General features: G+C 33.2%; 43 protein-coding genes and 1 tRNA gene (1 of these 44 only partly in view). 23 read left to right on the forward strand and 21 right to left on the reverse strand.

The genetic code is table 11. The features are described 5' to 3' along the window. Positions 1 to 192: 192 nt before the first annotated feature. The 6 genes from A4F88_RS20825 (at position 193) to rpe (ending at position 8,610) form a co-directional block, all read left to right on the forward strand. A complete protein-coding gene (locus A4F88_RS20825) occupies positions 193 to 912 on the forward strand; it encodes a hypothetical protein (protein WP_068844883.1) in 720 nt (239 codons plus the stop codon). Between the two features lie 18 nt (positions 913 to 930). After that, on the forward strand, positions 931 to 3,669 hold the full coding sequence (locus A4F88_RS20830; RefSeq protein ID WP_068844703.1) for a TonB-dependent receptor: 2,739 nt from the start codon (positions 931 to 933) through the stop codon (positions 3,667 to 3,669). 6 nt (positions 3,670 to 3,675) lie between these two features. Continuing rightward, a complete protein-coding gene (locus A4F88_RS20835) occupies positions 3,676 to 4,899 on the forward strand; it encodes a DUF4249 domain-containing protein (RefSeq protein ID WP_068844704.1) in 1,224 nt (407 codons plus the stop codon). Then, on the forward strand, positions 4,887 to 6,614 hold the full coding sequence (locus tag A4F88_RS20840) for a hypothetical protein (protein ID WP_068844705.1): 1,728 nt from the start codon (positions 4,887 to 4,889) through the stop codon (positions 6,612 to 6,614). Before A4F88_RS20835 ends, A4F88_RS20840 begins: the two co-directional genes overlap by 13 nt. A gap of 120 nt (positions 6,615 to 6,734) precedes the next feature. After that, positions 6,735 to 7,598 (forward strand): sigma-70 family RNA polymerase sigma factor, encoded by an 864-nt coding sequence (locus tag A4F88_RS20845; protein ID WP_007804760.1) that lies wholly within the window; start codon positions 6,735 to 6,737, stop codon positions 7,596 to 7,598. Positions 7,599 to 7,947: 349 nt separating this feature from the next. Next, entirely contained in the window at positions 7,948 to 8,610 is a 663-nt protein-coding gene (gene rpe / locus A4F88_RS20850) for a ribulose-phosphate 3-epimerase (RefSeq protein ID WP_068844706.1), read from the forward strand. Here rpe and A4F88_RS20855 read toward each other — a convergent pair. Together A4F88_RS20855 and A4F88_RS20860 are read right to left on the reverse strand one after the other, a co-directional pair. Next, positions 8,587 to 9,372, reverse strand: coding sequence for a DNA/RNA non-specific endonuclease (locus A4F88_RS20855; protein WP_068844707.1), 786 nt, complete (start codon positions 9,370 to 9,372; stop codon positions 8,587 to 8,589). The two genes, rpe and A4F88_RS20855, sit on opposite strands and share 24 nt — an antisense overlap. A 100-nt stretch (positions 9,373 to 9,472) precedes the next feature. Beyond that, a complete protein-coding gene (locus A4F88_RS20860) occupies positions 9,473 to 11,656 on the reverse strand; it encodes a carboxy terminal-processing peptidase (protein WP_068844708.1) in 2,184 nt (727 codons plus the stop codon). Positions 11,657 to 11,872: 216 nt separating this feature from the next. Between A4F88_RS20860 and surE the strand changes: the two genes are divergently transcribed. The 5 genes from surE (at position 11,873) to A4F88_RS20885 (ending at position 16,706) form a co-directional block, all read left to right on the forward strand. After that, the gene (surE, locus tag A4F88_RS20865; protein ID WP_068844709.1) at positions 11,873 to 12,652 is read left to right on the forward strand and encodes a 5'/3'-nucleotidase SurE; all 780 of its coding nucleotides are present in this window, start codon (positions 11,873 to 11,875) and stop codon (positions 12,650 to 12,652) included. Continuing rightward, entirely contained in the window at positions 12,645 to 12,917 is a 273-nt protein-coding gene (locus tag A4F88_RS20870) for a hypothetical protein (RefSeq protein WP_068844710.1), read from the forward strand. The genes surE and A4F88_RS20870 overlap by 8 nt, the downstream gene beginning before the upstream one ends. A gap of 70 nt (positions 12,918 to 12,987) precedes the next feature. Beyond that, positions 12,988 to 14,106: a lipid-A-disaccharide synthase gene (lpxB, locus tag A4F88_RS20875; RefSeq protein ID WP_068844711.1), complete on the forward strand. Its 1,119-nt coding sequence runs from the start codon at positions 12,988 to 12,990 to the stop codon at positions 14,104 to 14,106. 12 nt (positions 14,107 to 14,118) lie between these two features. Beyond that, a complete protein-coding gene (locus A4F88_RS20880) occupies positions 14,119 to 14,604 on the forward strand; it encodes a C40 family peptidase (RefSeq protein ID WP_068844712.1) in 486 nt (161 codons plus the stop codon). 56 nt (positions 14,605 to 14,660) lie between these two features. Further along, a complete protein-coding gene (locus tag A4F88_RS20885) occupies positions 14,661 to 16,706 on the forward strand; it encodes a ComEC/Rec2 family competence protein (RefSeq protein ID WP_068844713.1) in 2,046 nt (681 codons plus the stop codon). Between the two features lie 71 nt (positions 16,707 to 16,777). Here the strand turns inward: A4F88_RS20885 and A4F88_RS20890 are convergent, their stop codons facing one another. The 7 genes from A4F88_RS20890 to A4F88_RS20920 form a co-directional block, all read right to left on the reverse strand. Then, the gene (locus A4F88_RS20890; RefSeq protein WP_068844714.1) at positions 16,778 to 17,221 is read right to left on the reverse strand and encodes a thioredoxin domain-containing protein; all 444 of its coding nucleotides are present in this window, start codon (positions 17,219 to 17,221) and stop codon (positions 16,778 to 16,780) included. 266 nt (positions 17,222 to 17,487) lie between these two features. Next, the gene (locus A4F88_RS20895; RefSeq protein WP_068844884.1) at positions 17,488 to 17,940 is read right to left on the reverse strand and encodes a thioredoxin domain-containing protein; all 453 of its coding nucleotides are present in this window, start codon (positions 17,938 to 17,940) and stop codon (positions 17,488 to 17,490) included. Between the two features lie 224 nt (positions 17,941 to 18,164). Continuing rightward, complete coding sequence (locus tag A4F88_RS20900; RefSeq protein ID WP_068844885.1) at positions 18,165 to 18,632, reverse strand: thioredoxin family protein; 468 nt, start codon at positions 18,630 to 18,632, stop codon at positions 18,165 to 18,167. 52 nt (positions 18,633 to 18,684) lie between these two features. Beyond that, positions 18,685 to 20,169 carry a peptide MFS transporter gene (locus A4F88_RS20905; RefSeq protein WP_068844715.1) on the reverse strand — a complete coding sequence of 495 codons (1,485 nt, stop codon included), beginning with the start codon at positions 20,167 to 20,169 and terminating at the stop codon, positions 18,685 to 18,687. A 14-nt stretch (positions 20,170 to 20,183) separates the two neighbouring features. After that, complete coding sequence (locus A4F88_RS20910; RefSeq protein WP_068844716.1) at positions 20,184 to 21,842, reverse strand: peptide MFS transporter; 1,659 nt, start codon at positions 21,840 to 21,842, stop codon at positions 20,184 to 20,186. A gap of 78 nt (positions 21,843 to 21,920) precedes the next feature. After that, the gene (locus tag A4F88_RS20915) at positions 21,921 to 23,597 is read right to left on the reverse strand and encodes a peptide MFS transporter (RefSeq protein WP_068844886.1); all 1,677 of its coding nucleotides are present in this window, start codon (positions 23,595 to 23,597) and stop codon (positions 21,921 to 21,923) included. Between the two features lie 38 nt (positions 23,598 to 23,635). Further along, positions 23,636 to 25,807, reverse strand: a complete 2,172-nt coding sequence (locus A4F88_RS20920) for a S9 family peptidase (protein WP_068844887.1) — start codon at positions 25,805 to 25,807, stop codon at positions 23,636 to 23,638. Positions 25,808 to 25,988: 181 nt separating this feature from the next. Here A4F88_RS20920 and A4F88_RS20925 point away from each other — a divergent pair, with 181 nt between their 5' ends. Then, the gene (locus A4F88_RS20925) at positions 25,989 to 27,302 is read left to right on the forward strand and encodes a hydroxymethylglutaryl-CoA reductase, degradative (RefSeq protein ID WP_068844717.1); all 1,314 of its coding nucleotides are present in this window, start codon (positions 25,989 to 25,991) and stop codon (positions 27,300 to 27,302) included. 109 nt (positions 27,303 to 27,411) lie between these two features. Further along, positions 27,412 to 28,326 carry a GYDIA family GHMP kinase gene (locus A4F88_RS20930; RefSeq protein WP_068844718.1) on the forward strand — a complete coding sequence of 305 codons (915 nt, stop codon included), beginning with the start codon at positions 27,412 to 27,414 and terminating at the stop codon, positions 28,324 to 28,326. A gap of 38 nt (positions 28,327 to 28,364) precedes the next feature. Here the strand turns inward: A4F88_RS20930 and A4F88_RS20935 are convergent, their stop codons facing one another. From A4F88_RS20935 to A4F88_RS20965, 7 genes are all read right to left on the reverse strand, one after another. Then, entirely contained in the window at positions 28,365 to 28,769 is a 405-nt protein-coding gene (locus tag A4F88_RS20935) for a hypothetical protein (protein WP_245179185.1), read from the reverse strand. Between the two features lie 325 nt (positions 28,770 to 29,094). Beyond that, positions 29,095 to 31,194: a peptidylprolyl isomerase gene (locus A4F88_RS20940; RefSeq protein ID WP_068844720.1), complete on the reverse strand. Its 2,100-nt coding sequence runs from the start codon at positions 31,192 to 31,194 to the stop codon at positions 29,095 to 29,097. A 107-nt stretch (positions 31,195 to 31,301) separates the two neighbouring features. After that, positions 31,302 to 32,561, reverse strand: coding sequence for a hemolysin family protein (locus A4F88_RS20945; protein ID WP_068844721.1), 1,260 nt, complete (start codon positions 32,559 to 32,561; stop codon positions 31,302 to 31,304). Positions 32,562 to 32,563: 2 nt separating this feature from the next. Beyond that, positions 32,564 to 32,758 carry a hypothetical protein gene (locus tag A4F88_RS20950; RefSeq protein WP_068844722.1) on the reverse strand — a complete coding sequence of 65 codons (195 nt, stop codon included), beginning with the start codon at positions 32,756 to 32,758 and terminating at the stop codon, positions 32,564 to 32,566. Positions 32,759 to 32,768: 10 nt separating this feature from the next. Continuing rightward, positions 32,769 to 33,320 carry an LPS export ABC transporter periplasmic protein LptC gene (gene lptC, locus A4F88_RS20955; protein WP_068844723.1) on the reverse strand — a complete coding sequence of 184 codons (552 nt, stop codon included), beginning with the start codon at positions 33,318 to 33,320 and terminating at the stop codon, positions 32,769 to 32,771. A 52-nt stretch (positions 33,321 to 33,372) separates the two neighbouring features. Further along, complete coding sequence (gene bamG, locus A4F88_RS20960; protein ID WP_068844724.1) at positions 33,373 to 34,605, reverse strand: BamG family beta-barrel-assembly machinery protein; 1,233 nt, start codon at positions 34,603 to 34,605, stop codon at positions 33,373 to 33,375. Next, the gene (locus tag A4F88_RS20965) at positions 34,598 to 35,332 is read right to left on the reverse strand and encodes a type III pantothenate kinase (protein WP_068844725.1); all 735 of its coding nucleotides are present in this window, start codon (positions 35,330 to 35,332) and stop codon (positions 34,598 to 34,600) included. Before A4F88_RS20965 ends, bamG begins: the two co-directional genes overlap by 8 nt. A gap of 104 nt (positions 35,333 to 35,436) precedes the next feature. Between A4F88_RS20965 and A4F88_RS20970 the strand changes: the two genes are divergently transcribed. Next, positions 35,437 to 35,512, forward strand: a tRNA-Phe gene (locus tag A4F88_RS20970). 128 nt (positions 35,513 to 35,640) lie between these two features. On the opposite strand, the gene A4F88_RS20975 is transcribed toward A4F88_RS20970, so the two are convergent. Beyond that, positions 35,641 to 36,204: a hypothetical protein gene (locus tag A4F88_RS20975; RefSeq protein ID WP_143155072.1), complete on the reverse strand. Its 564-nt coding sequence runs from the start codon at positions 36,202 to 36,204 to the stop codon at positions 35,641 to 35,643. A 184-nt stretch (positions 36,205 to 36,388) separates the two neighbouring features. On the opposite strand from A4F88_RS20975, the gene A4F88_RS20980 reads away from it, so the two are divergent. Together A4F88_RS20980 and A4F88_RS20985 are read left to right on the forward strand one after the other, a co-directional pair. Next, positions 36,389 to 37,885, forward strand: coding sequence for an MFS transporter (locus A4F88_RS20980; protein ID WP_068844727.1), 1,497 nt, complete (start codon positions 36,389 to 36,391; stop codon positions 37,883 to 37,885). 14 nt (positions 37,886 to 37,899) lie between these two features. Next, positions 37,900 to 38,127: a DUF6814 family protein gene (locus A4F88_RS20985; RefSeq protein ID WP_068844728.1), complete on the forward strand. Its 228-nt coding sequence runs from the start codon at positions 37,900 to 37,902 to the stop codon at positions 38,125 to 38,127. 96 nt (positions 38,128 to 38,223) lie between these two features. Here the strand turns inward: A4F88_RS20985 and A4F88_RS20990 are convergent, their stop codons facing one another. The 4 genes from A4F88_RS20990 to A4F88_RS21005 form a co-directional block, all read right to left on the reverse strand. Then, positions 38,224 to 41,097, reverse strand: a complete 2,874-nt coding sequence (locus A4F88_RS20990; RefSeq protein ID WP_068844729.1) for an alpha-amylase family glycosyl hydrolase — start codon at positions 41,095 to 41,097, stop codon at positions 38,224 to 38,226. A gap of 83 nt (positions 41,098 to 41,180) precedes the next feature. After that, a complete protein-coding gene (locus tag A4F88_RS20995; RefSeq protein ID WP_068844730.1) occupies positions 41,181 to 42,278 on the reverse strand; it encodes a SusE domain-containing protein in 1,098 nt (365 codons plus the stop codon). Positions 42,279 to 42,298: 20 nt separating this feature from the next. Further along, complete coding sequence (locus A4F88_RS21000) at positions 42,299 to 43,906, reverse strand: RagB/SusD family nutrient uptake outer membrane protein (protein ID WP_068844888.1); 1,608 nt, start codon at positions 43,904 to 43,906, stop codon at positions 42,299 to 42,301. A 37-nt stretch (positions 43,907 to 43,943) separates the two neighbouring features. Further along, complete coding sequence (locus A4F88_RS21005; protein ID WP_068844731.1) at positions 43,944 to 46,919, reverse strand: SusC/RagA family TonB-linked outer membrane protein; 2,976 nt, start codon at positions 46,917 to 46,919, stop codon at positions 43,944 to 43,946. Between the two features lie 236 nt (positions 46,920 to 47,155). Between A4F88_RS21005 and A4F88_RS21010 the strand changes: the two genes are divergently transcribed. The 7 genes from A4F88_RS21010 to A4F88_RS21040 form a co-directional block, all read left to right on the forward strand. After that, positions 47,156 to 48,187, forward strand: coding sequence for a LacI family DNA-binding transcriptional regulator (locus tag A4F88_RS21010; protein WP_068844732.1), 1,032 nt, complete (start codon positions 47,156 to 47,158; stop codon positions 48,185 to 48,187). A gap of 180 nt (positions 48,188 to 48,367) precedes the next feature. Further along, positions 48,368 to 49,888 (forward strand): MFS transporter, encoded by a 1,521-nt coding sequence (locus A4F88_RS21015; RefSeq protein WP_068844733.1) that lies wholly within the window; start codon positions 48,368 to 48,370, stop codon positions 49,886 to 49,888. Then, the gene (gene pgmB / locus A4F88_RS21020; protein ID WP_068844734.1) at positions 49,881 to 50,537 is read left to right on the forward strand and encodes a beta-phosphoglucomutase; all 657 of its coding nucleotides are present in this window, start codon (positions 49,881 to 49,883) and stop codon (positions 50,535 to 50,537) included. Before A4F88_RS21015 ends, pgmB begins: the two co-directional genes overlap by 8 nt. 157 nt (positions 50,538 to 50,694) lie before the next feature. Continuing rightward, complete coding sequence (locus A4F88_RS21025; protein ID WP_068844735.1) at positions 50,695 to 52,998, forward strand: glycoside hydrolase family 65 protein; 2,304 nt, start codon at positions 50,695 to 50,697, stop codon at positions 52,996 to 52,998. Positions 52,999 to 53,025: 27 nt separating this feature from the next. After that, complete coding sequence (locus A4F88_RS21030; RefSeq protein WP_068844736.1) at positions 53,026 to 55,140, forward strand: glycoside hydrolase family 97 protein; 2,115 nt, start codon at positions 53,026 to 53,028, stop codon at positions 55,138 to 55,140. A 160-nt stretch (positions 55,141 to 55,300) separates the two neighbouring features. Then, complete coding sequence (locus A4F88_RS21035; protein WP_068844737.1) at positions 55,301 to 55,843, forward strand: hypothetical protein; 543 nt, start codon at positions 55,301 to 55,303, stop codon at positions 55,841 to 55,843. A 26-nt stretch (positions 55,844 to 55,869) separates the two neighbouring features. Continuing rightward, a protein-coding gene (locus A4F88_RS21040) for a glycoside hydrolase family 13 protein (protein WP_068844738.1) crosses the window boundary here: on the forward strand, positions 55,870 to 57,671 show its 5' portion. The gene runs 76 nt beyond the window's last position; the window shows 1,802 of its 1,878 coding nt (coding positions 1-1,802); its start codon is at positions 55,870 to 55,872; its stop codon lies off the right edge, out of view.

Below are 57,671 nucleotides of genomic sequence, written 5' to 3' on the forward strand. Positions count from 1 at the left end.
ATAAATTTTGCCCCCTTTTTCCAGCAAAAGCACCTTAACTTTATATTTAAAGTTGGGTGCTTTTATTTTTAAAAAGCTTTCTTAAATTTATTATCAACCAAAAAATAACAATTTTTAACAATTATATATTACAAATTAACATTTTTTTTGATATTTTTGAAAACCTTAAACCAAAATCAAACCGCCAATCCTTTGAAAAAAAATCAAAAAAAACTCTTTTATCTTATTCTATTTGGGATAATCTCAAACATTTCTAATTCCTATTGCCAAACCAATAACGAAACTGCTTCTGTGTACAATTGGTTTGATTCCAATATAGGTATTGAATCATTAGATTTTGAAAATGGACCAGCTCATTTAAATTTTGACAGAATATCCAATAACCAAAATCGTTATTATATTTCTGAAAACTTCGAAAAAGGAAATATCCGTTATAACAATCAGGATTATTTTGATTTATTATTAAATTACGACACCTATAGCGATGAGCTAATTTTAAAACCTTATGGCGAGTCAAACACTACAAAAGTCAACCTTATTAAAGAAAACGTCAGTTCATTTAAAATAAGAAATGAGAAATTTGTTAATTTAAAAATGACTAATTCAATTCCTTTCAAAAAAGGATATTATGAAGAAGTACTAATTAAGAATAGCACAACTCTTTTTATTAAACATTATAAAGAGAAGAAAAAAATCAATAAAGCCGAGATTGATTTAATAGAATTTGCTCCCAAATATGATTTCATTTTATTAAGAGAAAACAAATTTTATCAAATAAATGATAAAAAGGAAATCATCCTGTTATTCCCAAATGATAAAAAGAAAATCAACGATTTTTATTTTGATTACAGAAGTCTAAAAAAGGATAATCCCCCGCTATTTATGAAGAATCTATTAAAGTCTATTAATTAAATCAGTGAAGTTATCCCAATGAGAATATTTACCATACTCCTATTATTTTTCGGTTTTAATCAATTAATCTATTCACAAGATCAAAAGAACAATGTTAATCTTAGTTTTAGCAATATAAACAGGATCGAGGTTTTAAAGAAAATTGAAACTTCGACTGGTTATCGATTCTACTTTCAGGAAAATTGGTTCGATAAAAATGTTTTAATATCAGGCAGCTATTCCAATAAGAACATACAAGAGGTATTAAACAAAGTTTTTGAAGATACAGACCTTAACTTTTTTATTGACAAGAATAAAATCATCTTAACAAAAAACAGTATTATCAACGATAAGTTTGATAATAACAAACCTAATGGTAAAAACATTCCTGTTTTTTTTCAGCAGTACGATTCTGTCAAAAAGAACAAAACAGAAGAAACAGCTCCAATTGCATTAATTGGCAAAGAAAGCATAGGTTCTAACGTAGATTTATACACTATTTCTGGTCACATAACCGATTTAAAAAACGAAAAACATTTAACAGACATAACAGTCAAAGTAAAAAACACTAACATCACAACTGTTACAAACAGCGAAGGATTTTATAGCTTGAAACTCCCTGAAGGACTTGCCACAATCGAAATTGAATCATTATTATACAACAATACATCCCGTAAAATAATGGTTTACAGTAATGGAACTTTGGACTTTTCTATCATTGAAAAAATAAATCAGCTAAAAGAAGTTGTTGTAAAAGGAAAAAATAGTCAAAATATTAGAACAGCTATAACAGGAGTTACTACAATTGAAGCCGAAGGTGTAAAAACTGTTCCTTTAGTACTTGGAGAGCGAGATGTATTAAAAATTGCGTTAACAATTCCCGGGATAAAAACTGCTGGCGAAGGTTCTTCTGGATTTAATGTGCGTGGAGGAAAAGAAGATCAGAACTTAATGTTACTAGATAACGGAACAATATACAATCCTGCTCACCTTTTTGGTTTCTTCTCTTCGCTTAACCCTTATACTATAAACAAAGTAGACATCTATAAAGGAGGCATACCATCAGAATTTGGAGGCAGATTATCATCTGTTTTTGATATCACTTCCAAGAATGGTAATACCGAAAAAATTTCCGGCGAAGGAGGAATTGGTCCGGTAACAAGTAATCTTACTGCTTCAATTCCTGTTGTAAAAGGAAAAGCAAGTTTATTAGTAGGAGGAAGAGCAACCTATTCGGATTGGATTTTAAAATCATTAGATGATGAAAATCTAAAAAATAGCCAGGCTTCATTTTATGACTTATTTGCAAAATATACGCACAAAATAAACAAAAATAATTCAGTTGAAGGGACAGGTTATTATAGTAAAGACAAATACACTATAACTCCTGATTCTTTATATCAATACAGCAATCGCCTTGTTTCTTTAAAATGGAAACATTCCTTTAACGAAAAAAACAATAGCGAATTCAATGTGTCTAATAGTGAGTATAAATTCAGTATTAATTACGAATCAGCAAATCCTGAATCGTTTATTTTTAAATATAAAATAGATGAAACTCAGGCAAGTTTGAAATTTAACAGCGAATTAAACAGTAAACATAAATTCACATACGGAATATCAAGCAAATTATACAAAGTAAATCCGGGAGAAATAAGTCCAAATGGAGAATCATTAGTTACTCCAATAAAAATTGACAATGAAAAAGGACTGGAATCTGCAGTATTTTTTTCAGATAAATTTAAGATTACCGAAAAACTTTTACTGGACATCGGAGCACGATATTCTCTATATGCTGCATTAGGAGAGTCTACTCAGAAAATTTATCAGGATGGTGTTCCTAAGACGCCTTCAACTGTTATAGAAGAAAAAAAATATGGCAATAATGAAGTAATTAATACTACTGGAGGTTTTGAACCACGAATTGCTTTAAGATACATTTTCGATGAAAGCTTATTTGTAAAAGCAGGTTTTGATAAAAATTACCAATATATTCACCTTTTAACCAACAATACAACCCAATCACCAACTGATACATGGAAATTATCTGATTTAAATGTAAAACCAGAAAGCGGATTACAATATTCATTAGGAATTTTCAAAAAACTAGATTATAAAGACATCGAATTAAGTCTTGAAGGTTACTACAAAACATCTAAAAACATTTTAGATTATAAAGTTGGAGCAAATTTACTTTTAAACAAAGATCTGGAAACAGAGTTGTTACAAGGCGATGGAAAAGCTTACGGTGTTGAGTTTTTATTAAAAAAATCAGTTGGAAGACTTAATGGATGGATTGGTTATACTTACTCCAGAACGTTTATAAAACTTGACAGTCAGTTTAATGATGAAAAAGTAAACAATGGAGCTTATTTTCCAACTAATTTTGACAAACCTCATGATGTAAGTATTGTGATGAATTACAAATTCACACATCGTTATAGCTTTTCATCCAATTTTGTATATCAAACAGGAAGACCGATAACGTATCCTATTGGAAAATACAACTATAACGGAGCTGAATATACACTATATAGTGATCGAAACAAATACAGAATACCGGATTATTACAGATTAGATATAGGATTAAATATTGAAGGAAATCATAAAATAAAAAAATTAGCACATAGTTTCTGGAATATTTCTGTTTACAATGTACTTGGAAGAAATAATCCATATTCTATCTTTTTTGTAACAAAAGAAGGAGAGGTAAAGGCCTACAAAACCTCTATTTTTTCTGTCCCAATACCAACAATTACTTATAATTTTAAATTTTAAAAGGTTATGAAAAAAAGCCTCCTATATAGATCTCTTATCACCATAATTCTTTCATCAGTATTAGGTTGTACAACGCCATACCAATATCAAGCAAATGGTTTTGAAGATGCTGTCGTAATTGAAGCAACCCTTACAAATCAATTTAAAACCCAAGAAATAAAAGTTTCGAGAACATACAAACTTGAAGAAAAAACGCCCACTTTTGAAAGCAAAGCCGTAGTTTTTATAACAGATGATATTGGCAACAAATATGACTTTAAAGAAAGTGGACAACTTTATGTTTCTATAAGTCAATTCCAGGCAAGTCCGGATCGTACATATCAATTGCATATTCGCACAAGCAATGGAAGATCCTATATTTCGACTACTGAAAAATTACCCCAACAAACTCAAATTGATAAATTAGAATCTAATGCTATAACAAAAAACGGGCAACTTGGGATAGAAATCACTGTAAACAGTTCAGACCCTACCAATAATTCAAGATATTACAGATATGAATACGAAGAAACGTATAAAATTATTGCCCCAAAATGGTATTATCAAAAAGCTGTTCCTGTACTGTATCCTGCCGGTTCAAATCCAAAAGGCAGAGTCGATCTTTTAGAAAGAAAAGAAGAAGCCCGAATTTGCTTTTCAAGTCGAAAATCAAATGAATTAATCTTAACAAATACCAATCAACTTGCCCAAGATAAAGTAACTGATTTTCCTGTTAGATTTATTAGCAGTAATGATCCAATCATTAGAAGCAGATATAGTATTTTAGTAAAACAATACGTTCAAAGTCTGGCAGCCCATACTTTTTTTGAAACTCTAAAAGAAATATCAAATACAGGAAGTATTTTATCACAAACTCAACCTGGCTTTTTTTACGGCAACATCAACCCCGTTGACAATCCGGGAGAAAAAGTAATTGGCTATTTTGATGTTTCTTCTTATTCAGAAAAAAGATTATTTTTCAATTTTACAGATGTTCTTCCCGGACAATTAATCCCTCCTTATCAATATAATTGCCCTGCCCCGATTCCGGATGGAGATGTCAAAAATTACATATTTACATATTGCTTTGGCCCACCTGACTGTCAAGGTAATATAATACTTGATTTACTCGGCACAGGATTAAAAACATATTTCCCTGACGAAAGCGGAGATTATATCTTATACCCTATCGAATGCGGAGACTGTACTTCATTTTCATCAAACATAAAACCATCATTTTGGATAGATTAAAACATATAATAATTATAGCTTTAACAGTTAGTTTTCAGCAAACTTCCTTTGCTCAGAAAACCAGTACTGTCACTGAACTGAACCAAATAGACCGAAAACTAAATGAGTCACTTTATGTTAGCACTAATACCAATTCATATCTGACAGGAGAAATTCTTTTATATAAAATGTTTTGTATCAATAAATCAACAAATACAATATCAGATTATAGTAAGGTCGCTTATTTACAACTTGTAGACAGTAATAAAAAAACTGTTTTTACTCATAAACTCTTTTTAGAGAATGGCACTGCCAATGGTGATTTTTTTATTCCAACAACCCTGGAAACCGGGAACTATAAACTGATAGGATATACAAACTGGATGCTCAATAAAAAGGCACCTGAATATTGTAATATTGATATTTATATTGTTAATCCGTACAAGGAAAAACTAACCAATACAGTCTCTCAAAAACAATCTGCTACAGGAGAAATCAAAACTAACGAAAACATCTCTTTTGACTTAAAAAACAAAGAATATAAAACCCGAGATTTGATAGAATTGAAAATCAACACAAGTTCTGACGAGTTTGCAAAAGGTAATTATACACTTTCAATTAGAAAAAAAGATGGTTTCCTATCTGAGAATAAACCAACCTTTGAAACAGTCAATTCTAATAAAAATTTTGATAACGAAATAAAAAACACTGATTTTATATTACCAGAATTACGTGGTGAAATAATTTCCGGGAAAATATCCTCTAAAGGTTCCGATGTTAAAAACAAAAAAATTGCCCTTTCTATAGTAGGTAAAAACAACAATTTAAAGCTAACTAAAACAGATACTGAAGGCAGATTTATTTTTAATCTGGAAAAGCCAAATCCTGGTTCGAATATAATTGTTCAGATTATTGAAGATAACAAACAGGATTATACTGTTGAAATTGACAAACAAAAAGAAATTGATTTCTCAAATCTAACATTTGCCACTCTTCAGTTCGATTCTGATTTTAAACAAAACATATCTGAAAGACTGATTTCAAGTCAAATTGAGAATGCTTATTATAATGTTAAGAAAGATAGCTTACTGGCTTCAACTGATACAATTCCTTTTTATGGTAATTTATCAAAAGAATACAAACTGGATGCCTTTACAAGATTCCCAACCATGGAAGAAACCATAACCGAAGTTGTTTATGGTACCTATTTTACAAAAAACAAAAACAATTACTCTATTCACGTTTATGATTATGATCCAAACTATGAATCAGAGTTACCTGCTTTAATCGTTGTTGACGGATTAATTATAGAAGATCTTAGCGAGCTTTTTGCTTACAATCCTAAAAATATTTATAAAGTTAATGTTGTTAAGGGAATTTACTATTATGGAGCAAAATCTTTTAATGGTGTAGTTGTATTCACTACAAAAAACGGAGATTATGACACCAAACTAAAAGGCAGTTTTATTTTAAGACCTAAATTATTGAGACCTCAGTCTAAAAAGGAATATTTTCAGCCAGATTATGCAGACAATAAAAATGCGAGAATTCCTGATTACAGACATCAGTTATTATGGATGCCAAAAGTTAATTTAGGCAATTCAGATTCAAAAATCACATTTTATGCATCAGATGTATCAGGTAAGTTTGAGATAGTGCTTGAAGGATGTTCTACTAGTGGAAAACCGGTTTTCATTAAAGATTTTATAGAGATAAAAGACCCTATTATTAATTAAGGCTTTGGCAGTATCAAGAAAAAAAGATAAATTTTAAAATATTTTTTACTTCGTTGTAACTTTTTTGATACTTCGTACGTATAATCATTTGTACACTTAAAAATTGAGGAGACAAATAACATGAGACAACTTAAAATCACCAAGCAGGTAACCAATCGTGAAACTGCATCGTTAGACAAATACCTACAAGAAATTGGAAAAGTTGACCTAATTACCGCTGATGAAGAGGTAGAATTAGCACAAAGAATAAAAGCCGGTGATCAAAGAGCATTAGAAAAATTAACAAAAGCCAACCTACGTTTCGTTGTATCGGTGGCAAAACAATATCAAAATCAAGGATTAACTCTTCCTGACTTAATTAATGAAGGAAACTTAGGTTTAATTAAAGCTGCTCAACGTTTTGATGAAACTCGTGGTTTCAAATTCATATCTTACGCCGTATGGTGGATTCGTCAATCGATTCTTCAGGCTTTGGCAGAACAATCCCGTATTGTTCGTTTACCATTAAACAAAATTGGTTCTATCAATAAAATCAACAAAATGTATGCTTTATTAGAGCAATCTAACGAGCGTCCACCTTCTGCTGAGGAAATTGCAAAAGAACTAGACATGACTGTAAATGACGTAAAAGAGTCTATGAAAAACTCTGGTCGTCACCTATCAATGGATGCACCTCTTGTTGAAGGGGAAGATTCTAACCTTTATGACGTTTTACGTTCTGGAGAATCTCCAAACCCGGACAGAGAATTAATTCACGAATCATTACGTACTGAAATCGAACGCTCTTTAGAAACATTAACCCCAAGAGAGGCAGATGTTGTTCGTTTGTATTTTGGTCTTGGCGACCAACACCCAATGACTTTAGAAGAAATTGGAGAAACTTTCGATTTAACTCGTGAGCGTGTTCGTCAGATTAAAGAAAAAGCAATCCGTAGATTAAAACACACTTCTAGAAGTAAAATCCTTAAAACCTATTTAGGATAAATAATATTTGTTTCAGGTTTAAAGTTTCAGGTTGCTTTGAGTAACCTGAAACATAAAACTTGAAGCCTTTGTAACGTAAACAACAGTTTGATTGACTGTTCGTTTTTTGATTGATGATTGAAACTCCGGCTGATTACCGGAGTTTTTTATTTTATTTTTTAACCGAAAAGTCCGCAAGGCTTTTTTATCTTTTGAATCTTATAAAAAACACAAAGTCCGCAAAGCTTTGTGAACTTTATAATCCAATCAAATATTTGACATAAAACTTTGCGAACTCTGCGTAAATCTTTGCGGACTTTGCGATTAAAAAAAATTATCTTTGCAAAAAAACAACACACACAACTACACAATGAAAAATACACTCATCGCTCCTTCAGTTCTTGCGGCAGATTTTGCCAATTTACAACGAGATATCGAAATGATCAACAACAGTCAGGCTGATTGGTTTCATATTGATATTATGGATGGAGTTTTTGTTCCGAATATTTCTTTCGGAATGCCAGTTTTAGAAGCTATTTCTAAACATGCAAATAAATATATTGATGTACACTTAATGATTATTGATCCGGATCGATACATTAAAACCTTCGCTGACTTAGGCGCTAATGGTTTAACAGTACATTATGAAGCCTGCACACATCTTCACAGAACATTACAAGCCATCAAAGCCGAAGGAATGAAAGCAGGTGTTGCCATTAATCCTCATACTAATATTGACTTGTTAGAAGACGTTATTAACGATATTGATTTGGTTTGTATTATGAGTGTAAATCCAGGTTTTGGAGGTCAATCATTTATTGAGAACACTTATACTAAAGTAAAAAAACTAAAAGATCTGATTACTCGTAAAAATGCTTCGACAATAATTGAAATTGATGGCGGTGTAACAAGCAAAAATGCAAAACAATTAGTAGAAGCCGGAGCTGATGTTTTGGTTGCAGGAAGCTTTGTATTTAAAGCCGAAAATCCAACTCAAACAGTTACTGAGTTAAAAGCTCTGACTACTTTTTAAGTTTTTCAAATTCGGAAAGAAATCAATTCCAGTCATTTTTTCTAAAGTTTCTATTGGAACCACAAAATCATAAAGTGACTTCTCGCTATCTTGATTTGGGACTAAAAAAGCAATTGCCTTATATTCCTTTCCTGATTTAGCTAAAATAATTTTATAAAAATATTTAGGGACAGCCACTTTTTCTGTCCCTATTTTCTTATCAGAATCTTTCAAAATTCCACCTGTAACTACATAAATATCATTGTATTTACTAGCCCAATAACGTGTTTTTTGTTCCAGTCGGTTCCAGATTCTGCTATTAAAATCGTGATCTTGCGGCGAAATATTCGATGTGTAAAAAGTATCGTTGTAAGCACTTTGATTAAACTCCATATCACCAGCCGGGCAAAGATGTCCTTTATCATATCCTGAGTTTTTATAATTTCTCCAATCTGCAGAACCAGTTGTTACTTTTGGGTCTTCTATAAAATAAGGACGCTTATAATTTGCATCTTTTAGATATTCCTTCTTTAATTCATAAGCTACCCATTCTGCCTGCTCAAATTTTTCATTATACGACAACGTATAATATTGATGTTTTACAATTTGATTTGTTGTAGAAGTAGGCAAATAAGCCGTTGTATATAATGAATCCGTAGCGCTTTGACCGGAAACAAAAGGGATTTGGCTTTTCTCATTATTTAAATCCTTTTGACCGTTGATTTCTTTTTTGCATGATAACAATCCAAATCCTATCAATCCTAACAGAATATATCTTTTCATTTATTGATTACTTTTTACTTCAAATATAAACTTACAAAAAAACGCTCCAAAAAATTAATTTTTTGGAGCGTTTTAATAACAAATTAAATTCTTTATATAATTAAGATTTAACTAATTTATCTCTTTTGATTTTACCCGGGTTTGTGTTCTTAGCTACACTTTTAGTTTGCAAATCATCTAAAACGTTTAATGCTTCTTCTACATAAACATCTTTAGCCAATGCCTGATGCCACGCATCTCTTTTTTCTTTTAAAGTTGCATCGCTATTCATTTCCAGTTCTTCATAAGGTAAAGATTTAAAAACCAAATTGTTTTTATAATCTGAAATTGGTTTGTATTTTTTACCTTCATTTTCAACTTGTTCCTGAGTAGCTTTAAAGTTTTTAATATTTAAGCTATAAGTATTCTCTTTACTCTTAACATCAATCCATTTTGCATTATCTTCAATTAACTTGAATTGAGCATTCTGAGCAATTCTTGCTTTACTGTTTTCAATGGCTTTTGTAAAATTCTCATTCGATTTCCAAGTACTGTAATCGGCTGGATCAATTTTATCCCATGGCATTGCATTATCAATATCACGCTCTCCCATTTTTAAGTATGCATAACGATCCGGCATAACAACATCACTATGAACTCCTTCTAACTGAGTCGAACCTCCATTGATTCTGTAGAACTTTTGACCTGTAATTTTCAAAGCACCTAAATCTCCATAATTTGCATTTCGAACAAATTGATTTAAATCCAATACATTTTGTACAGTTCCCTTACCATACGTTTGTTTACTACCAATGATTACGCCACGTTTGTAGTCCTGAATTGCTGCTGCCAAAATCTCTGAAGCCGAAGCCGAGAAGCTGTTCACCATGATTACTAGTGGTCCGTCCCATTCGATTTTTTTATCTTTATCGTATAAAACTTCTTTCTTTTTTCCTGCAGATTTTACCTGAACAATTGGTCCTTCTTCGATAAATAAACCAGCAATATCAACTACAGTAGACAAAGATCCACCACCATCATCACGTACATCAAGCACGATTCCGTTAATATCTTCTTTTTTCAGTCTTTCAACTTCAAGAGCGATATCTTTTCCGGCATCACGACCATCTTTATTTTCAAAATCGATATAAAATTTAGGTAAATAAATTACTCCGTATTTCAATCCATTTCTCTCTACGATACTGGATTTAGCATATGTTTCTTCAATTTCAACTACATCTCTGATAATAGAAATTACTTTAATGCTTCCGTCTACTTTTTTAACTGTAAGTTTTACTTCAGTTCCTTTATGTCCTTTAATTTTTTTCACAACATCATCCAAACGCATTCCCACTACATCAACAGGCTCTTCGTTTCCTTGTGCTACTTTCAAAATTAAATCTCCCGCTTCAAGTTGTTTTCCTTTCCAGGCTGGTCCGCCAGAAATCAACTCATCAATTTGAGTAAAGTCATTTTTCTTGGTTAATCTTGCACCAATTCCTTCTAATTTTCCGCTAATATTAACATCAAAACGATCTTTTTCTTCCGGAGCAAAGTAACTTGTGTGCGGATCAAAACGTGTCATGATTGAATTTACATATACAGAAAACCAATCTTCTTTGTTTAAATCTTTGATCAAACTAAAGTTATCATCTAAAGATTTTAATGAACTTTCACGGGTTTCTTTCTCTAAAGTTTCAAAAGATTTCACTTTATAGTTAGGATCTGTTTTCTTTTTATCTTCTTCTAACTTTTGTTTGGTCACAAGAGAAGACAATGTAGACAACTTAATTTGTTTTCTCCATCTTTCATTAATCTCTGTTGCATTTTTTGCATATGGCAACTTATCGTAATCTGCATTGAATGTTTCATCAACATCATAATTGAATGGTTGCGCTAAAATAGTTTTATAGCGTTTTTTGCTCTCTTCCATTCTTTTCATCAATCTTGTATAAGTAAGATTGAAAAATGTTAAATCTTTATTCAAAAACTGATCATCCAGTTGCAATTCGTATTGCTTAAATTCGTCAATGTCAGATTGCAGGAAAAATCTTTTTGAAGGATCTAATGCTTCAATATAATCCTTAAAAATTCCTTTTGAGAATTCATCATTTATTTCTGCAGGATTGTAATGTCCTTTTTCAATAACAAATGCTAATAATTCTAAAAGCGTTTTATCTCTATTTGGATCCGGATCAACTGTTTTGTCTGCATTTATTTTAAAAGCAAATAAGGTTAAAGACAAGCATAATACGGCTATAAGTATTTTATAATTTCTTTTCATAAACTTAATAATAGCATTCATCAAATTTTTTAATCTAAGTTACGGTAAAAACTATGCCAACAAAGCCAAGTTCACTATAATTTTTTGTTAAAGATATAAAAATGTTTGATGCCCCATAATCTTCTTCAAATTAGTTGACAAATTTTATTTTATTTGTTAGTATTCTCCCCTAATCTGTCACTACATTTGTTTTTAAAACGAACCACTTTCCACAAACAAAAATCATAATTTATTAGTATGAAAAATGAAAGACCTCTAATATTAGTTACTAATGACGATGGTATTTTAGCTCCCGGAATCAGAACTTTAATAAGTATCATGGAAACTATTGGCGAAGTAGTTGTGGTGGCTCCGGACAAACCTCAAAGTGCAATGGGCCATGCTATAACCATAAACAATACGCTTTTTCTTGATAAGATTTCAAAAGAGGATGATGCAGTAGCAGAATACAGCTGTTCCGGAACTCCTGTTGATTGTGTAAAACTGGCAGTAAATGAAATACTAAAGAGAAAGCCTGATTTGTGTGTTTCGGGAATTAATCATGGCTCAAACTCCTCTATAAATGTAATTTATTCCGGCACAATGAGTGCAGCAGTTGAAGCAGGAATTGAAGGCATTCAGGCAATTGGTTTTTCTTTATTGGATTTTGACTGGAATGCCGATTTTGAACAAATAAAATCATTCGTTAAGAAAATTACTTTAGAAACTCTTAAAAACAAACTGCCTCCGGGTGTTGTGCTCAATGTTAATTTTCCAAAACTAAAAGAAGAAGATATTAAAGGAATAAGAATTTGCCGTCAGGCGAAAGCTTATTATGCGCAGAAATTTGACAAAAGACAAACTCCTTCGGGCAAAGATTATTACTGGCTTACTGGTAAATTCACTAATGAAGACAAAGGTGAAGATACAGACGAATGGGCTTTAGAAAATGGCTATATCTCTGTAGTTCCTGTACAATTTGACCTTACTGCCCATCATTCTATTCAACAACTTAATACCTGGAAATTAAATGAATAAAAAAGACTTATTGATTGGTTTTATAATTGGAATTTTCACATCGTTATTAGGCACTTATTTGTTCATCACTTTTTTTACAAAATTTGACATTTCGACTGGTATTCAACAGATAAGAGAACTTGGCTATTTAGGAAAAGTAATTACTATAGGTACTACTTTAGATCTTGCTGTTTTTTTAATTCTTCTAAAAAGAAATAAAGAATTTATAGCAAGAGGTGTTGTACTTGCTGTGATTGTTCTGGCTATTTCGACCTTATTTATTTAAATCTTATATTTGTCTTGCAAAAATTCTTTTGTGTTTAAACAACAGAATCATTCTTTTCAAAAAAATCAATATGAAGTATTACATAATAGCCGGTGAGGCATCTGGAGATCTGCATGGTTCAAATTTAATGAAAGCCTTATACGAGGAAGATCCTCAAGCCGAAATTAGATTTTGGGGTGGAGATTTAATGCTAAAAGTTGGTGGAACTTTGGTAAAACATTACAAAGAACTTGCTTTTATGGGTTTTATTGAAGTTGTTTTTAATTTAAAAACGATTTTAAACAATATAAAGATTTGCAAAAAAGACATCTTAGAATTTCAACCCGATGTTTTAATTTTTATTGATTACCCGGGCTTTAACATGCGTATCGCAAAATGGGCTAAGGCTTTAAATTATAAAACTCATTATTATATTTCTCCTCAAATTTGGGCGTGGAAAGAAAATCGTATTAAGGCAATTAAACACGATGTGGATAAAATGTTTGTGATTTTACCTTTCGAAAAAAGCTTTTACGAAGATAAACATCATTTTCCTGTAGATTTTGTTGGGCACCCTTTAATTGATGCGATTCAAAACCAGCCTGCATTTGACGAAGCTGTATTTAGAAAAGAAAACCAATTGGGCGAAAAACCTATTATTGCTATTTTACCCGGTAGCCGCAAACAGGAGATTACTAAAATGCTAAGCGTTATGCTAAGTGTTGTTAATGATTTTCAGGAATATGAATTTGTAATCGCAGGTGCACCAAGTCAGGATTTTGAGTTTTACCAGCAATTTATCAGTAATAAAAACATCAAATTTGTTTCGAATAAAACTTACGATTTACTTCGTTCTTCGACTGCCGCTTTGGTAACATCCGGAACGGCAACACTGGAAACTGCTCTTTTCAAAGTACCGGAAGTGGTTTGTTACAAAGGAAGTTCAATTTCGTATCAAATTGCAAAACGTATTATTACTTTAAAATATATTTCGCTTGTTAATTTAATTATGGATGAGGAAGTTGTTACTGAATTAATTCAGGGAGAATGCAACACTAAACGCATCAAAGAGGAGCTACAGAAATTACTTGAGCCAAATTATCGTGAAAAACTATTAAAGAATTATGACATTCTGGAACAAAAGTTAGGCGGAGTTGGTGCCAGCAAAAAAACAGCAAAACTTATTGTATCCGATTTAAAGCAAGCTTAAAACATTTTTGTTTTGAAGAAAATATACCTTTTAGCCCTTATAGCAATCGTTTTTGCTTCCTGTAAATCAACTTCTACTTCGGTTAGTAAAAATGAATCGAAACGGGAGCACAAATATATTGTCAACAATTTAATCGAACACGCTACTGATAATATTGGTGTTCGATACAAAGCTGGCGGAACAACAAAAAGTGGTTACGACTGCTCAGGATTGGTGTTTACGACTTTTGAATCTGAGAATATTAAATTACCCAGAAATTCATTTGAACAGGCAAAAGTTGGAAAAGTCATTAAATTTAGTGATGCTCAAAAAGGGGATTTAATTTTTTTCAGAACCAATAAAAGCAAACAAATTAATCATGTGGGCCTGATTGTTGAAGTTAATTCGAACGAGATTAAATTTGTTCATTCTTCTACTTCAAAAGGAGTTATTATATCTTCTACAAAAGAACCCTATTATCAAAATTCCTTTGCCCAAATCAACAGAATTGTTGAATAGAATGAATTAATCGAAATATATCTTTTTTCTTACATATTTTTTAATACTTTTAGATCATGAAAGTATTAGATTTCCCTTTAACCAAAATTTCAATTTGGTTTATCATTGGTATTTTAGTTTCTTATTATTGTCAACCTGCAATTACAATAATTGCTCCTGCGTTTATTTTTGGATTAATTGTATTTACAGTAGTTTATTTTTTATCAAAAAAAAGTAAAAAGCTACTTCCTTTCTTTGGAATAGCCACTTACTATATTTCATTTCTCATAGGAAGCTTAACTCTTATCTCCCATACCGATTCGCTTCAAAGTTCTAATTATATTCATTTCAAAAAAGCGTTCGAAACTCCTCAGACTATTACTTTTACCTTACGCGAAAAATTAAAAAGTAATAGTTACAACGATAGGTTTACTGCCTTAATCAGCACTATAAATGATGATCATTATTCAGGCAGGATTATCGTAAACATTCAAAAAGACAGTATTAAAAGTCCGTTAAAAATTGGCAGCATCATAAAAGCGCGTACTATTTTACAGCCTAACAAATCCAACAAAAATCCCAATCAATTTGATTACAGTAAATATCTTTCTGACAAACAAATTTACGCTCAGGTTTACCTAAATAAAGCTGAAATTTCAATAAACAAAAACGTTCAAAAAGACATTTGGTATTATTCAGGGCTTTTACATTCGCAGATACTTCAAAATCTGGAGAAATCAAATTTTAATAAAGCTGAAATGAATGTTGCCTTAGCTTTAATTTTAGGACAACAGCAAGAAATCTCATCAGATATTATTCAGGATTATCAATATTCAGGTGCCACACATATATTATCAGTTTCAGGGTTACATGTAGGTTTTATTATGCTTTTTATTAATTTTATTTTAAGACCAATTCCAAATACACGCAAAGGTTCTTTCATCAAATTAGTTTCTATTTTAATATCCTTAAGTCTTTTTGCGGTAATTTCAGGATTATCACCTTCTGTTTTGCGTTCAGTAGTCATGTTTTCTTTTTTAGCAGTTGGCAATCATTTACGAAGAACAGGGAATATTTATCACACTTTATTGGTTTCGCTTTTATTAATATTGCTTTTTGAACCGTACTTTTTATTTGATGTTGGTTTTCAATTGAGTTACATCGCTTTGTTTTCAATTGTATGGCTACAGCCTTTATTAAAAAACATCTGGACACCAAAACACAAAATCACGATATACATCTGGAATGCATTAACTGTTTCTTTTGCCGCTCAAATAGGCACACTTCCGCTATGTCTGTATTACTTTCATCAATTTCCCGGATTGTTTTTTGTAACCAATATTGTGATTATCCCAATTTTATCTTTTATCATGATCGCCGGTATTGTAGTAATGATTCTTGCGATGTTTTATCCTCCTCCATTATTTTTGATCGAAATTTTCGAGAAAAGTATTTATCTCCTTAATGAAACCATACATTGGGTTGCTTCGTTTGAATGGTTTGTAATACGGGATATCAGTTTTAATTCTTATTATCTGCTTACTTTCTACCTTATGATTATTTCTATCATTATTTGGTGGAAAAAACCGAATTATAACAAGTTCATCATTATGATGATCTCTATAATTCTGGCACAACTTTCTTTGATTTATACCAAAAAAGAGATCGAAAGCCAACATGAGATGGTTATTTACAATACAAAGAAAAGCACTTTAATTTCTGAAAGAGCTGGCAAAAACATTTCTATTTACTCGAACGACACCCTTTCTGTAAAAACATCAAAAAACAATGTTTTAAATTCTTATATCGTTGGAAATTTCGGCAATCTAAAGTCCGTTTCTAAAATCAAAAATGTTTTATATTTTGATAAACAAAAAATCCTAATCATTGACAGTTCCGGTATCTACGAAAGTAAAATTCAACCGGATATACTGATATTAACTCAGTCTCCAAAAATAAACCTGGATCGTATTTTACAGGATTTACATCCCCGAGTAATAATTTCAGATGCTTCAAATTCTTATGCTATCCAAAAAGCATGGAAAACAAGTTGTACTAAAAAGGGAATTTCTTTTCATGCCACAAGCGAAAATGGCTTTTATAAATTTGATAAAAACCAATAGCAGAATCACAAAAAAACCTTTTCATTTTGACAATGAAAAGGTTTTCTATACCGTAAACTTAGAAGCTTATCTTAAGGGTTTAAAAGCGAATTAGCATCAGAGATCCAAATCTTTGCTCCTCCTCTAAAAGGGACAAGGCCTACATTGTTAAAAGTAGTTTTACCTTTTTTAACCGAAGCAAACACCAAGCACGTTTGAGGCAACTCCTGGACACCCAAAGAATTTTTCAGTCTTACATTTTGATCTCTAACATTATCAGATATTTCGGCATCAGACAAATCCAGCTTCACCAGAATAACATTGTCACGGGACCAAACCGCAAAATCAGGAGTTACAAAAACTTCACTCTGAATTCTTGTCGATACTCCAGACGCAGTAAAATAAATTAGTAAAGGTTTTTTTTGTTCATCACTCATCACAATGGCATCATTCATATTAGTTTTCCAAACTAAATTTTGCGCCTGCATAAAAAATGAACCAAAAAAGAATAGTGGGATAAGTAGTTTTTTGGTCATAATAAATTCTTTAGTAGGTTAATGCGACTAAATTAACATAATATTCACACCAAACAAGCTTTATATAAACAAAAAATGACAAAAAATTAACAAAAACAGCAAATCACCAATAAAATTTCAGTTTTTTGTCGAAATGAAAAAAAATCACTCCATAAATAGCAATATCATATTGCGTAATAAAGAATTGTTCAAAAAAAATATCCCTTTCTACTCTGAAGCAAAAAGGGAATCTACAAATTAAACTAAATAAATTAATTTAAATTTAGTTATTCACTTGGGTGCAAAATTGCATTTGATTCTGCGATCCATGCTTTAGCACCTCCAGGTTTGTAAGCAATTTTCCCTAAGGCACTAAATGTAGTTTTGTTTTTTCGAACAGAAGCACTTGCAAAGCAAACTTCCGGCAGATCTTGTACTCCAAATGCATTTTTTAATTTTATATTTTGTTCTTTATCACTGTCATCTGCATTAATGTCTGATAAATCAAGTTTTACTAAAATAACGTTGTCTCTTGACCAGACTGCAAAATCAGGAGTTTTAAATATTTCGTTCTGAAGATTTTCTGGTACACCTGAGGCAGTGAATAGAATTAGCATTGGTTTTTTTTGTTCATTACTAATTGCGATAGCATCTGTCATGTTTGTTCTCCAAACTAGATTTTGTGCATGCATAAAAAATGAACCGAAAAAGAATAGTAGGATAAGTAATTTTTTGGTCATATTAATTCGTTTTTGGTTAGTATAGCAAGACGAAATTAACATATTATTTTAATTTTCCAATTTTTATTAATACAAAAAATACATTATATGTTTTTTTATTTATAATAAAATACCAAATATTTAATTTAAGCAAAATTAGTGATTAAGTTTTCTTACTAAACAAAAAAAGCTCCCTACAATTTACGCAGGGAGCTTTATCTATTTTTTTAAAGTATTTTTTCTTTTTATGATTTTTTTGGATGCACAATTCCTTCTGCAACTGTTAACCAGGCAGTCGGACCTCCGGCAACATAACCTGTTTGTCCTAAACCTTTAAAATTTACTTTACCATCTTTTGACTCGGCACTTGTAAAAAATACAGTTGGAAAACCCTGTATACCAAAAGCTTGCTGTAATTCGTTATTTTGATTTTTAAGCTCCGGTGTTTGTGGCGTTCTTCTAGGATAATCCAGTTCAACCAAAATAACATTATCTGTTGCCCATTTTTTAAACTCAGGAGTTTTTAAAACTTCATTTTGTAAACGAATACACCAACCACACCAATCACTTCCGGTAAAAAACATTAACAATGGTTTTTGTTCTTTATTACTTACAGTAATTGCCTCTCTTACATCAGTATACCATTTTAGTTCCTGTGCCTGCGTTGCAAATGCTCCAACTAAAAACAATGTTATTAAAAATATTTTTTTCATTTTTATTTTATTTTCAACAAATTTAAACAAAAAAAGAATTACAAAATGTCGTCTATTTTACTTCTTGCATTAATTTTCTAATAATTGGAGAAATTGCAATTAAAACAACTCCGGCAACTAGCGAATAAATAGCCAGTTGATAGTATCCTTCTGTATAAGATTGTAATTTAGAAAGCAATGTATCACCTGTGTTTGATCTTGAAATCTCAGCGCCTAGTTTTCCTGCTGCCAATTGCCCAAAAGCACTTGCCAGGAACCACAGTCCCATCATCATTCCAAACAATCTTTTTGGGGACAGTTTTGTAATAATTGACATTCCGATTGGCCCCAAACAAAGCTCTCCAATTGTAGTTACCAAATAAGCAAATGTAAATACATTCAATGACGCAACACCTTTTGAATCAGCAAAAAATCTAGTTAGGTAAAAGATATAAAAAGAAGCCGCCAGGAATAAAAATCCAATTCCAAATTTAATTAGCGTATTAGGCTCTAATTTTCTTTTTGCCAGCCAAAGCCATAACAATCCAACTATAGGACTTAAAACTACAACAAAAAAGGTATTAGAACTATTGTTCACCACGTTGGGATCAATTGTAAAAAACAACAATTTATCAGTAAGATTATCTTTTGCAAAAAGCGACAATGATCCACCACTTTGCTCATAAATTGCATTAAACAAAAAGTAGAAGAAGACAAATAAGAATGCTGCAAAAAGCTTTTTTTGCAATTTTACGTCTCCTAATTTAACCAATTCATAGGCAAAATATAAAACCGCAACTATACCAATTGTATACATGAAGTAATCTGTATAATCTGTATTTTTTACCATTATAAAAATGAATGGTAAACTTAATATAGATATAGCATATACGGCAATTTCACGAATTCTTCTTTTAGCCGGTTCTAAATTCAATAAAGGAGAATCTCCAATTGGTCCAAGGTGTTTTTTAGTAAACAAAAACGTTACCAAACCTAAAAACATTACTACTGCAGCAGACAAAAAACATAATTGCCATGAATAATATTTCCCCAGATAAACACACAAGGCACCACCAAAAAGTCCGCCTACATTTATACCGGCATAAAACATTCCGTAACCTGCATCTCTTCTGCCATCGTCTTCGTGGTACAACTCTCCAACCATTGAAGAAACATTAGGTTTAAAAAAACCTGTTCCAATGATAGAGAAAGCAATTCCATAATAAAAGAAATCATGGGGCGCAACAGCAATTAAAAGATTCCCCAGAATCATAACGATCCCTCCAAAAAACAATGATTTTTTAAATCCTAAAACTTTATCAGCAAAAATACCCCCAATAAAAGTAAAGGCATATACAAAGGCCTGAATAGCACCATATTGTTCGCTGGCATGATCTTCTTTTAGAAAAAGCTGATCTACCATAAAAATAACCAGAACACCTCGCATTCCGTAAAAACAAAAACGCTCCCACATTTCAACAAAAAACAAATACCACAATTGCTTTGGGTAATTGCCTTTAAAATTTTGAATTTCTTCTAAAGTGACTTTCTGCTCCATTTATTTATAAATAATTAATTAATTCCTCTTTCTTTCATCACTTTGTTAAGCTGCTTTACCAAAACAAACATCAGTACAGTTGCAAACATTAACAAGGCAAAATTTACCCAAAAAAAGTTGGCTTTATCATCGTAAGTATCCCACATACTTGCTAAAACCCCACTTAACTTATTTCCAATCGAAGTCGACAAAAACCAGCCTCCCATCATTAACGAAGTAATATTAACAGGGCTTAATTTGGATACTACAGATAATCCCATGGGACTTAAAAACAATTCTCCAATTGTTATGATTCCATAATTTGCCACTAACCACCAGGCACTAACTTTTTCTGCTCCGTTATTACCCATTTTTACAGCAGCGATCATTACCAAAACAGACAATGCCGAAATCAACAAACCGAAAGCAATTTTTGTAGGTGTTGAAGGCTCTTTTTTTCTGGCCCGTAAAAAGGAGAAAAATGCCACTATCAAAGGGGTTAATATGATAACCCATGCCGGGTTAATTGACTGACTTAAGTTTGTTGCCCAAAGATGCACCTTACCTCCTTCTGCAGGTAATTTTTCGGGAGCAACATTTCTAAAATATAAAGGATAATTTACTTCTTTCTTAACCACTCCGTTTTCTTTTTGCAAACGAAACTGATCATCATAAAGCTCGGTAGATTCCTTTTTGTATTCGACTTCTTTTGCCAATTTTAGTTTCGCAACAAGCTTACCGGTTGTCCCTGTTACTTCTCTGTCAGTATAACGATCTGCCCAGGTAGTAAGTGCCGAGCCATTCAACTTGAAGACTCCCCAAAATAAAATAACTACTCCAAAAATAGCAAGCAGAGCTCCAATTGATCGTTTATCTTCTGTTTTAGCCTTAAAATAAAGTGATCCGTAAAAGAAAACTATCGGAATACAGGCAAAAATAAAGGCATCTGTACTATCCGAACCAAAAATAGAACTATCCGGATTTGTTTCTGAAGCAACTCCTTTTATCAACCAGCCAATTGCTCCAAAAATAAAGGAGGGTAGTAAAATAAAAAGGATAATTTTATAAAATGGCATATCTCCTTCCTGTACTCCTTTTTTCTGGTCATATCCTACATAATGTTTTGTACCTAATAGAAACACAATAACTCCTATAAACATACCAACACCTGCGGCCATAAAAGCCCAATGCCAGCCTAAAAGAATCTGCAAAGCAGCTCCAAAGAAATTACAGATAAAACCTCCAACATTAATTCCCATATAGAAAATATTGTAGCCTTCATCTTTTTTGTCTTTATACTCTTCTTTTGAATAGAAACTGCCTAATAATGTAGAAATATTGGGCTTAAAAAAACCATTTCCAACAATTACCAAGGTCATGGCAATATAAAGCATTGTTATATCATGGATTCCCATTAAGAAGTAACCAATGCCCATTAAAATTCCGCCAAAAATAATAGATTTTCGATACCCTAAGTATCTATCAGCAATCAGTCCGCCAATAAATGGTGTCAGAAAAACCAATGCAATAAAAGTTCCGTACAAATCAGAGGCTTCTTTCTCGGTCATAGCAAAACCACTCTTTACATCTTTTAGATATAAAGTAAAGATCCCGATCATTAAGTAGTAACCAAAACGCTCCCACATTTCAGACAGAAACAAAAAAGGTAATGCTTTTGGGTGTTTTTTCCACATAACTATAAACTCTTAAAATTAAAATTACCTACAAGCCGAAACCTGTAGGTAATTTTTTATATATTATTATGATTATTTTTATCTAACACCATGCATCATTCTTTTTAGGAATGGAGTCAAAGCAAATAATATAATTGCAGCAATACCAGTTAAAACAACAAACACCATGAAAAACTCATATAGGTTATGAATTTCAAATCCAGCAAAAAAGTGGTTATGCGCACTAATCTGATGTTGTTCTAAAAGAGATAATTGTTCAGCGGTTGGTACTACTTTATTATCTAAAACAGCCTGAAGATCGATTCCTAATTCTTTTGCTTTTTCAAATTTATCTCCTGTTGCCGGAAGAATAGAACCTAAAGTTCCTCCTAAAGCATAACCTGAAGCATTCGACAAGAAAAATACCCCGTATAATAAAGACGCAAAACGTTTTGGAGATAATTTACCAACTAATGACAAACCAATTGGAGATAAACACAACTCAGCACATGTATTTAAGAAATATAACAAGATAAGCCATTTCACTAATAGCAATCCTGAAGTTCCAATATAAGAAACCTGAGTAGCAATCATAAAGAAACTAATCGAAATCACTACCAGACCAACAGCTAATTTTACCGGAGAAATAGGTTCTTTACCTTTAGCTCTCAAAGTATCCCATAGTATACTAAAAGGTACTGCCAGTAAAACTACAAATAATCCGTTAAAAATCTGAACCATTGATGGAGGCATTTGCCATCCAAAGAAATTTCTATCGGTTTGATTGTCGGCAATAAAAGTCAAAGATGATCCGGCTTGCTCAAAAGCAGCCCAGAAGAAGATTATAAAAAACGAAACAATGTAGATTACAAAAATCCTGTCTCTTTCGATTTTAGTTAATGAAGAATCAGAAACAATTAATCCTGCCAATGAAATACCACTTGAATAAATCAAAGTATAAATTAAATTCTGCCCTACTACATAGTGAAAAAAGAATCCTAATGCAATAAATGCGATTCCTGCAATAGTCAAAGATTTACCAGAAAAATTAGCTTTTTGCGCTTCTCCTTCTTCAAAATCAGATGCTTCATTTTTAGAAGGCAAACCTCCTAATGGTCTTCCTTCCGGAGAAACCACATATTTATTTTTTAAAAAGTAAAAAAGTAGTGTTCCTAATAACATTGCAACAGAAGCCGCAAGGAATCCCCATCTAAAAGCATGAATATCTCTAATTCCGCCTGCATCTTTTACATCTCCTAATATAGGGCAAATAGACTGACCCAAAAATGCTCCGATGTTAATACCCATATAGAAAATAGTAAAGGCACTATCTAACTTCGTTTTTTCTTGTTTTGGATATAAACTTCCTACCATACTTGAAATGTTTGGCTTGAAGAATCCGTTACCAAAAACAATAACCCCTAATGCAGAATACATGATGATTTTTGCCAAACCTAAATTAGACTCGAAAACACTTCCACTGGTAAATAATAACAATTGTCCAATTGCCATTAATAATCCCCCCAGAATGATACAGTTTCTGTTTCCTAAGAAACGGTCGGCTACAAAACCTCCCAACATTGGTGTTAGATAACAAAGTCCAAGGAAACCTCCATAAATTAAAGACGCTTCTTCTTCCTTCATCAATAATGAATTCACAAGAAATAAAGTTAATAAGGCTCGCATTCCATAAAAATTGAACCGCTCCCACATCTCCGTTCCAAACAATACCCAAAGTCCTTTTGGATGTGCGGTTTTTACTTTAGTTTCTTCCATATTATTCATTATTTGTTTAAGGTTAAATTTGATTTAAATTATAAATTTTCTTTGATAAAGTTAGTCATTTTATTATAAAGCTGAATTCTCGTTGCACCACCATAAATCCCGTGGTTTTTATCCGGATATATCTGAGAATCAAACTGTTTATTTGCCTGAATTAACGCTTCCATCATTTGCATTGAGTTTTGTACATGAACATTATCATCACCTGAACCATGAATCAATAAAAACTTACCTTTTAATTTGCTCACATGATTTATTGGAGAGTTCTGATCGTATCCGCTTGCATTTTCCTGAGGTGTCTGCATGTATCTTTCTGTGTAAACACTGTCATAAAAACGCCAGTTTGTTACCGGAGCAACTGCAATTGCCATTTTGAAAACATCGTTCCCCTGAAAAATACAGTTTGATGCCATAAAACCACCATAGCTCCACCCGAAGATTCCAATTCTTGATGCATCAACATATGGATAAGCTCCAATTACTTTTGCAGCATCAATCTGATCTTCTACTTCGTATTTTCCTAATTCTTTTTGGGTTACTTTTTTGAAATCAGCACCTTTAAAACCAGTACCTCTTCCATCAACACAAGCTACAATGTAACCTTGTTGTGTAAGCGATAAAAACCAGTAATCATCGCTGTTGTTCCAATCGTTGTTTACCTGTTGTGATCCCGGACCAGAATATTGGTACATAAAAACTGGATATTTTTTAGAAGGATCAAAATCTTTAGGCTTCAAAATCCAGGCATTCAGCTCGTTTCCTTTGGCTGTTTTTAATACTAAAAATTCTTTTGCAGGAAGATTATATGCTTTTAATTTATCAGCAAGAGCCTGATTATTTTCTATAACCTGAATCTCTTTTCCTGTTTTAGCTTCGTTTAAAGTATAAGTCGTAGGCTGTAAATTACTTGAGAAAGTTGTAATGAAATATTGGAAATTAGGGCTAAAAGTCGCTGCACTTGTTCCAACCTTAGAAGTTAAACGTACTTTGTTCTTTCCGTCTAAACCAATTCTGTAAAGATCTCTGTTGATAGAACCATTTTCTGTAGACTGATAGAAAATAGTTTTTGTTTTTTCATCAAAACCGTAGTATGAAGTTACTTCCCAGTTTCCTTTTGTAACCTGATTTTTTAGTTTTCCGGTTTTATCATACAAGTAAATATGATTAAATCCGTCTTTTTCGCTTGTCCAGATAAAGCTGTTATCTTTTAAGAAAGTCAAATTGTCTGTAACATCTACATAAGCTTTGTCTTTTTCATTCAAAACTACTTTAGCTGTTGCGGTAGTTCCGTCGACAAATAACAAGTCCAGATTATCCTGATGACGGTTTAGAACTTGTGCTGATAAAATATTAGCATCATTTGTCCATTGTAATCTTGCAATGTAAAAATCGTTGTAATTTCCTAACTGTACTTTTTTAGTAGCATTACTTGCTGCATCATAAATATGTAAGGAAACCTCAGAGTTTTTTTCACCTGCTTTAGGATATTTGAATGTTTCGATTGTTGGGTATAAATCTTTATGAAACATTGACATTGAAAATTCCGGAACGGCACTTTCGTCAAAACGAATATAAGCTAGTTTTTTACTGTCTTTACTCCAGTCAAAAGCACGTACAAAAGCAAATTCTTCTTCATAAACCCAGTCCGTGATACCATTGATTACTGCATTTTTCTTTCCATCAGTTGTAACAGCTGTTGATTTTTTAGATGCTACATCATAAACATACAGATTGTTTTCTCTGGCATAAGCAATTTTAGTTCCGTCTGGTGAGAAAGTTGGCTCCTGTATCTGAAAATCAAAAAGTTTTGTCAATGATTTTGAAGTTATATCATATAAGAAATAATCAGCTGTAAAAGAGTGACGGAAAATTTTATTGGAATGACAGGCAATTAAAATCTTTTTTTCTGAAGCATCAAAAGTGTAGCTGTCGATTCCGTCAGCAAGTGACGGATGATTTTTTGTATCGATTAGATTTGATACCTTTTTTAGTGTAGCAAAATCATACAAATCGATTTGCATGCTCCTGCTTCCCTGATCTACATTTAAAACAGTGTACTGATCTGTGTTTTTTAAGGATTGTAATTCATCCATTCCTTTTGCGCGAAATACTCCATTAAAAATATTTTCGACAGATATTTTTTGTTGACCAAAAACAGTAGCTACTAACAACAAAAATATAACAGTAATTTTACTTCTATTCATCAGAATTATTTTAAATATAAAAAAGAGCCCAATTTTAGTAAAAAAAATAAACATAATACACATTTTAAGTGTTAAATGTTAAAAAAAATAACGATTGCGCTTTTTCAATTTTCAAATACATTGCAATCAAAAGTCTTAAAATGGTATCTTTGCCGCAACTTTATTATTTAAAATACTGAGAATGAACAACGCTGTTGCCGGATTTTCTAAATTATCCAAAAAAGAAAAAATAAACTGGATCGCCAATACTTACTTTTCAACGCCTGAAGAAGCACTTACTATTATAAGAAATTACTGGAATTCAGACGAAAAGCTTCAACAACTGCATGATGAATTTATAGAGAATACGATTACCAATTTATATATTCCGCTTGGAGTTGCACCTAATTTTCTTATCAACGGAGAATACAAAACCATTCCAATGGCAATTGAGGAGAGTTCTGTTGTTGCTGCGGCATCAAAAGCAGCAAAATACTGGTCTACAAGAGGTGGTTTTAAGGCAACAGTAATTGATACTGAGAAAATTGGCCAGGTACATTTTACTTTTAATGGAGATGCCGAAAAACTTCATTCTTTCTTTGACCAGATCAAGCCTAAATTTTTCTCAGAGACGCAAAGCATTACCAAAAATATGCAACAACGTGGAGGCGGAATTTTAGATATTAAACTAAAAGACAAACGAAGTTTGCTTGAAAATTACTTTCAGCTTCATGCTACTTTTGAAACTAAAGACAGCATGGGGGCAAATTTCATTAACTCTTGTCTGGAACAATTTGCAACGACTTTAAAAGATGAGTTTCAAAATTCGGATTTGTTTTCTGAAGACGAATCTGTAAAAGTAATTATGAGCATTTTATCGAATTATGTTCCAAATTGTATTGTAAGAGCTGAAGTTTCCTGCCCAATAGAAGATTTAACCGAAAAACACATTCCAAATCCTCAGGAGTTTGCCGAACGTTTTTTACAGGCTGTTCAAATTGCCGAAGTGGAACCTTTTAGAGCCGTTACACACAATAAAGGTATTATGAATGGTGTTGACGCTGTAATTCTGGCAACCGGAAATGATTTTAGGGCTGTAGAAGCCGGAGTACATGCTTATGCTTCTAAAAACGGACAATACGCAAGTTTATCTCACGCAAAAATCGAAGACGGAATTTTTACTTTCTGGCTTGAAATTCCTTTAGCACTTGGAACTGTTGGCGGGTTAACTTCATTACATCCTTTAGTAAAACTATGTTTTGATATACTTGAAAAACCTTCTGCTCAGGAGTTGATGCAAATTGTAGCGGTTGCTGGTTTAGCTCAAAATTTTGCAGCTTTACGTTCTTTAACTACTACCGGAATCCAGGAAGGTCACATGAAGATGCACTTAAATAACATCATCAATCAATTTGAAGCTACGGATGATGAACGTCATTTGATTAAATCTCATTTTAAGAAAAATGCAGTTTCTCATAGTGCTGTAGTTGAATTTATTGAAAATCTAAGAAAATAATAAGAAGCTTAATCCCGTTATTCGTTACAACCTTTTTTACTTAAACAAAGTTTACGGAACTCCAATTAAAGTAAAAGTTAAACGAATAATTGAGGCTAAAAAAATACGTATGCAAACAACTTTTTATAGTAACGGAAAGTTATTTATCTCAGGAGAATATTTAGTTCTTGATGGTGCTGATGCTTTTGCGCTGCCTACTAAATTTGGTCAAAACTTAGTAGTTGAACCTGGAAAAAATCAAACTATCGAATGGAAAAGTTACGACTACGACAATCAACTTTGGTTTGAAAATTCTATTTCATTTGATGAAATTATAAACCCTTCCAAATCAGAGGTCGAAACTGTAAAAACAACTTTAATCAATATTTTACACGAGGCTTATCTTTTAAATCCGGAATTTATTAATCAAGCAAAGGGATACCAAATTACAACAAACCTTACTTTTCCAAGAAACTGGGGATTAGGGACATCATCTACCTTAATTAATAATATTTCGCAATGGACTAAAATTAATGCCTTCACACTGCTTAGAAACAGTTTTGGAGGTAGTGGTTACGATATTGCCTGTGCACAGAACGATACGCCTATTCTTTATAAAATAGAAAACAATACTGTAGAACCGGTTCGTTTTACCCCTGATTTCACTAAAAATATCTTCTTTGTTTACCTAAACAAAAAACAGAATAGCAAAGCAGCAATTCATGCATACAACAATAATAAATATCATAATCTGGCTCAAAGTGTAATTGAAAACAATAAAATTACGGAGGCTATTTTGAACGCTAAAACCTTAAAGGAATTTGCTCTTGCTGTTGAAAAACACGAGATTCATCTGAGTAACATTCTTGAAATACAAACCATAAAAGAAATTGCTTTTCCTGATTTTAATGGTGTTGTTAAAAGCCTTGGAGCATGGGGAGGTGATTTTGTAATGGCTGTTTCAAAAGAAAACCCTACTGCTTATTTTACCTCCAAAGGTTACGAAACAATACTATCCTATGATGAGATGATTTTACAGGAATAAATTGCAATCAGCGAATTATTTTAAAATAAAAAAGTGAATTAAAAATTCACTTTTTTATTTTTTACAGGTTTTGTCTCGAGTCGTCTAACTTTTTGAGTTTCGAGTTCATTCGATTCAATGAGAGTATTATGCAATCGCTCTGCCATTTTTTCGATACTATTGGTAATCGAATCATAAACGACTTCCATCCTGCGGTGTTTCTCTTCCTTTATAGCCTTTAAAACATCTTCTACAAAGATTTTATCATACTTCTCTGCAACAGAATCACGTGTATTGGTTAAACGAATAACATAATCATTACTCAATACCGTAACCTTAAAATGTTGCTCTTCATTACTTAAATAATACTTTCCCCCCAGCTCATCAACATTGATGTCTGTAGCGGGCAGTTTTAAAAGTTCTGTAATTATTCCAAAAATGTGATTCTCAATTTTAGAATACACCCTGGGTTTTCTTTTCAACAATTTAAACATAAATATCAAACATCTGATTATTAAAATATTTACTCATCATTATTTTGTATACGTTTTACTATTTTCTGATTCAACAAAAATTTTACTAAAATAAAAAATCAAACAAATTAACTGTAATATTCTGAATATCACAAACTTTTTAATAATATTTCTACCATTCTGCTATAACTTAAGAAAAGGAGTTCGTTTCATCACTAAAAGCAATTCCGTAATTTATACAAGCAAAGAAAAACCCGAAACATTCAGAAGAATGTTTCGGGTTTCTTATTATAATTAACCTTTTACTTACTAGAAACTAGTAGTTAAATTGTAATCTGTTATCTTCAATTTTAGCATTGCTTTTTAAAGCTGGTAAAACTCTGCTTGCATCAGATGCGCTTTGAGCTTTTACTTTAGCTACATATTCAGCATGATTAGGAAGTGCAGGTGCTTTTATAGTACTAATGTTTTTTACAACATAAACTCCTGTATTCCCTTCAATTGGTGCAGAAATTTTGTTTGGTGTTAATGCAAACGCATTACCTACAACTTTTGGCTCTTGTCCTACTCCACCTGGTAAAACCGGGTTCTCCATAGTAACATTAGCTGCTTGTTGAACTGTTACACCAGCACTTTTAGCTACAGCTTCGATTGTAGAACCTGTCATTTTAGCTTTTAAGATTTCAGCTTTTTTCTTGTTTTTCAAGATTGACTCAACATAAGGTCTTGCCAAGGTAACTGATACTAAACCTGATTTGTTTTCGCTTTTGTATTGTGCAATTACGTGCCCAATATTAGCTAATTCAAAACGTTTTACATCACCAACGCTAGTTTCTTTATCAAATGCCCATCTGATGATGTTACGTTGGTTTCCTAAAGGACCAAATGCTTCATCCATTGCTTTTGCAGTTACGGGAGCAGCAACTTTTAATCCTAATTCTTTTGCTGTAGCAGCAAAATCTTTATCTGCAGCAGCCATTTCAAATTTGGTTGCTAATGTAAATACTTTATCAGAAGTAGCTTCAGAAGGCTCAATTTTTTGAGCGATTGTAGCTAAACGAATTCCGTCTTGTTTATCTGTGATTTTGATAATGTGAAATCCAAAAGGAGTTTCAACTAAACCAACTTTTCCAATTCCGTTATTGAATACAAAATCATTAAATGGTTTTACCATTTGGTTTGGACCAAAATATCCTAAATCCCCACCTTGTTGTGCAGATGAATCATCAGAACTTGTAAAAGCCAACATCATGAAACTATCAGGGTTTGCCTGAACCTGAGCTAAAATTTCTTCTGCTTTAGCTTTAGCTTCTTCTTTAGTTCTTTTTTCTTTTGGGTTTGGAGTCTGAGATCCTTCATAACCAATTAAGATATGACTTGCTTTTGCATTAACACCAGCTTTAAATCCTAAAGATTTAGAAATCGCATAATATTTTCCGTAAACGTATGGTCCGTAAATTGCTCCTGCAGGTAAGCTGAATAATTTATCAGCATCAACAGCCGGTAAAGCATTTTTAGGCACATAAGTAGAATCGTAAGGTACATCAGAATTTGAGTTTACAAATTCAGCAATGTTAGTTGCATTTTTAAAACCTGGCAATGTATCGTTTTTACCTGTTTTTGCATTGTACTCTACTCTTCCGTTTAAAAGTGCAGTGATTTTAGCTTTAATTTCAGCTTCGTCTTCTTTTGAAGCTTTGTCTTCTACTAAAACATATTGAATTTCACGAGTTGCATCCGCTTTGAATTTTTTCTCGTTTTTCTTCATATAGTCTACAATTTCTGAATCAGAAATTTTTACTTCACTGTCTTTAATAGAAGAATATAATGCAGCAGCATAAGCAAAGTTTACTTTGTTAGCTTCCATTTCATATTTCAGTTTTCCTTCACTAGCAGTTGTGTATAGTCCTGATTTTATTAATGTATTGTAGATTTGAAATTTTGCATTTAATTCAGCATCTTTTTCTTTGTCAGCAATATATTGTGCTGCTTCCGGGTTCGTTTTAAAGTATTCTTTAAACTTTACCACATCAAACATACCTGCTGCGTTCAGAAACATTGGGTTTTTACCAATATTTGGATCTGACTTTAAAACTTCGATTAAGTGTTTTTCTCCAACTCTTAATCCTAATTTATCAAACTGAGCAGATAATAATGCAATTGAAACCTCTTGATCCCAAACTCTGTTTGCAGCTTCAGTGGAAGTAATTCCTTGACCACTTTTTTCAACATTACTAACTTTTACTCTAAAGTCTTCAAATGAAATATCTTTTCCATCGATGCTTCCCACATCTTTTGAACTTTGACCAAATGTTCCTCTAGTGAATAGATCTTGTATTATAAATGCAAATAATGCAAGTGCAATAACTCCTATCAATAAAGCGGAACGCTGTCTAATTTTTGCTAAAACTGCCATTTTATTATCGTTAATTTTATATTCAGTTTGCGAAAATACAATTATCTAGTTAATAACAATACAACTAGCGTTTTATTTTCAACATTTTTTTTTATTAATTTAAAAAATCACTCTTTTATTGTCAATTTGACTAATTCAATTTTCTTATTTGTGGCTTCTTCTATCACAAAATGATAGTTATCAATCACTATTTCATCTCCTTTTTGAGGGATTTCTTTGGTGTGATTCACAATAAATCCTCCTAAAGTTCCATATGAATCTTCTTCAGGAATCATTAATTTATAGGTTTCATTTAGGTACTCTACATCTAAACGGGTCGAAAACAAATACTTGCCTTCACTTAGTTCTTCTTCAATTAACTCTTCATCCAGATCATGTTCATCTTCGATCTCGCCAAAAAGTTCTTCTACAATATCTTCTATTGTAATAATACCCGAAGTTCCGCCGTATTCATCCAGAACAACTGCTACATTTTTTCGTTTTTTGATCAGCAAATTCAAAGCGTCTTTAATCAAAATAGTTTCTGGAACGAATTCAACCGTCATTAAAACTGATTTTATTGTCTTGGGCTTTTTAAATAAATCGAATGAATGTACATACCCTACAATATCGTCAACAGAATTTTGACTTACCACAATTTTAGAGTAACCGGTTTCAATAAATAACTCTTTAAGATCTGTAATACTGTCAAACAAATCGATATCGACAATTTCTGTTCGCGGCGTCATAATATCACGCGCTTTCACTCCTGAAAATTCTAATGCATTTTGAAAAATCTGAATTTCCGAATCTACTTCTTCATCATCTTCAACAGAATTCATTTGCTCTGTAATGTAATTTCCGAGTTCTATTTTACTAAAATACAATTGCACCTGATCACCTTCTGTTTTGAAAAATTTTCGCAACACAAAATCCGAAATCCAGATAAAAAAAGTAGAGATGTAATAAAACAACCTGTAGAATAAATAGGCAGGAATTGCAAAAACCTTAATCAGGGAATTGGCATAAATCTGAAAAAACACTTTAGGAAAAAATTCAGCAGTAATCAAAACTATAAAAGTCGAAATTGTAGTCTGAATCAACAGGCTTGTCACGTTTGAAAAATGAAATCCAAAACTGATCATACAGTTCAGAATCAAATCTCCCATATAAAAACCATATACTACCAATGCCACATTGTTACCAATAAGCATTGCAGCAATAAACTTTGAAGGATTCTCTGTAAGTCTGGTCAGGATTTGGGATATAAAATTATCCTGTTTCTTTTCGATTTCAAGATAAATTTTATTTGAAGAAATAAAAGCTATTTCCATTCCCGAAAAAAAGGCTGATAGTATTAAACATAGTATTATAATACTAATTTCCATTTTTACTGTTTTTTATTACGTTCGTCAAACTTCCTGACAAATTTTCTTCTAAAGAAAAACATGAAGATAGCCATACCTGCAATTACAAAACTCAAAGGATAGGACTCATTGTTTGCGTTTAGCTTTACGATTGCGTCGTAAATAAAGTAAACTGCAAAAGCAATGTAAACGTATTGTGTATATTTTAAATAACCCATAATATGTATTTTATTCGTTTGATTCTATTTCGCCAGACACTCGCTGCGAATTAATCACTTTAAAATCTTTGCTAAAATCTATTCCTTGTCCGTATGAAACCCCTTTAGCATCTGTTAATTTGAACTTTCTTTCGGTATAAAACCATTCGTTTTTCTGATCAAAATACAGTTGTTCTGTTTCCAGCGTCTGACCTGCTTCTGATCTGATTTTAACTTTTCCCTGCAAATCAATTATCCCTGTTTGCTTGTATGAAACGGCATAATTTGCTGTTATAAAAGTACGTTTTTCTTTTTTATCGTATAAGGTAACATCAATTCCTTTAGGAAATTCTGTAAACGGAAAATCAAGATTAGAGTAGTCCAGCATTTTTGAACTTTTCAACACTCCTGTTATACGTCCTGAATCTGTATACTTAACATTAACAGTATCGGCATCACTGCCCGGAACAAACTCTGAGAAGTTAATTTTCTGAACTTCTTTAAAATTACTTTCGCATCCAAAAAACAGTGTCACAGCAAAAACTGTGACAACGCTTATAATATATCTCTTTGGTAAATTCATTTGCCAAATGTAGTAAATTGTAATGAGCTTAGAAAAACATAAATACTTATGCTTAATTGAATTTACTTTTCACGAACCATCTGTCGTTAAATGAGAAACTCAGACTGAATTTAAAATAGTTTTCCTGTACTAAATCTGCACTGGTTGTACCTCTTTTACCAAATTCTAATCCAACATTCACGTTAGAAAAAGAACCATTTCCAAGCGGAATTCCGGCTCCTAAAGTCATCCCAACATCTTTAATCGATTCGTTGTTCACGATTAGACCCAGTTTTTCATATTTTAATCCGGCTCTGTACGTGATTCGGCTTAACTGACTTGTAAATGACGCGTAGTTAGGAATATAATATCCACCAATCGCATATTTTTGATACTTTTCGTAGCTTACATTACTTGCTGCGTTGTAATAATTTGCAAGTTGTCCGTTACCCTGAAAAGCCACTGTAGTACCAATAAGCCATTTTCTTGCTTCTCCTATACCTGCACCAAATGTAATTTTATTTGGTAATTTCAAATTATCTTCATGAGCGGGAACTTCATAAGGATCCGGATCACCGTCTACTGCAATAACTCTTGTACTATTTGAATTAAGTGTACTGGCGAAAGTATAATTTAAACTTGTGAACAAACTTAATTTTTTATCAATTTTTGTCTGATACATTGTACCAATATTAAAACTAACACCAGATAACTCTGAAGCATTCGTTTCTTTGGTTGCATTTTGAACTCCTGTAACCAGCTCTATACTTGTGGTTGTAATTTTACCAAAATTATATTGGGCATCTGCACCAATCGTCCAGTTCTTTTTAATTTTATAACCTAATCCAAAAAACACTCTGTTTACACCACCTTTTCCCTGAAGTTGTGTACTTGTTGCATTTTGAGTATCTGTATTATCATTTTGAATTTTATACCCAACTGATGTTACCGGAATTAAACCAAATGCCGCACCAAATTTTCCCATTGGAATTCCTAATGCCAAATAGTCAAAAGTGGCTCTTTGTGCTTTTTCAGATTTGTCAGTTGTTTTTAATGTCGAAGTTCCAAAAGACCCTCCCACTGTAAATGTTGTTTGTCCCAAACTTGCATAACTTGCCGGATTTTCAATATTTAAGTGAATACTATCCTGTTCTACTGCAACTCCTGCCATAGATCTGTTTTCAAGAGTTCCTTTAAATCTGGTATCACCAATCCCAAAAAAAGAATAAGGAGAAGCAGTACCCTGCTGAGCAAATGAAACGAACGAGATAAGCAAACATGCGCTTACTATAATTTTTTTAATCATTGTCGATTTTATATTGAAATGTTTGGTTCAAACTCTCCAAAAGGAAATTTGAATTGGCAAATATGGTATTTTTTAATCGTTTAGCCAAAAATTCTGCATCTCCTCCCGTTAAAATTATTATAAAATTTGAAAAGTTTGCCCGATATTCATCGATAAAACCGTCAATCTCATAGACGAAGCCATTTACAACTCCTGAGTGAATCGCCTGTGCCGTTGAGTTTCCTATATAAAGTTCCGGTACTTCAAAAGTCAGTAAAGGCAGTTTGGCTGTGTAGTTATGTAATGCTTCGTAGCGCAATCTAAGCCCCGGAGAAATCGCTCCACCTAGATAATTGTCATTTTCGTCGATAAAATCGTAGGTAATACAAGTTCCGGCATCCACTACCAGTCTGTTTTGTTTTGGAAATTGCAAAGTCGCTCCGGCTGCCAAAACCATTCTGTCGATTCCTAATGTTTTTGGAGTGGCATATTTATTTGCAAAGGGAAAAACATCTTCATGTGTTAAAAAATGAATGTTGAGCTGATTTTCGAAAGTCAGGAAAGATTGTTTTTCAACACTCCCAACTGAGGCAACAACCAAATCAGAACAATTCTGAAATTTTTCTAAAATTTTTTTAATTTTTTTTTCGAGTTCGTTCTTCTCAAAAACAAAATTTTCAAGAATTATATTTCCCTCAAATACAGCAGCTTTAATTCGGGTATTACCAACATCAACCGTTAAAATCATATTTACTTTTTTACCATTGCGAAGATACGAATTGATTTTTCTAAAAAAATGTTTTGGATAAACGAAAAATGATTCTATATTTGCACCCGCAATGAGCACAACATGGTACCTTAGCTCAGATGGTAGAGCAATGGACTGAAAATCCATGTGTCCCTGGTTCGATCCCTGGAGGTACCACCAAAACCCGAATAGCAATATTCGGGTTTTTTGTTTTTATATCTTTCTTGATTTAGCTACAAAGTTCCTTAAATATTTACGCAAAGTTTATTTTTAAGCTTAACACATTCTAAGGTTAAAATATCAAAGCATTACCTATAATAGCAACGGTCCATTATACTAAATATATCTTGAACCAATTCAATATTAGCATTTGATGTTACTATTTCATATGGATTATTAAAAGGAGAATAATACTGAACTATCTTTTCATCATTATGTCTTATTTCTAATATATATAATGATGCATGTCCATGATCACGTATACAATTTTGATAGTAACTCTCTTTTTTCAAAATTCCTAAGATCTTTTTTAGGCTCATTTTTTCTTCTAAAGTAAGAATTACCGCCTCTGTTAAATTTTTTCTTTTTTTGACAGCATTAAATCCTTTATCAAAATCAACTATTAAAAAAGTCGCATTTTTAAAACCTTCATTCCAACGACACATAAGGATTCCGTTTTTTATTTTATCAAAATCTTCAAACTGATTGACATTAAAATATGAAGAAGAATAAAATGCTTTATAATTTGAAGCCAAATCTTCTGGAGGAACAGTTGAAACACTGCATTCACTTTTATTATACATTATCTCTTTTCGGGCTGTGCATGCACTTAAAACACAAAAAACAATTAACAACCCAATTTCCTTTTTCATAATAATTTTAAAATTTTACTAATTGTTTAATACACTTCAAATATAAATTAAACAGTTAAATCTTATAAGTCAAATTTTAAGTTGTTTTTGTTAAAAAAGTATTAACTGAATAAAAAAATATCTTATATATTCGTAAAAACATATTTTTAACTTTCATTTACTAATAAGACATCAAACCAGTTTTATGAACAAAACTTCTACTAAGGGCATTTGGAAAGTAATTTCAGCTTCTTCTATGGGCACCATGATTGAATGGTATGATTTCTATATTTTTGGCAGTTTAGCCGTTGTTATTTCAACCAAATTCTTTCCTAGCGATAATCCAACTGCAGCCTTTTTATCGACTTTGGCTACCTTTGCAGCCGGATTTGTAGTTAGGCCGTTTGGAGCTTTATTCTTTGGAAGACTTGGAGATATTATTGGCCGTAAGTATACTTTTATGGCTACTTTATTATTAATGGGCGGTTCTACTTTTTTAATTGGCTGTATTCCGAGTTATGAAACTATTGGTTTTTTGGCCCCTTTATTGGTCTTAATTCTTCGTTTGTTACAAGGTCTTGCGCTTGGCGGCGAATATGGCGGCGCAGCTACTTATGTTGCAGAACATGCTCCGGTTGGTCAAAAAGGATATTGGACTTCCTGGATTCAGACTACTGCAACGGTTGGTTTATTTATTTCTTTAATGGTCATTTTAGCCACAAAAAATACTTTATCAGCTGAAGATTTTGACTCCTGGGGATGGCGTGTTCCGTTTTGGGTTTCGATTGTGATGGTTGGTGTTTCCTATTTAATTCGTAAAAATATGGATGAATCTCCTGTTTTTGCTAAAGCTAAAAAAGAAGGAACTACAAGTACAAATCCTTTAAAAGAAAGTTTTGGAAACCGATACAACTTAAAGTTTGTTTTACTAGCGTTGTTTGGCGCCACAATGGGACAGGGTGTTATTTGGTACACCGGGCAATTCTATGCCATGAGTTTTATGAAAACCGTTATGAATATAGATTCCTCTCAGGTTGACGGATTACTTGGAATTGCTTTATTAATAGGAACTCCGTTTTTTATTGTTTTTGGATGGCTGAGCGATAAAGTTGGACGAAAACATATTATGATGCTCGGCATGCTGCTTGCTATTTTTTGCTACAGGCCTATTTATAAGATGATGTACAATACTACTGATGTAAGTGGTAAAACCGAAATTGTAGAAAAAAGAAGTCAAAATACAGAGACAACAAAAAATAATGATGTAATTACCACAATTTCAAAAACCTATACTGACGGAACTTCGTATGTAGAGAAGAAGACAACTTTTAATAATAAAAAAGAACCTCAAAGTCATATCTCGATCAACATTAACTCTAGTGATGAATGGACATTGATTTTATTGGTTTTTATTCAGGTTTTATTTGTAACTATGGTATACGGTCCAATTGCAGCCTTTTTAGTGGAAATGTTTCCAACAAAAATACGATATACTTCGATGTCGCTTCCTTATCATGTTGGGAATGGCATTTTTGGAGGCTTACTCCCAGCCATCTCAACTTATTTTGTTACGCACGCCAAGAATTCAGGAAAGCCTGACTACTATCTCGACGGACTTTGGTATCCTATCATCATTGCTTCTGTTTGCTTTGTAATTGGCATGATCTATATCGATAATAAAAACAAAACTAATCACCTTTAATTATATTTTAAATTATGAATGCGATCAAACAAATTTTAGGTGTTTTATGGGTTATTCTGGCAGTGGCAGCCGCTTATTTTTGTGTATTTGAATTTGGTTTACCCAAACTACTTTCGGATCAGCAAGATGATCTTGTTTTTGGTATCATCATTTTATTTATCCTTACCCCGTTAATTGTTTTAGGACTGGGAACTTTTGGCTATTTTGCTGTTATTGGAGAATACAACAATCAAAAAAAATAGTAAAAAAAATTACATGAGAAAAGGGCTGTCTATTATATATAGAACAGCCCTTTTGCATTACTAACCAAACCAAAATCTTTTACCTAGTAGTATCTATTATTTTTTCAGGAATTTCATTACCTGAACTTTGTTGTTCTCATCGATTGCTTTTACGATATACAAACCTGCTTTTAACTCGCTTACTCCAAACTGAAAATCCTGATTTCCGTTTGAATTAAAACTTTTTACTAATTGTCCTGAAATTGCATATACCTGAACTTTAGTCGTCGCTACATTTAAAGTAAAATAATTTGAAACCGGATTTGGATACAAACTAACTGCATTTCCTTTCTCGAAATCAGCTATGGCTAAACTGGCTTGTTTATTTCCGTAAATTCTATATTCTCCTGCCGGTAAATTGATGGCTGCATTTACATCTGTAACATTAATTGTCGTATTATCCATTAGATTATACCATGTTCCTGTGTACTTAAATCCTGTAACAACATTTTGTGCCGTAACATCAAAATTTGCCACGATCAAAACATCTTTCAATTGTGTTGAAACCAGATTATCATTACTTATTTTAATGTTAACCAATAATGAGTTTACACTTGCAATTGTAGCCGTACCCGAAAACACTGGCTCTTTTGTTTTAAGGGTAATCATTTTTGCCCAATCGTTGTAAATTTTGTTTCGGTTGGTGTTCCCTAACCAATTATTCACCCATTGTGGCTGTGGCTTTGTATCTAGTTTACAATCACCTGTAATAGCATCAAAATCTGAGTTTACTGTATTATCGTTACAGTTAAAAATAGAATTTTCCCAGCCTAATTCTCCAAAATGCCAAATCATTTTAGGTCCCGGAACCAATAATGAAACCGCACCAATTGCAGACATTCTTGACAAAGCTGTGTTTAATGTTCTTACATTATATGTTCCGCTTGAGTTTCCGTATTGTACGTTTTTATACATCAAACGTTCTTCGTCATGACTTTCTGCATATCCTATTAATCGATTTGCTGTAAAACCACGACTTGCACTTGTCATTCTTGAAATATCACTTTCACTATCATATCCCATTGACAATTGATTATATGGTTTTGTCATTTTTCCCCAAAGCATAATTCCTTTGCTCACAGGGTCTGTAATTCTATAATTTGCCCATTCTTTTTCTTCTGCATCGGTTCCTAAGTGCTCAAAAATAGTATAATGTGCAGGATCTAAACTCCAGGAATAATCAGCGTATTTTTTCAGCACATCTACTCTGTCCTGTTGATAGGCATTTGTACAGGATTCATCATTGGCAGTACAAGCTTGTGTAAAACCTTTGGTTAAATCCCAACGGAAACCATCAATTTTATATTCTTCGATCCATTGTTTGATGACACGCTCTACATAATTTTGAGTTTTTAGTGATTGATGATTAAAATCTTCCCCAACGCTATAAGTGTGTTTTGCAACTGTATTAAAATAAGGGTTTTCAACGGTTGGCGAACCAAAACCATCACCATCAGGATCATTCATCCACATTCTTACCATTGGATTTCGCCCAAAAGCATGATTTAAGGCTACATCCAGAATAACCGCAATTCCGTTTTGGTGATATAAATCAATAAGCTCTTTTAATTTATCCGAAGTCCCGTAAAACTTATCCAAAGCCATATGAAACGAAGTATTGTAACCCCAACTTTCATTGCCTTCAAATTCCATTACCGGCATTAATTCGATAGCATTGATTTTTAATGCTTTAAAATATTCGATTTTATCAATTAAACTCTGATAATTTCTGGCAGCATCAAAATCACGAACCAGCACTTCATAAACTACCAATTTATCTTTATCCGGTTTTGTAAAGTTTGTTACTTGCCAATTATAAGGTGTTTGTCCTGTTTTTAGAACCGTTACTTCAAAATTTTGTCCTGTTGGATAAACAGGCATATTGGGATAGGAAGCCGACGGAATCCCGGCATCATCATAAGGAGACAAAACTAAAGTCGAATATGGATCGGCTGTTTTGACTAATGAAGGTGAGTTCGCAATAGGAGTTGTTTCGACTACCCAATATTGATACGTATTATTTACTCCCGAAACCAAGCCGGTTAATTCTAACCAAAATTTGCCTGAAACAGGATCTTTTTTCATGGCATATGCCGACGTTGGCTGCCAGTTATTAAAGCTTCCTGCCACATAAACGAAATCTTTTAAAGGAGCATCAAGAACCAAAGTTGCTTTTGTAGCATCAGATGCATTATAATTAATTCCATCAACTAAACCTGTAGGCATCGCTTCTGAAACGGTGTTAGGATTTACTACAACAGAGAACTTTTTTACAATTGTTGTGGCGCCTTGTGTTATGCTCAATTCATAATTTTGACTATTCACAATATTAGCATGAGAATACGAATAGCCTGATGTACTGGCATTAGTATTAATAACGGTTCCGTTTGCTTTTAATGAATAGCTTGCCGACCCGTTTGTATTTGTCGCTGTAATATTAAAATTAGCTCCGGATGCTATAATAGTCGTACTATTTTCTAAAGGCGCAGTCAGACTAGCCTGAAACGAACCAACTTCTACCAAAATATCCTGTGATTTTTTATCTCCGTTCCCGTTTTTAGCTTTAATTAAAAAACCAATTCTTCCTATTCCTGTTGTGTTGTAATAGGTTGCAGGTGTGATTATTTTCGTATAAGTATCTGTGGCCGAATTATAAGTAAACTTGCTTGTTTCGCTGGAATTATCCCAGGAACCATTGTCCGGAGTTCCTTTTTGGTTAATATCATTGATATCAAAAGCCCATGCCCACATATAAAGAGAATGATCTAAAATTCCCCAGGAGGTTTCATCTACACTGCTACCATTAATTGTAATCGTTATAGGGTCCGTTTCTTCAAAAACTAAAGGACTAACGGAATATGTAACATTTTGCTGCTGTGCAAACGAAATTACAGACAACAAAAAAAATATTGCAAGTAAAGTTTTTTTCATAATAAGTGTGGTTATTTGGTTAGTTAGTGTGATTAAAAAAGGGCTATCCCGTAGATAGCCCTTATTAATATTTCAAGAAAAAATTACTCTTGATTTGGAATCATTAAATAGCTTCCGTCTAAGTCATTGAAATAAATTACATATTTAGATTTTGCTACCGGAATATTATCTCCTGTTCCGCCTCCGGAGAAAGCAGTATTTCCTCCCCAGGAAACATCCCAACTGTCATTTGCTCTAAATTTAAGTCCTCCGTCTTTTAATGAAGTAACTCCTAAACTCCAGATATGACCATTAAAAGTAGATTTTTTCATAGCTGTCGATGCATCCCAGCCTCCTGGTGTACTATCTCCAATAATACCAACTGTTGTATAAGATTTTGCAGCAGTAGCATCATAAGGAACTAATTTATAGGTTAGCTTTTGCACATCCATTGAAAATGTATAATATCCATCTGCAGGAATTGCAAAATTAGCCGGATCAGGATCTGAATCTTTTCCTCTGTAAACCAAAGCACCAGAAGCACCTCCATACATTGGAGCCCAGCTGCCTAAAGTACTAATTGTTTTAAAAGAACCCGCTTTGAAGAATCCTGTAAAAGTATATTCGTTAGTGTTTTTTGGGTTTCTGAATAAAATCTGATTTCCTTTGTTATTATCCCAGCCTGAAACTGATGCATCACCTACCAAATACCACTCGGTAAACTTATAATCAACTTTTCCGGTATAAGGAGTTACACTAATTGTTATAGCAGTTTTAGCCACCTGAGGCACTCCTCCTGAAACGCTTGATGTTACTTTTACATCAAATAAAGAAGCAACATCTGTTTGTGCTCCAAGATCAATTGCTCCCTGATTTAAATCTTTAACAAGTATTGAAGCTTCAGTAATATTACTTGTCGTTGCAAGAGTTACTGCTTTTGTAAAATCACCACCTTTTTTATCGATCAACAAAGTATATTTTACAACAACACTAGCAGAATACTTTGCAGCTGACCATGTAAATTTTGCAGCTTCTTCTGTTGGTTTATTTGCATCCAGAACAAATACTTTTCCTGTAGCAGGAGCAGTAATTTCGGGTGTAGAAACAGCCTCAACAATTGGTCTTTCATCTACAGCATCAGCATTACATGATACCGCAAGTACACCAATAAATGCGATTAAAATTTTATATATATTTTTCATTTTACTGTTTTATAAAGGTGTTAGTATCCTGGATTTTGTTTCAAAGTTGGATTTGCCTGAATGTTTCTTGCAGGAATAGGCATTAAATCTCTAAAAGATTCTGTTGCATTACCATTCATAGATCCACCTTTCCATTGCCAGATTTTAGATCCTCCGGTAAATTTTCCAAAACGAATTAAATCTGTTCTTCTGTGGCATTCCCAAAACAATTCGCGTCCTCTTTCTGCCAGGATAAAATCAAGTGTTAAATCTGCACTAGAAATTGGCGTTGTTTTGGCTCTCGCTCTAATTTGATTTATGTACGTCACTGCATTACCTATATTACCAGTACTCGCTCCTCTTACTGTAGCTTCAGCATACATCAAATAAACATCAGATAATCTAAACATTGGGAAGTCAGTATCCGGAACGTCTGTTCTTTGTGCTTTAGAACCATCAGAGTTCACATTGATAAACTTAGTTACAGCATAACCATCTGTAAATGCTCCAACATTTTTAATGTCTAAAGATTGTCCGTCTGTATAAAATGTCCCTCTTTTATCTGCTGTAGCAGTTGCGTCAGGAAAAAGAGCCACAAATTCTTTACGGGTTCTGGTTCCTTGCCATCCTCCATCCATACCCAGATTAGAAGAAACCATACTACCTCCAATAGATGCATGAATTATAAAACTCATTCCTCCACCAACGGCTCTAATAGCATTACCATCACTTATTACAGGAAAAATAAACTCACTTTGAGCTCCGTTTCTGTTATTATCTGCTGAGAACAAATAATTGTAAGGAACATTTGCAAAAGTATAGCCTGAACTGGTAATGATATCATTACACAATGCTGCAGCTTCGTTATTTTTCTCTACTCCTGTATATACCTTAGAGTTTAGATAAATTTGCGCCAATAAAAATTTAGCAGCTGTTTTATCTACTCTTCCATATTCGTTAGATTTAGAAGCAGCCAAACTACTATCTAAATCTTTTAATTCAGATTCAATATAAGCAAAAACTTCTGCTCTTGTTTTTTGTACAGGATAAAACAATCCAACCGGATCAGCTTCTGTTGTAATAGGCACATTCCCGAACAAATCCATTAAATTGTAATATGAAAATGCTCTTAAAAAACGAGCTTCAGCTCTAAATGTAGCGATTTGAGCTTTTAAACCAGCATCAACACCTCTTGCTGTTAATTTTTCATCAGTAGTTTGTCTTAAAAACTCATTAGCAACACTAATTTCATAGAATGCTCTTGAATAAGCCCCTGCAAGAAATTCGTTTGCAGGTGACCACATTTGAGTATTTAATGTTGGCAAAGTACCGTCGGCCCAGGCAATAATTGATTCATCAGTAGGAAGCTCTTGTGTCACAAAAAGTAATCTTAAGTAACTACTAAAATCTCCGCCAAGTCCTGCAATATCCGGTTTACCATCTCCGTCATTACCTCCTACATATAAACCTGCATATAATTTTGCTAATACCTGTTTGTATGAAGCCGGGTCCTGAAAAAAGGTCTCAGATAAAAATTCGTTTTTATCACGTGGCGTCACATCAAGGTCGCCAGTACACGAAGTAAGCGTCAAATTCAATCCTAAAATAAATAGGAAGAAATAAGATATATGTTTAAATGATATTTTCATTTTATTTGTTTTTAAAATTTGTTTTTTCAGTGCTTGATTAGAAACTTGCATTTACACCAAACAAGAATGTTCTTGCTCTAGGATATACATTATTATCAATTCCGTTGAATTTTTCCGGATCTAAACCTTTGTATTTTGTAAGTACAAAAACATTCTGAACACCTGCTGTAAATCTTAAACTAGCTGATTTTAATAATGTTTTATCGAAAGTATAACCAAGAGTTACATTATCTAACTTAATAAAAGAAGCATCTTTGATATAGTAATCAGACAAATAACGTGATGTACCATTATCCTCATAAGTAAATCCTGTATTAAGATAATCAGTACTTACATTAGATAAATCTGTTTGTCTTCTTAAACCTGCATCAGAATAACCTAAATTAGAACTCACATTATCAAAAATATAATTTCCTAAACTAGCTCTCCAGTTCATTGTAAAATCAAACTTTTTGTAGTTTAAAGTAGAGAACAAACCAAATGTGTAGTCTGCTGCCGGTTTATGAAATCTGTAACGGTCTCCGTCATCAATTTTACCATCTCCATTTCTGTCTACATAAGCTCCAGCAATTGGTTTTTTATTTGCATCGTATAATTGTTGGTATACCAAAAATGATTCTGGTGCAAAACCTACAGAGTTAACCTCAATTTTATTTCCACCACCACCAGCGATATTATCTCCGGTTAAGTATCCGTCAAAACCTGGAACAGTAACACCTAAACTTGTTATTTTTCGATCAATATAAGTCGTATTAAAAGCAACATTCCAATTCAGTTTATCTCCTTTGATAATATCCGACTGAATATTAAACTCAACCCCTCTGGTTGTTAAACTACCAACATTATAAGTTCCGGAATTTCTGATATTTGCTCCATCTGGTACTACAACATCAGCTAATAAATCAGTTGATTTTTTATCAAAATAGTTTAATGTACCTGTAATTCTGTCATTAAGGAATCCGAAATCAACTCCAACGTTCATCTCTCCTAATTCTTCCCATTTGATATTTTCATTGTATCCTTCTGGTCTTGCTGTTTTATAAATAGTATTTCCAAAAATATACTGAGAATTAATAGTTCCAAGCGTAACTCTTCTTAAGTAATCATACTGAGCTGTAATATCCTGTTGCCCTGTTGTACCGTAACCTACTCTTAATTTTAAACTTGAAAGTGTGCTATTGCCTTTTAAGAAAGATTCTTCAGCAACATTCCATGCAAAAGCTGCTCCTCCAAAATTACCCCATCTGTTTTCTTTAGAAAAACGTGAAGTTCCGTCTCTTCTGTAATTTAGCGTTAATAAATAACGGCTGTCATAATTTAAAGTCAAACGACCAAAGAAAGATTGTAAATTAACATCCGGATCAATAGTAGTCAACTCATTACGTGTTGGCTGTGTAGTCTCACCAGATTCATATTTCTGTTTTTGAAACATTTGATAGTTATATCCGGCAGTTGCATCGATTTTAAGCTTTCCTAAATCTTTAGTATAATTAAAATACGTATTTAAGTTTTTGTTCTGAAGATTATTGGTGTAACTATTGTAGTTTCCTAAATTCACCCAATTTCCTGTACTAAAAGCATTTGGCTGATATCCTAAAGCACTTTCTGTACTTTGTCTGTTGTATCCGTTACTATCGAATCTATCGATACCTGCTTCAGCAATGATTCTTAAATCTTCAAAGAAATGAAATTTATAATCTACTTTAATATTTCCCCATTTTCTGGTAGAAGTTGCTCTTTTATCCTCCTGATTTAATCTTGCAACCGGGTTTCTTGAAGGTAATAATGGTAAATTTCCGTTAGGCTCTAACCATTCAAAATATCCTCCGTAACGAGATCCTGACTGATAAACAGGTTGTGTTGGATCAAAACCTATTGCACCGCCAATAATTGCTGCTTCGTCTTGAAATTGATTTTTAGCAAAAGCTAAATTTCCGCTAATATCAATTTTTAAGTGATTATCAAATAAAACCGGGTTTAACGATATCGATGTCGTAGTTCTTTCAAAAGAAGTATTTCTTAGGATACCTGGATTATCAACATTTCCAACAGATAAACGAACTGGTAATTTATTAAACAATGAACCGCTTACAGATATATTATTGTTAGTTGTTAAAGCAGTATGGAAAATTTCATCCTGCCAGTTTGTATTTGCTTTACCCAATAATGCCTTTTGAGCATCAGTACCTTTTGTATTTACTAAATTACGAAATTGATCTGCACTTAACACATCAACAGTATTAGCCACTGTATTAACACCTAGCTGTGAGCTAAAGTTAACTTTTATACCACCTTTAGTTCCTTTTTTAGTTGTAATTACAATTACACCATTTGCAGCACGTGAACCATAAATTGCAGCTGCAGAAGCATCTTTTAAAACTGTAAAAGATTCAATATCATTAGGATCAATAGTAGATAAAATACTAGTTGCACCACTAGGAACTGCATTACTTAACGGAAGTCCGTCTAATATAATCAAAGGCTCATTAGAAGCTGTTAAAGAAGATCCTCCACGAATTCTGATATCTGCTTTTGCTCCCGGAGCACCACCTCCAACAACATTTACACCAGCGATACGACCGCTAATTAAGCTTTCCGGAGTTACGTTAATTCCTTTATTAAATTCTTTAGCAGAAATTTGAGATACAGAACCTGTTGCATCTTTTTTCTTAACAGTACCATAACCTACTTGTACCACAACTTCTTTAAGTTGATTCGTATCTTCTTCTAAAGAAACATTTAATGTTTCCTGACCGTTAAAAGTTATAGTTGACGTCTTGTACCCAATAAATGAAACAACAATTTTGTCCCCGTTTTTTACATTAGATAACTGAAATTTACCGTCAAAATCTGTTGATGTTCCGCCCGGAGCACCTTGTACACTTACGTTTACTCCCGGGATTGGTTGCCCCGTTGCATGATCAGCAACCGTTCCTTTTAAAGTGCTTTGAGCTAACACAGTAAATGGCAACAGCAGGAATAAAAATAACAACTTTTTGTAAATTGTTTTCATACTTTTTGTTTAAATTAGTTTGAGTTTTTGATTGTTAGTTAAGTTTTTAATTTTACTTCGAATTTCAAAATTAGGAATTTATTAACACGACCAACCGGTTGCAATTTTTATTGGTTTACGAAAACGTGGTAGTGTTGAAAACTTTCTATTTTTTGTAATCTTTTAAGTCAAAAATTGCTGAATATAAAAATTTCAGATACCTTTATTAACAATTAGATTTTTTTCAAATAACTACTATGAAACGAAAAATAACCCTAAAACAGATTGCAAAGGAACTTGATGTCTCTATTTCAACTGTCTCTAAATCACTTAGAAACAGCTTAGAAATAGGGGAAGAAACACGTTTAAAAGTGCAGGCTTTTGCAAAGTTTTACAACTACAAGCCTAACAATATTGCCCTTAGTTTAAAAAATCGAAAAACCAAAAGTATTGGTATTATCATTCCGGAAATTGTACATTATTTTTTCTCTACTGTCATCAACGGAATCGAACAGGTTGCGAATGAAAATGGCTACAGCGTTGTCATCTGTTTATCTGATGATTCTTTTGATAAAGAAGTACTAAACATGGAAATGCTGGCCAACGGAAGCATCGATGGTTTTATCATGTCTCTCTCTAAAGAAACCCAGTTTAAAGGCGATTTTCACCATATTACAGAAGTCATCAATCAGGGAATGCCCGTTGTCATGTTCGACCGTGTAACCAACGATATTTTGTGTGATAAAGTTATTATTGATGATAAAGCTGCCGCTTATGAAGCCGTTCAGAGTCTGATTGATAGTGGCAGAAAAAAGATTGCTTTAGTAACCACTGTTGATTATGTAAGTGTTGGAAAGTTGAGAACTGACGGTTACGAAAAAGCACTTCTGGATAACGAAATTCCTTTCAACGAAGATTTAATTATAAAAATTGAAGATGTCGATACCTGCGAAATCACCATCAGCCAGCTTTTGCACGACAGAGCTTTTGATGCTGTTTTTGCGGTAAACGAGCTTTTTGCAGTAACCATTATCAAAACTGCAAGCAAAATGGGGTTAAAAGTTCCCGAAGATCTTGCCGTAATTGCTTTTACAGACGGAATCATCTCAAAATACTCTACACCAAGCATTACAACTGTAAGCCAGAGTGGTGAAAAAATGGGAAATAAAGCGGCTAAAATGCTGATCGAAAGACTCGAAGCCGAACACGATGATGATGACGAAGAAAACGAAAACTACACCACAGAAGTTATCGAAACACACTTAATACAACGAGAATCTACTGACTAATTTTCTTAAAATCAACACATTCTAAAGTCATAAATAACATTTATGATTTTTTTGTTAGCATAAATAAAAAAATAATTAATACTTTTACGCCTGCTCAAAGCTTTTACTTTTACTTCGAAACCATAAGTAAGTTTTGATAAGCAAAGCGCTTATCGTCTAATTAATTTTTTAATTACGATAATGGAAAAGCGTAAATTAAGTTTCTGGGAAATTTGGAACATGAGTTTCGGTTTCTTAGGAATACAGTTTGGTTTTGCACTGCAAAACGCAAATACTTCAAGAATTTTTGAAACCCTTGGTGCTAAAATAGATGAAATCCCCATTTTGTGGATTGCTGCGCCTGTTTCTGGTTTAATAATTCAGCCCGTTATTGGTTATTTCAGTGACAGAACCTGGACTCGTTTAGGCAGACGTCGCCCCTATTTTTTAATTGGAGCAATCTTATCCTCGATCGCATTATTTATCATGCCCAACTCTCCTACTTTATGGATTGCTGCCGGAACTTTATGGATAATGGATGCTTCGATAAATGTTTCTATGGAACCTTTCAGGGCTTTTGTTGGCGATAATTTACCCGACCACCAGCGTGCATTAGGCTTTGTAATGCAGAGTTTTTTTATTGGAACCGGTGCCGTTGTAGGTTCTGTTTTGCCCTATCTCTTCACAAATGTATTTGATGTTAGCAACGTTGCTCCTAAAGGGATTATCCCGGATGCGGTAAAATGGTCTTTCTATATTGGCGGAATTGTTTTCCTGCTTTCTGTTTTATGGACCGTTTTTAAAACAACCGAATATACTCCCGAAGAACTTCATGCTTTTGAAGCGAACAGCAAAAAAGATTTAGATAAAGATGCTCTAAACTCAGAAGCAGAATCAGGTGTTACGATTAAAAAACAATTATTTTTAGGATTAATATTTGCTGCAATTGGAGGATTAGTTTCATTTCTAATTTTCGAAAACAGCCTGGCAAAAGAGCTGTATATTTTATTTATTGGATTGATTTTCATGGGAGTTTTATTTGTAATTGCATCACAATTACGAAATAAAAAAGTTCAGAATGGTTTTACCATAATCATGACCGATTTATTGAATATGCCCAAAACAATGCAAAAATTAGCCTGGGTACAATTTTTCTCCTGGTTTGCGCTTTTCTCCATGTGGATTTATACTACACAAGCTGTTACACAACACATTTTTGGTACAACAGACACTACTTCAAAAGTATACAATGATGCTGCCGACTGGGTTTCTGTATTGTTTACGGTTTATAACGGAGTGGCTGCTGCCGTAGCTTTCTTATTACCTGTTATTGCAAAAAAAGTGGGCGTTAGAGCAACACATTTATTAGCCTTATGTGCTGGTGGTGTTGGTTTAATTTCGATTTATTTTATTGGTGATAAACAAATGCTAATCCTGCCAATGTTAGGAGTTGGGATTGCATGGGCGAGTATTTTATCAATGCCTTACGCTATGTTATCCGGAGCTTTACCAGCTGCAAAAATGGGTTATTACATGGGAGTTTTCAACTTTTTTGTCGTAATACCACAAATTGTAGCCGCTACAATATTAGGATTTGTAATCAAACAATTCTTTCACAATGAACCCATTTACGCCCTAATGATAGGCGGCGTATCTATGATATTTGCCGGATTACTTACACTTAGAGTAAATAGCAGAACTAAAATTGAAATTCATGAATAATAAAAAAGCATTCATCTTCGATCTTGATGGAGTAATCGTTGATACCGCTAAATACCACTTTTTAGCCTGGCAGAAAATTGCAAAGGCATTAAACATAAATTTTACACACGAAGACAACGAATTACTAAAAGGGGTAAGTCGTGTACGTTCGTTAGATATAATTCTTGAATTAGGAAAAGTTCAGGCTTCGCAGGAAGACAAAGACAAATGGCTGATTCAAAAAAATGAAGATTACCTGTCTTATTTGGTTGATATGGATGAAAGTGAGATTCTTCCGGGAGTTTTTAAAACACTGCAATTATTAAAAGACAAAAAACAAGGAATTGCTCTGGGATCTGCCAGTAAAAATGCAAGACCCATTTTAGAGAAAACAGGGATTCTGTCTTACTTCGATGTTATTGTGGACGGAAACGATGTGACCAATGCAAAACCAGATCCGGAAGTTTTCTTAAAAGCGGCTCAATTATTAAACATTGATCCAAAAAACTCAATTGTATTTGAGGACTCTGTTGCCGGAATTCAGGCTGCAAACATAGGTGGTATGACAAGTGTAGGAATTGGTGAGGAAACAATTTTACATGAAGCAGATTACATTTTTAAAGATTTCACTCTAATAGATGAAAGCTTTATCAACAAATTAATCAATTAGAAAATATGCCAATTTGATAATTAAAAAAATGAATAATTATCAAATTTAAACCATTATAAATCATCAATCAAAATAGTACAAACAATCAGCAATTAGAAATAGCCAAAAAATAATTATCAAATTGGCATATTTTCTAATTCTCTAATTAAAGAAAAAAATGAACCAAGATTATATAAAACCAGATAATTGGTCAATTATAGAAGAAGGATTTGATGCCGAAAGAGTAAAATCGTCTGAAAGTCTCTTTAGTATCGGAAACGGCGCTATGGGACAACGCGCCAATTTTGAAGAAACCTATTCCGCTGAAACTTTTCAGGGAAGTTACATTGCCGGAATCTATTATCCGGACAAAACTAAAGTGGGCTGGTGGAAAAACGGATATCCGAAATATTTTGCCAAAGTTTTAAATGCTCCAAACTGGATAGGAATTGACATAGAAATCAACGAAGAAAATCTTGATTTAAATACGTGTACCGAAGTTAGAAACTTCCGCAGAGAATTGAATATGAAAGAAGGATGGTACAATCGTTCTTTCGAAGCAGTTCTTAAAAACGGAACTGAAATTGCCGTAAACGTTCGTCGTTTTCTTTCCTTAGATTTAGACGAAGCCGGAATCATTAAATACGATATTACACCTTTAAACAAAGATGCAAAAATCGTTTACAAACCTTATGTTGATGCTGGTGTAACCAATGAAGATGCGAACTGGGAAGAAAAATTCTGGGAACCGCTTGAAGTGAAAAAAGGTACAAATGAAGCTTTTGTAACTGCTCAAACATTTAAAACGCATTTTAAAGTTACCACTTTTATGCACAATACGATTTTGGCAAATGGAGAAGACATTCATGTTTCACCATCAACAATCGATTCAACTGCAGATAAAGTTCAGTACACTTACGGAACTATTATTGCAAAAGGACAAACCTCATCTATTCAAAAAATTGGAGGTTATACGGTTTCTTTAAACCACGAAAACACTTTGGCTGCAGCCGAAAAAGTAATAAAGTCGGCAGTAAATTCAGGATATGATGCTTTACTTCAAAATCAAATTGACGCCTGGGCAAAAATCTGGGAAATGTCAGATATTACAATCGAAGGCGATGTAAAAGCACAACAGGGAATTCGTTTCAACATCTTTCAGTTAAACCAAACGTATTCAGGAAAAGACAGCCGATTAAATATTGGACCAAAAGGTTTTACCGGAGAAAAATACGGCGGATCTACTTATTGGGATACTGAAGCATATTGTATTCCGTTTTACATGGCGACAAAAGATCAGCAAGTTGCAAGAAACTTATTGACCTATCGTTACAATCAATTAGACAAAGCGATTGAAAATGCTAAGGATAATTTAGGTTTCAAAAATGGTGCTGCATTATATCCAATGGTGACCATGAATGGTGAAGAATGCCATAATGAATGGGAAATCACACACGAAGAAATCCACAGAAATGGAGCGATTGCTTTTGCGATTTACAACTATTACCGTTACACCGGCGATTACTCTTATATTCCTGAGAAAGGTTTAGAGGTTCTAATTGGTATTGCGCGTTTCTGGCATCAAAGAGCTTCTTTCTCAAAAGAAAAAAATCAATATGTAATTCTGGGAGTTACAGGTCCAAACGAATACGAGAACAACATCAACAATAACTTCTACACCAATTATATTGCAAAATGGTGTATTGATTTTGCGGCAGATCAAATCAATAAAGTAGCATTAGAATATCCTGCAGATCACAAACGTGTTTTAGAAAAAGTCACTCTTTCTTCTGAAGAAATTCACGAATGGAAAAAAGTATCCAATGATATGTATTTCCCAACTTCTCAAGAGTTAGGAGTTTATCTGCAGCAAGACGGTTTCTTAGACAAAGATTTAGTTCCGGTAAAAGATTTAGATAAATCGCAACGCCCTATTAACCAAAAATGGTCCTGGGATCGCGTTTTACGCTCACCATATATAAAACAAGCCGATGTTTTACAATGTTTCTATTTCTTCGAAGATCATTTTTCGAGAGAAGAATTAGAAAGAAATTTCGATTTTTATGAATCATTTACCGTTCATGAAAGTTCACTTTCGCCTTGTGTACACTCCATTCAGGCTGCTGTATTAGACAAAATGGATATGGCGTATACTTTCTACTTGAGAACTTCTCGTCTGGATTTGGATGATTATAATAAAGAAGTTGAAGAAGGCTGTCACATCACGTCAATGGCTGGAACCTGGATGAGTATTGTAGAAGGTTTCGGCGGAATGAGAGTTAAAAATGACCAATTGCATTTTTCTCCAAAAATTCCAAAAGAATGGAAAGCGTATTCTTTTAAAATCAATTTCAGAAATCAAATTTTAAAAGTTGCTGTAAATCATAACGAAACCACTTTTACTGTAGACAGCGATGAGGATTTAAATATCGTTGTAAACGGAAAAACAATAACAGCTGGGAAACTCGCACAAATTAATTAAATTACAATACTCTAAAAACTAAAAAACATGAAAAACTTATTTTTCGCAAGTTTAATCTTGTTTGCTTTTAGCTCGATTGCAAAAGCACAACAATTAAAATCACCCGAAGGCAAGTTCGTAATGGAATTTTCTCTTCAAAACGACGGAACTCCAACGTACAATTTAAAATACAAAAACAAAGAAGTTGTAAAAACCAGTAAACTGGGTCTTGAACTTAAAGATGATAAAAAATCTTTACTAAATGACTTTACAGTTGTAGATACTAAAACTTCAACTTTTGATGAAACCTGGAAACCAGTTTGGGGAGAAGTAGATCACATCAGAAATCATTATAATGAATTGGCTGTAACTTTAAATCAAAAAGGAACAGACAGACAAATTGTAATTCGTTTTCGTTTATTCGAAGACGGTTTAGGATTTAGATATGAATTCCCGGCACAAAAGAACCTTACTTACTTTGTAATCAAAGAAGAAAGATCTCAATTTGCCATGACTGGAGATCATACTGCTTTCTGGATTCCGGGAGATTATGATACTCAGGAATACGATTACACCAAATCGAAATTATCTGAAATTAGAGGTCTATCTGAAAAAGCATATACGGCAAACGTTTCTCAAAAATCTTTTTCGCCAACAGGAGTTCAGACTTCTTTGATGTTAAAAACAAACGACGGAATTTACATCAACCTTCACGAAGCAGCTTTGATCAACTATTCTTGTATGCACTTGAATTTAGATGATAAAAACATGACTTTCGAATCTTGGTTAACTCCGGATGCAAAAGGTGATAAAGGGTATATGCAAGCGCCAAGCCACTCTCCTTGGAGAACTATTATAGTAAGCGATGATGCCAGAGAAATCTTAGCTTCAAAAATGACTTATAACTTAAACGATCCATCAAAAATTGAGAATACTTCCTGGATTAAACCAGTAAAATATGTTGGTGTTTGGTGGGAAATGATTACAGGAAAAAGCTCTTGGTCCTATACAAACGATTTCCCGACAGTTCAATTAGGCGTTTCTGATTTCTCAAAAGCAAAACCAAACGGAACTCACGGAGCAAACAATGCTAACGTAAAAAAATATATTGATTTCGCTGCTGCAAATGGTTTCGACGCTGTTTTGGTTGAAGGTTGGAACGAAGGCTGGGAAGACTGGTTTGGTCACTCAAAAGATTATGTTTTTGATTTCTTAACGCCTTATCCTGATTTTGATGTAAAAGGGTTACACGAATATGCAAAATCTAAAGGTGTAAAAATCATCATGCACCACGAAACTTCAGGATCTGTTCGTAACTACGAGCGTCATATGGACAAAGCGTATCAATTCATGAAAGACAATGGATATGATGCTGTAAAAAGTGGTTATGTAGGTGACATTTTACCTCGCGGTGAAAACCATTACGATCAATGGATTGTAAACCATTATCAATATGCTATCGAAAAAGCTGCTGATTACAAAATTATGGTGAACGCTCACGAAGCAGTTCGCCCTACAGGAATTGCAAGAACGTATCCTAACTTAATTGGAAACGAAGCAGCAAGAGGAACAGAATACCAGGCTTTTGGAGGTTCTAAACCAAATCACGTTACCGTTTTACCATTTACACGTTTAATTGGAGGCCCAATGGATTACACTCCTGGAATCTTCGAAATGGATATCAGCAAAATGAATCCGGATAACAAATCGCATGTAAACAGTACAATTGCAAATCAATTAGCTTTATATGTTACCATGTACAGTCCGCTACAAATGGCGGCTGATACTCCGGAGAACTACAACCGTTTTCCAGATGCATTCCAATTCATTAAAGATGTAGCTGTAGATTGGTCAGAAAGTAAATATATCGAGGCTGAGCCTGGAGATTTTATCACAGTTGCACGTAAAGCAAAAGGAACAAACAACTGGTTCGTTGGAAACGTAAACGGAGAAACTCCTCGCACATCAAACATTGATTTCAGCTTCCTTGAAAAAGGAAAAAAATACACCGCAACAATCTATGCTGATGCAAAAGATGCGCATTACAAAACTAATCCGCAAGCTTATACAATCAAGAAAATTGCTGTAACAAATAAATCAAAATTATCACAGTTATCTGCTCCTGGCGGAGGTTATGCAATAAGCATTATTGAAAATAAATAATTTTAATTAACCATATAAGAAATGTAAGTCCATTTAAATAGAAATCTCCCCAGTTTTTGTCTTAAATGTTCTTACATTTCTTATATGGTTTAAACTATACTCCTACAAGGTTTTGTAAATCTTGCAGAAAATCGATGTCAACTATATTACTGCAGAGACAATGAAAAAAACTACAATACCTATTCTTCTAAGTTTACTTCTTTTGAATTGTACTAAAAATGAAAAAACATTCGATTCTTTAGAATATTCTTATGGAGGAACATTTAGCGAACTTTATTCTCTAAAATTCACCGACAATGATACTGTTTATATATATCAAGAATGGATTGTAAAAGACTTTGGCGACAGTATTTCTGACCCAAAAAGCAAAACACAATATTATGGAATTATAAATCCTGAAGAAAAACTAAAACTATATAACTACATAGAAAAAGTCAATCTATTCAAATACAAATCAGAATATTACGAAAATTATCTTGATGGAAGTTGCTATGCAATTGCTATAAAAAAAGACACTAAAAGCAAAACAATATTTGCACATAGCCATGAAACTCCAAAAGAGATTGATTCAATTGCGAGATGGATAAACAAGATCAAGAAAAACCTCATCTTAAAGGAGACTAAAAAACATCTTATTTATAAAACTTCAGAATCCGTTTTTCCGCCACCTCCACCACCTCTAATTCAAAAAAACAATAATTAAATTTTCATTAATTTAAAATTCAAATTATGAACATCAAAAAGGCATATTTTAATATAAATCACACATTCTATAAACTAATCCTTTTGGTTCTCTTGTTTTCCGCTTCCGCGAAAGCGCAAATTCAAAAAGTAGAACCGCCATTTTGGTACGCCGGAATGAAAAATTCGGAACTGCAGATTATGTTCTACGGAAAAAACATTGCACAATACGAAACTTCGGTTTCAAATAATGTGGTGATTAAAAACGTCGAAAAAACAGAGAATCCAAATTACCTTTTTGTAACAATTGATACAAAAGACATCAAAGCTTCTGAATTGATTTTCTCTTTCAAAAACAAAAACAAAGTAGCTTTTACACAGAAATATTCACTTAAAGAAAGAAGAGCAAATTCTGCCGACAGAAAAAGCTACGATGCATCGGATTTGATTTACTTAATCATGCCGGATCGTTTTGCTAACGGAAATCCGAAAAACGACAGCGACGCTTCTTTAACTGAAAAAGGAAACCGCCAGGATCCAAGCGGACGCCACGGAGGAGATATCGAAGGAATCATTAAAAACTTAGACTATATTTCGTCTCTTGGTGCGACGACTATTTGGAGCACACCTTTATGCGAAGACAACGATAAACAGCATTCGTACCATACTTACGGACAATCTGATGTTTACAAAATAGATCCACGTTACGGAACTAATGACGATTACGCACGTCTATCTGCAGAAATGCACAAAAAGAACATGAAATTGGTTATGGATTACGTGACGAATCACTGGGGAATTACACACTGGATGATGAAAGATATCCCAACCAAAACATGGTTCAATCAATTCGAAACTTTCACACAGACACATCACCGTCGTGAAGTAATTACAGATATTCACGCTTCAAAAATCGATCAGGAAGTTTGTGTTGATGGATGGTTTGTACCTTCAATGCCAGATTTAAATTTAAGAAATCCTCTTGTTGCAAAATACCTGACTCAAAATGCAATCTGGTGGATTGAATTTGCCAATCTTGACGGATTTAGAGTGGATACGTATAATTATTCGGATCAAAAAGCAATGGCAAATTGGGCAAAATCAATTACAAACGAATATCCGAACTTCAATATCGTAGGTGAAATCTGGATGCACAATCAGGCGAATTTAGCTTTTTGGCAGAAAGACAGTAAAATTGGTGCCATTGAAAACTATAATTCAAATCTTCCAAGTGTGATGGATTTTACGCTTCAAAGTCAGATTGCTTCTGCTTTTAGTGAAAATGAGCCAAGCTGGGATAACGGATTGATTAAATTCTACAACAATTTTGCAATGGATTTTTTATATCCAAACACCAATAATATTTTAGTTTTTGCCGAAAATCATGACACAGACCGTATGAATCATAACTTTAAATATGATTTACCAAAATACAAACTGGCGATGACTTTGTTGGCAACGGTTCGCGGAATTCCACAGATTTATTACGGTTCAGAGATTGGAATGGGTGGTGACAAAGGCAAAGGAGATGATGCCGATATTCGTCAGGATTTCCCGGGCGGATGGGCTGGCGACAAAAACAATGCTTTTACAAAAGAAGGGAGAACTCCTGAACAAGCAGCTTACTTTGATTTCAGTTCGAAATTATTCAACTGGAGAAAAACAAATGAAGCGGTTCATTTCGGAAAAATGACACATTACATTCCGGAAAACAATACGTATGTATATTTTAGATATACAGATGCAAAAACCGTAATGGTAATCTTCAACAACAATGCAAAAGAGCAGGTTGTAAAAACAAACCGTTTTAAAGAAAACATCAAAAACTTTAAACTAGGAAAAGATGTTAT

This window comes from Flavobacterium chilense (genome assembly GCF_001602525.1).
Classification (GTDB): Bacteria; Bacteroidota; Bacteroidia; order Flavobacteriales; family Flavobacteriaceae; genus Flavobacterium; species Flavobacterium chilense.

Bases quoted from the DNA above. Each gene is read 5' to 3' on its own strand.
- A4F88_RS20925 (WP_068844717.1), top strand. From the start codon at position 25,989: ATGAACAACGCTGTTGCCGGATTTTCTAAATTATCCAAAAAAGAAAAA.
- A4F88_RS21035 (WP_068844737.1), top strand. From the start codon at position 55,301: ATGAAAAAAACTACAATACCTATTCTTCTAAGTTTACTTCTTTTGAAT.
- A4F88_RS20990 (WP_068844729.1), bottom strand. From the start codon at position 41,097: ATGAAAAAAACTTTACTTGCAATATTTTTTTTGTTGTCTGTAATTTCG.
- A4F88_RS21010 (WP_068844732.1), top strand. From the start codon at position 47,156: ATGAAACGAAAAATAACCCTAAAACAGATTGCAAAGGAACTTGATGTC.
- A4F88_RS20965 (WP_068844725.1), bottom strand. From the start codon at position 35,332: ATGATTTTAACGGTTGATGTTGGTAATACCCGAATTAAAGCTGCTGTA.
- A4F88_RS20920 (WP_068844887.1), bottom strand. From the start codon at position 25,807: ATGAATAGAAGTAAAATTACTGTTATATTTTTGTTGTTAGTAGCTACT.
- A4F88_RS20860 (WP_068844708.1), bottom strand. From the start codon at position 11,656: ATGAATGCTATTATTAAGTTTATGAAAAGAAATTATAAAATACTTATA.
- A4F88_RS20940 (WP_068844720.1), bottom strand. From the start codon at position 31,194: ATGGCAGTTTTAGCAAAAATTAGACAGCGTTCCGCTTTATTGATAGGA.
- A4F88_RS20890 (WP_068844714.1), bottom strand. From the start codon at position 17,221: ATGACCAAAAAACTACTTATCCCACTATTCTTTTTTGGTTCATTTTTT.
- A4F88_RS20885 (WP_068844713.1), top strand. From the start codon at position 14,661: ATGAAAGTATTAGATTTCCCTTTAACCAAAATTTCAATTTGGTTTATC.
- A4F88_RS20855 (WP_068844707.1), bottom strand. From the start codon at position 9,372: ATGAAAAGATATATTCTGTTAGGATTGATAGGATTTGGATTGTTATCA.
- A4F88_RS20915 (WP_068844886.1), bottom strand. From the start codon at position 23,597: ATGGAAGAAACTAAAGTAAAAACCGCACATCCAAAAGGACTTTGGGTA.
- A4F88_RS20945 (WP_068844721.1), bottom strand. From the start codon at position 32,561: ATGGAAATTAGTATTATAATACTATGTTTAATACTATCAGCCTTTTTT.
- A4F88_RS20980 (WP_068844727.1), top strand. From the start codon at position 36,389: ATGAACAAAACTTCTACTAAGGGCATTTGGAAAGTAATTTCAGCTTCT.
- A4F88_RS20900 (WP_068844885.1), bottom strand. From the start codon at position 18,632: ATGAAAAAAATATTTTTAATAACATTGTTTTTAGTTGGAGCATTTGCA.
- A4F88_RS20870 (WP_068844710.1), top strand. From the start codon at position 12,645: ATGAATAAAAAAGACTTATTGATTGGTTTTATAATTGGAATTTTCACA.
- A4F88_RS20985 (WP_068844728.1), top strand. From the start codon at position 37,900: ATGAATGCGATCAAACAAATTTTAGGTGTTTTATGGGTTATTCTGGCA.
- lptC (WP_068844723.1), bottom strand. From the start codon at position 33,320: ATGAATTTACCAAAGAGATATATTATAAGCGTTGTCACAGTTTTTGCT.
- A4F88_RS21015 (WP_068844733.1), top strand. From the start codon at position 48,368: ATGGAAAAGCGTAAATTAAGTTTCTGGGAAATTTGGAACATGAGTTTC.
- pgmB (WP_068844734.1), top strand. From the start codon at position 49,881: ATGAATAATAAAAAAGCATTCATCTTCGATCTTGATGGAGTAATCGTT.
- A4F88_RS21025 (WP_068844735.1), top strand. From the start codon at position 50,695: ATGAACCAAGATTATATAAAACCAGATAATTGGTCAATTATAGAAGAA.
- A4F88_RS21000 (WP_068844888.1), bottom strand. From the start codon at position 43,906: ATGAAAATATCATTTAAACATATATCTTATTTCTTCCTATTTATTTTA.
- surE (WP_068844709.1), top strand. From the start codon at position 11,873: ATGAAAAATGAAAGACCTCTAATATTAGTTACTAATGACGATGGTATT.
- A4F88_RS20845 (WP_007804760.1), top strand. From the start codon at position 6,735: ATGAGACAACTTAAAATCACCAAGCAGGTAACCAATCGTGAAACTGCA.
- A4F88_RS21030 (WP_068844736.1), top strand. From the start codon at position 53,026: ATGAAAAACTTATTTTTCGCAAGTTTAATCTTGTTTGCTTTTAGCTCG.
- rpe (WP_068844706.1), top strand. From the start codon at position 7,948: ATGAAAAATACACTCATCGCTCCTTCAGTTCTTGCGGCAGATTTTGCC.
- bamG (WP_068844724.1), bottom strand. From the start codon at position 34,605: ATGATTAAAAAAATTATAGTAAGCGCATGTTTGCTTATCTCGTTCGTT.
- A4F88_RS20950 (WP_068844722.1), bottom strand. From the start codon at position 32,758: ATGGGTTATTTAAAATATACACAATACGTTTACATTGCTTTTGCAGTT.
- A4F88_RS20910 (WP_068844716.1), bottom strand. From the start codon at position 21,842: ATGTGGAAAAAACACCCAAAAGCATTACCTTTTTTGTTTCTGTCTGAA.
- A4F88_RS20995 (WP_068844730.1), bottom strand. From the start codon at position 42,278: ATGAAAAATATATATAAAATTTTAATCGCATTTATTGGTGTACTTGCG.
- A4F88_RS21005 (WP_068844731.1), bottom strand. From the start codon at position 46,919: ATGAAAACAATTTACAAAAAGTTGTTATTTTTATTCCTGCTGTTGCCA.
- A4F88_RS20835 (WP_068844704.1), top strand. From the start codon at position 3,676: ATGAAAAAAAGCCTCCTATATAGATCTCTTATCACCATAATTCTTTCA.
- A4F88_RS20975 (WP_143155072.1), bottom strand. From the start codon at position 36,204: ATGAAAAAGGAAATTGGGTTGTTAATTGTTTTTTGTGTTTTAAGTGCA.
- lpxB (WP_068844711.1), top strand. From the start codon at position 12,988: ATGAAGTATTACATAATAGCCGGTGAGGCATCTGGAGATCTGCATGGT.
- A4F88_RS20905 (WP_068844715.1), bottom strand. From the start codon at position 20,169: ATGGAGCAGAAAGTCACTTTAGAAGAAATTCAAAATTTTAAAGGCAAT.
- A4F88_RS20830 (WP_068844703.1), top strand. From the start codon at position 931: ATGAGAATATTTACCATACTCCTATTATTTTTCGGTTTTAATCAATTA.
- A4F88_RS20895 (WP_068844884.1), bottom strand. From the start codon at position 17,940: ATGACCAAAAAATTACTTATCCTACTATTCTTTTTCGGTTCATTTTTT.
- A4F88_RS20930 (WP_068844718.1), top strand. From the start codon at position 27,412: ATGCAAACAACTTTTTATAGTAACGGAAAGTTATTTATCTCAGGAGAA.